Here is a 57,671-nt window from a genome sequence, read left to right as displayed (position 1 = left end):
AACGAGCCAGCGAAGAGCCAGAGCGGTGGAACGGCCGGGGCGAACCTCAACCGGGACCTGGTAGGTTGCACCGCCAACGCGGCGGGAGCGAACCTCGAGAGAAGGCTTGATGTTATCCATAGCCTTCTTCAGGGTTGCGACCGGGTCAGAACCGGTCTTCTTCTCGACGCCCTCGAGGGCACCGTAGACGATGCGCTCTGCGACGGACTTCTTGCCGTCCAGCAGAACCTTGTTGATCAGCTGGGTGACCAGAGCGGAACCGTAAACAGGATCGTTTACGAGGGGACGCTTGGGAGCGGGACCCTTACGAGGCATTACTTCTTCTCCTTCTTAGCGCCGTAGCGGGAGCGAGCCTGGCCGCGACCCTTAACACCCTGGGTATCCAGAGCGCCACGAACGATCTTGTAGCGAACACCGGGGAGGTCCTTCACACGACCACCGCGAACGAGCACGATCGAGTGCTCCTGCAGGTTGTGACCCTCACCGGGGATGTATGCGGTAACCTCGACGCCGCCGTTGAGCTTGACACGAGCGACCTTACGCAGTGCCGAGTTCGGCTTCTTCGGGGTGGTGGTGTACACACGGGTGCACACGCCACGCTTCATGGGGTTGCCCTTCAGTGCGGGCGCCTTGGTCTTAACGACCTTGGGAGTCCGGCCCTTGCGGACCAGCTGCTGAATAGTAGGCACGTTTTCTCCGTTGCTTGATCGGGTTCTTCGTTAGAAAATCCCGTATAAACTTACTGGCCCCCATCGCGTTGGATGGGTGCTCTCGGTTATCAGAAACGCTCGGATGCATATCCGGTTGGTTTCTATAGGTTCCTCGACATCTCGGCGAGTTCTCAGGGCTAAAATTCCCCACCATCAGAGGTGAAAAAGTTTTTGGGCACGCTTAAAAATGGCATTTAGGCGTCAGCAAAAAAGCAACGCCAAAGGACGGTATCCATACTGCCATTGATTCATCATGCCCGTGCCCTCGGGAAATATCCCGCGTAAAACCCACCGGGGGTGGATCCTTGTGCACCGAGCTCAAGTACTTCGGATAAGACTATACAGGTTAAATCCCGCTTAATCTAGCGCCAGAGCAGGGATTCTTTGCTTTTAAGTCCCCATCTAAGGGTAAAAACTGATGATTTACCTCACTTAATTACATCTTTGGGATTTACCGCTCCCCCGCGGCCTCCTCCACCACCTCTGTTTCTTTTGCCTCTTTGACGCAATTTAAAGCAGAAGGCCGCCAAGAACCTCTCAATGATTCTTGGCGGCCCCAACAGATACGGGAGGCGAGCGCATATCTACACCCGCCTCCCGCAATCCCGCAAGAGAATATTCAGTTATTGGTCTGCCACAGTAGCTACTGGGCTAGGCCACCTGGAAGAGACTACGCCACCTGGAAGACTCGAGTCTGACCCTCAAACGGGGTGATAGTCTTCGAATTCTTCTTAGCATTGCCGTAGTAGCGGATGCGGTACTGGCCCTTAGGGGTATTTGCCGGAACGTTCCAACGCACCGTCACCTGAGACGCAGACACGCCAATGCGCTTCCACTCAAAGAAGGTGTCCGGGTTGTTATCCGCGGTGTAGTACTTCCAGGTATTACCCACACGACGCTCAATCACGAAGTAGCTACCATCGTGATGCATGTTGTTATTCGGGTGCGCACCCACAAAACGTGCTGATACCTCCTGACGGCCGGCAATAGCATCCTGGGGCTGCTGGGTCACCTGACCGTAGCGCGTACCAAACATCGGAGTGTCGTAGACGACCTTACCCTGCAGGCTAGCTACCGGGCGACGATCATTCGGACGATCACCGATACCCAGAGGGGTGCCGTTCTTCAGGGAAGTTCCAACAACGTTAATAGTCTGGCGGAAGGCACTGGAGGTGTAACGGCCAAAGAGGGTCGCACCGCCTTCGTACTGCTGCGAGTCGTATTCCTCAGGAGTCGTGACGTAGTGGTCGTAGGCATTGGTGTAGCCCTGCAGAATGATGTGCGATTCAGGAACGCCGAAGAGCTTGGCAGCATCCTGGCGGTACTGCACACCTACTGCACCGGTAAACTCGCCGGGCATACCCAGCAGATAGTAGTCACCGAAGCGCATAATCTGCACCGGATACTTTTCCTGAATGATCGTTCCATTTTTTGCAGAGAAGAGAATGCCCTTCGGCTGCTGACAACGCGTCTGCGCCGCACTCGGAGTGAACACCAAAGTACCCAGAATAGAGGGGCGACCCGAGCCTTCCTTATAGACAGCCCAACCGCCGCCGCCATCCTCAGTGGAACCCGCACCGAACGGAGTACCCAGGAAGCCCTGACAGGTGCGCTCATTCTGGCCGCTACCGGTGTACTTGGCATCCACGTTCATACCCGAGAAGTTGAAGTACGAAATGCGCGAATCCAGACCCTTACCAACCGGAGTACCCGCGCTCTTGAGCTGAGAACGCACAGCATTAGCCTGCTTCTCACCCTGAATCTTCACATTCTTGAACTGGTCATTAGTGGGACCCTGACCAGGCTTCAACCAAGTATTCGGAGAAACATCACCAGCATTAGCATTTGCAAACGCTGCCACGAAACCATCACCGCTACCGGGAACATTGCGATCAACACCATGATCCTGAGTCTCCAGCAGATACTCCGCATAACCCTTGTTATCACTCGAAATCAGAGTATTCTTCGAGGTCAAAGACGTCGGATGAATCGCATACCAGTTCAACACCGCACGAGTCTTACCGTTGCGCTCCAGACGCAGAGTCATATTGGTCGGATCGGTACCGCCGGGCAGCTTAGAGCGAATCTCAGGAGAGTCCAGGTTGAACGCCTCGCGAGAACGGTTAACACCGACACCAGTCAGCTTTGAAGAAGAAATCGTCAGGTTACCGGGCGCAAGGTCCTTCGTCGCCTGGCGAATCGCCTTCAGTGACCCATCTACCTGTGCATTAAACGTGTCCTGATGGAAACCCAGAGTTGTAATGTTGTACAGGCTCTGGTGCGTGATACCGCCAGGAGTTGCGTGAGTGTGGGTTGCAGTAATCATAATGTTCGATTCATCGTACACAGAACCAAACTCAGCGCGGATACGCTTCACCAGCTCATCACGCAAAGACTGCCAACTGGTCAACGTATCGAGTACAACAATGAGGTTGCGCTTACCCGAGGCTCGATCCACAGCAATGAAAGCGCGTGCGTACTGGCGAGTATGCACACCGCTACCCTTCTGAGAGGTCTCACCGTAACCCATGAAGCCGACCTCACCGGGCTCACCGGTAATATCCGCCGCACCTGCACCAACCAGGTAGGGGGTAGCACTGGAGCGCTGAGAGGCAGGAGCTGCCGTCGCAATCTGGCCAGCGGGAAGAATTGCGGATGCCGCAATAAGGCACGCTGCACCAATACGAGCAAGAGAATGCACGGGTGCTTTAAAGCGTGAAAAGACAGAGGAGCGCTTTTGCCCACCTGCAGTCAGGGAGAAATTCTGTTCAGATCCGTGAGGCAGTGTCGATCCGGAAGACAATTGGGTGCTCTGATTCGTCACCCGTCCGGAAGAGAATGGAGTGATATGCATGCCTTCAAGAATAGAACCTAGTCAAAAGGCTTTCCAAGTTAAATTAGCATTGTTCAAATCAAGAATATTCATTCTGTATATACCTCAAAGAAAAACGAGCAGATATTCTATTTATGGCTGTATTGGGGCGAGTTGCAGGGAGTTCCACAAAATTTGATCACCACCTAATTTCTTACCCAGTCAAGAAATTTTCCCGATTTGAAAAATAATGCACTCCAATGATTTTTTTATAAATAAATTCACCCACTAGGCAAAAAATATACAACCTCCCCCTGAAGGATAAAGAATATTAAAGTACCGCTTAAAAGAATGCCACCCTCCCCCACCTATTCGTTAAACACAGAACGCGGATACCCGAGACAAACTCGAGTATCCGCGTTCTTTATCAAGGACCAGGCCGGGAGCCTAAACCCCCAACCTGCCCCTCATGGCAGAAGCCTTAGTCCAGACCACGACCGTACTCATCCAGCGAAACAGCCATAAAGCCGCCGTTGCCGTAAGTGTACACCTCGTTATCCATCTGGAATGCGCTCTGGTAACCACCGAAAGTGTCCAGAGCCTGCATACGCTCAGCAGTAGCCTGGGCGCTGGGCTCAACCTCAATATCGTTGTAACGTGCCAGACCAGTACCGGCGGGAACCAGCTTACCGATGATCACGTTCTCCTTCAGGCCGAGCAGCGGGTCAGTCTTCGCCTCCATAGCAGCCTGAGTCAGGACGCGGGTGGTCTCCTGGAAGGAGGCCGCCGACAGCCAGGACTCGGTAGCCAGCGAAGCCTTGGTAATACCCATCATTTCCGGACGGCCAGCTGCGGGCTTCTTACCCTCAACCAGTGCCTTACGGTTAGCAGTCTGGAAAGCAATGTTATCAACCAGCTCACCAGGCAGCAGATCGGTATCACCGGACTCAATCACGGTCACGCGACGCAGCATCTGGCGAACAATAACCTCAACGTGCTTGTCGTGGATTTCCACACCCTGCGACTTGTACACGCCCTGAACCTCGCTCACCAGGTGCTTCTGAGCCTCACGAGGACCACGAATACGCAGAACCTCCTTCGGATCAACAGAACCGGTAGCCAGCTGATCGCCAACCTGAACGTGATCGCCGTTCTGCAGCTTAGAAGCTGCACGACGCAGAACAGTGTAGGACTGGGGCTCAGAACCATCGTCCGGGGTCACCACAATCTTGTAGGACTTCTCAGTATCCTCAATGGTCACGCGACCGGACACCTCAGAAATCGGGGCAACACCCTTGGGGGTACGAGCCTCGAACAGCTCCTGAATACGGGGCAGACCCTGAGTAATATCGTCAGCCGAAGCCACACCACCGGTGTGGAAGGTACGCATGGTCAGCTGGGTACCGGGCTCACCAATCGACTGAGCCGCAATAATACCAACAGCCTCACCAATGTCCACCAGAACGTTCGAAGCCATCGAACGACCGTAGCACAGTGCACACACACCAATAGCAGACTCACAGGTCAGAACCGAACGGACGCGAACTTCCTTCACGCCTGCCTTGAAGAGCTTCTCAATGAGCTCATCCGAGACATCCGAGCCAGCAGCAGCCAGAACGTTGCCAGCCTCGTCCTTCACGTCAACCGCAAGGGTACGACCGTGAATCGAGGTCTCGACATCCTGGTGCAGGCCGCCGTCCTCATCAATCAGAGGCAGAACCAGACCACGGCGAGTGCCACAGTCGTGCTCACGAACGATAACGTCCTGCGAAACGTCCACCAGACGACGGGTCAGGTAACCCGAGTTAGCGGTACGCAGCGCGGTATCAGCCAGACCCTTACGTGCACCGTGGGTTGCGATGAAGTACTCCAGAACCGACAGGCCCTCACGGTACGAGGACTTAATCGGGCGAGGCATAATCTCACCCTTCGGGTTCGACACCAGACCACGGATACCCGCAATCTGACGGACCTGCATCCAGTTACCACGTGCACCGGAGGTCACCATACGGTAAATGGTGTTCAGACCACCGTGAGAGCTCAGGTTCTCACGCATAGCCTCTGCGACCACGTCGGTAGCCTCGGTCCAAACCTTAATCAGCTCCTGACGACGCTCTTCGTCATCGATGGTACCGATCTCGAAGTCGTCCTGAATTGCAGCAGCCTGCTTCTCGTAGCGTTCCATAATTGCCGGCTTCTCAGCAGGAGTAGCAATATCAGAAACAGCCACGGTCACGCCAGAACGAGAAGCCCAGTAGAAACCGGAGTTCTTCAGGTTGTCCAGAGCACGAGCCACAACATCCATCGGGTAACGCTCAGCCAGATCATTAATCAGGCTACCCAGGCCCTTCTTATCTGCCACGCCAGAGAACCAGGGGTAATCCTTCGGCAGAGCCTGGTTGAACAGAACCTGACCAACAGTGCAGTCCAGCAGAACGGGGTCGCCAGGCTTGTAACCCTCGGGAGCTTCCCAGCCCTCAGGAGCAACAAACTGGTCACCATCAAGGCGAATCTTCACCTTGGTGTACAGCTCAATCTCATGACGATCCATCGCCATCAGAGCCTCAGACACCGAGGAGAATGCGTGACCCTCGTTCTTCTGACCATCACGAGGAGTAGTCAGGTGGTACAGACCAATGATCATATCCTGCGAGGGGACAGCCACAGGGCGGCCATCCGAAGGCTTCAGGATGTTGTTCGAGGACAGCATGAGGATACGAGCCTCAGCCTGAGCCTCGGGAGACAGCGGCAGGTGAACTGCCATCTGGTCACCATCGAAGTCAGCGTTGAACGCGGAGCAAACCAGCGGGTGCAGCTGAATAGCCTTACCCTCAACCAGCTTCGGCTCAAACGCCTGAATACCGAGGCGGTGCAGGGTAGGTGCACGGTTCAGCAGAACCGGGTGCTCAGCAATAACCTCTTCCAGGACGTCCCAAACCTGCGGGCGGAAACGCTCAACCATACGCTTAGCGCTCTTAATGTTCTGAGCGTGGCTCAGCTCCACCAGACGCTTCATAACGAAGGGCTTGAACAGCTCCAGCGCCATCTGCTTGGGCAGGCCACACTGGTGCATCTGCAGCTGAGGACCAACCACAATCACGGAACGACCCGAGTAGTCAACACGCTTACCAAGCAGGTTCTGACGGAAACGACCCTGCTTACCCTTCAGCATGTCAGACAGAGACTTCAGGGGGCGGTTACCGGGGCCGGTCACCGGGCGACCGCGACGACCGTTATCGAACAGCGAGTCCACAGCTTCCTGCAGCATACGCTTCTCGTTGTTCACGATAATCTCGGGAGCACCCAGCTCCAGCAGACGCTTCAAACGGTTGTTACGGTTAATCACACGACGGTACAGGTCGTTCAGGTCGGAGGTCGCGAAACGGCCACCATCCAGCTGAACCATCGGGCGCAGTTCCGGCGGAATAACCGGAACAACATCCAGGACCATACCCAGCGGGGAGTTGTTAGTGGTCAGGAAGGCGTTAACAACCTTCAGACGCTTCAGAGCGCGGGTCTTCTTCTGACCCTTACCGGTCTGAATGATCTCCTTGAGAGCCTCAGCCTCAGCCTCCAGGTCGAAGGACTCCAGACGCTTCTTAATAGCCTCCGCGCCCATCGCGCCCTCAAAGTACAGGCCGTACTTATCAATCATGGAACGGTACAGCGCCTCGTCACCCTCAAGGTCAGCGACCTTCAGGTTCTTGAAGCGATCCCACACGCGGTCCAGGTGCTCAGCCTCACGCTCGTAACGCTTACGCACCGACGCGAGCTGACGCTCAGCGTTATCGCGCAGCTTACGCTTCTCAGCAGCCTTGCCGCCCTCAGCCTCAATACGAGCCAGCTCCGCCTCAACCTCACGGCTAATAGCGTTCACGTCAGCGTTCAGAGCAGCCTCAAGCTCCTGCTTCTCACGGTCGTGAGCAGCCTGCAGCGTCGGCAGATCCTCATGACGAGCTTCCTCGTCAACCTTAGTGATCATGTACGCAGCGAAGTAAATGACCTTCTCCAGGTCCTTCGGAGCCAGATCCAGCAGGTAACCCAGGCGGGAAGGAACACCCTTGAAGTACCAAATGTGGGTAACAGGAGCAGCCAGCTCAATGTGACCCATACGCTCACGACGTACCTTAGAGCGGGTCACCTCAACACCACAGCGCTCACACACAATGCCCTTGAAGCGCACGCGCTTGTACTTACCGCAGTAGCACTCCCAGTCCTTGGTGGGGCCGAAGATACGCTCGTCGAAGAGGCCGTCCTTCTCGGGCTTCAGGGTACGGTAGTTGATGGTCTCGGGCTTCTTAACCTCACCAAAGGACCAACGACGGATGTCGTCGGCGGTGGCGAGGCCAATTCGCATCAAACCAAGCGAAGATTCGTTGGACATATCGGTCCTAATCTCTTTCTGTAAGTTTCTGAAGACTTGGGTTAGCGGGCGGGAACCCCACAACGCACGCGAGCGCATGCGGGGCTCCCCACCCTAGAAGGAGGCGGTGCTTATGCCTCGTCGACGGAGCTAGGCTCGTCGTGGGTCAGGCTCACGCCCATATCTTCTGCTGCCCGGAAGCCTTCTTCCTCCGAGTCGCTCATCTCAATAATCTTGCCGTCGGTGGAGAGCACCTCGACGTTCAGGCACAGAGACTGCATTTCCTTGATAAGAACCTTGAAGGATTCGGGGATACCCGGCTCAGGGATGTTCTCGCCCTTCACGATAGCCTCGTAAACCTTCACGCGGCCCGCCACGTCATCGGACTTGACGGTCAGGATTTCCTGCAGGGTGTATGCGGCGCCGTATGCCTCCAGCGCCCACACTTCCATCTCACCGAAGCGCTGACCACCGAACTGCGCCTTACCACCCAGGGGCTGCTGGGTAATCATCGAGTACGGACCGGTGGAACGAGCGTGAATCTTGTCATCCACCAGGTGGTGCAGCTTCAGGATGTACTGGTAACCAACCGAAATCGGGTCCGGGAACGGCTCACCGGAACGGCCGTCAATCAGACGTGCCTTACCGGAACGGTTGATTAGACGGTCGCCATCGCGGTTCGGGTTCGAGTGATCCATGAGGTCGAACAGCTCGTCCTCGTGGGCACCGTCGAACACCGGGGTTGCCAGGCGGGTCGGGCCGGATTCCTTCGGGAAGTTCGGCATGTGCTTGAGCCATTCGGGCTCGCCCTCAATCTTCCAACCCTGCTTAGCCAGCCAACCGGTGTGGACTTCCAGAACCTGACCAATGTTCATACGACCGGGCACGCCCAGCGGGTTCAGGATGACATCCACGGGGGTACCGTCTTCCAGGAAGGGCATATCCTCAATCGGCAGAATCTTGGAAATAACACCCTTGTTACCGTGGCGGCCTGCAAGCTTGTCGCCGTCGGTAATCTTACGCTTCTGAGCCACGTACACGCGGACCAGCTGGTTCACGCCCGGGGGCAGATCGTCCTCATCGTTGCTCTCGCGGTCGAAGATGCGGATACCGATGACGGTACCGGACTCGCCGTGAGGAACCTTCAGGGAGGTGTCGCGAACCTCGCGAGACTTCTCGCCGAAGATTGCGCGCAGCAGGCGCTCCTCGGGGGTCAGCTCGGTCTCGCCCTTGGGGGTGACCTTACCGACGAGGATGTCGCCAGCCTCAACCTCAGCACCGATGTGGATGATGCCGCGCTCGTCCAGAGCCGAGAGAACATCCTCGGACACGTTCGGAATGTCGCGGGTAATCTCCTCGGGGCCCAGCTTGGTGTCGCGGGCGTCAATCTCGTGCTCCTCAATGTGAATCGAGGTCAGCACGTCCTCAGACACCATGCGCTGGGAGAGGATGATCGCATCCTCGTAGTTCAGGCCTTCCCACGGCATGTATGCCACGAGCAGGTTCTTACCCAGTGCCAGCTCGCCGCCGTCGGTGGAGGGGCCGTCAGCAATAACGTCGCGGTATTCGACGCGCTGGCCTTCCTTCACCACAACGCGCTGGTTGTAGCAGTTACCCGGGTTCGAACGGGAGAACTTCATGATCGGGTAGGTGGAGACAGAACCGTCGTCATTACGGACGATAACGGTCTTAGCGTCCACGGAGGAAACCACACCGGGCTTCTTCGCGAGCACGGAGTCACCGGAATCCAGTGCTGCGTACTTCTCCATACCGGTACCAACCACGGGAGCCTCAGACTCCAGCAGGGGCACAGCCTGACGCTGCATGTTAGCACCCATCAGTGCTCGGTTAGCGTCGTCGTGCTCCAGGTAAGGAATCAGGGCGGTAGCCACAGACACCATCTGGCGCGGGGAAACGTCCATGTACTGTACGGCGCCGGGAGCAACCATAACAGCTTCACCCGAACCGTCACCCGCACGGCAGAGAACCTCGTTCTCAGCGAAGGTGCGGTCAGGGTTCAGCGGTGCGTTTGCCTGCGCAATGACGACACCCTTCTCATCGTCAGCGGTTAGGTAGCGGACCTCATCGGTCACGCGGCCGTCAGTCACCACGCGGTAGGGGGTCTCAATGAAACCGAAGGAGTTGATGCGACCGTAGGTTGCCAGCGAACCAATCAGACCAATGTTCGGGCCTTCAGGGGTTTCAATGGGGCACATACGACCGTAGTGCGAGGGGTGGACGTCTCGAACTTCCATGCCTGCACGGTCACGGGACAGACCGCCCGGGCCCAGTGCGGACAGACGACGCTTGTGGGTCAGACCTGCCAGCGGGTTGTTCTGGTCCATGAACTGCGACAGCTGAGAAGTACCGAAGAACTCCTTGATAGCTGCCACGACGGGGCGGATGTTCACCAGAGACTGCGGGGTGATAGCGTCCACGTCCTGGGTGGTCATGCGCTCGCGAACCACGCGCTCCATACGGGACAGACCGGTACGAATCTGATTCTCAATCAGCTCACCCACGGTGCGGATACGACGGTTACCGAAGTGGTCGATGTCGTCGATATCGATCTTGAGGGAGATCTCCTCACCGTCGCGGACGCCGGGGATGGTGGTCTCGCCTGCGTGCAGAGCGCAGAGGTAACGAATCATCTGAGCGATGTCATCCTGGCTCAGAACGGAAGCCTCGGGGGAATCCATGGGAACGTCCACGCCGAGCTTACGGTTCAGCTTGTAACGGCCAACCTTCGCCAGGTCGTAGCGGCGCGGGGTGAAGTACATGTTGTCCAGCAGAGCCTGGGCAGCTTCAACCGTCGGGGGTTCGCCCGGACGCAGCTTGCGGTAGATATCCAGCAGAGCCTCGTCGCGGTCCTTGACGGAGTCCTTCTCCAGGGTTGCGCGGATGGAGTCGTACTGACCGAACTCAGCCAGGATCTTGGACTCGGTCCAGCCCAGAGCCTTCAGCAGAACAGTCACAGACTGCTTACGCTTACGGTCCAGACGCACGCCCACCTGGTCGCGCTTATCAATCTCAAGCTCAAACCATGCACCGCGGGAAGGAATCACGCGGGCAGAGTAAATGTCCTTATCGGAGGTACGGTCCGGAGCCTTCTCGAAGTAAGCACCGGGGGAACGCACCAGCTGAGAAACGACCACACGCTCAGTACCGTTAATAACGAAGGTACCGGCCTCGGTCATCAGGGGGAAGTCGCCCATGAACAGGGTCTGCTGCTTGACCTCGCCAGTAGCGAGGTTCATGAATTCAGCCTTAATGTACAGCGGAGCCGAGTAAGTTGCGTCGCGGTCCTTGCACTCCTCAACGGAGTACTTGGGGTCAGCAAACTCAGGCTCAGAGAAGGAGAGCTGCATAGTCTCCTGGAAGTCACGAATCGGGGAGATTTCTTCAAAAATCTCAGCCAGACCGGACTGAGCGGGGACAGAAGTGTCACCAGCAGCCTGCGCCTTCTCCAGACGCTCCGCCCAGCGCTCGTTACCAACGAGGCGGTCGAAGCTATCGGTCTGGATAGCAAGCAGGTTGGGAACCTTCAGCGGTTCGTTAATCTTCGCGAATGAAATTCGGCGCGAGACGTTCTCTGCGCCGTTAGCGGCGTCATGGTTAGAGGTGCTCGAAGCGACCAAAATGGGGATCCTTCCACAGACATGTCTGTTAGCAATCAGCCTCCCGGCGACATTACCGGCGACACGACAACCTCAGCCCCCGAATAGAACGGTGCTCGAAGCTATAGAGTCGGACGGAAAAACGTCACCTTCAGCCCGTGCCCACCGCTATATGAAGGCACAAAGGTTAGGGAAAGCGTAAATACTAACGATACAGGAAGAAATCCCTTCTGTCTACCACACCCTCATCAGGAGTGCAAACCTGCCACAGCCTGCACCTAGCATTCCACCACATTCACAGCCAAACCACCCATAGACGTCTCCTTATAACGGTGAGACATATCCAAACCGGTCTGACGCATCGTCTCAATCACCTGATCCAACGACACACGGTGCGTACCATCACCACGCAACGCCATACGAGCAGCCGTCACAGCATTCGACGCCGCCATCGCATTACGCTCAATACACGGAATCTGTACCAAACCACCCACCGGGTCACAGGTCAGACCCAGGTTGTGCTCCATCGCAATCTCAGCAGCATTCTCAACCTGCTCAGGAGTACCACCCATCACCTGTGCCAAACCGGCTGCAGCCATTGAGGAAGCACTACCCACCTCACCCTGGCAACCAACCTCAGCACCAGAAATCGACGCGCGCTTCTTATACAGCACACCCACAGCAGAAGACGCCAAGAAGAAATCAACAACCGCCTGATCACGAGCAGCCTGACCACAATGGCGAATACCGTGCGTGTAATTCATCGCGTAATGCAACACCGCCGGAATAATACCCGAAGCACCATTCGTCGGAGCAGTCACCACACGACCACCAAAAGCATTCTCCTCATTAACCGCCAAAGCAATCAGGTTCACCCAGTCAATAGCAAACTCAGGAGACTTCGCCGGGTCCTCCACCATCAAATCACGATGCCAAGCACCCGCACGGCAACGCACCTTCAAAGGACCAGGCAAATAACCCACACGCGCCAACGAAGAACCAATACATTCCTTCATCACACGGTAGATATGCAGGATGCCATCGCGGACCTCCTGCTCAGAACGCAGCGAACACTCATTCGCCATCTTCAACTGCGCAATAGACAAGCCAGCATCATTCGCCATCTCCAGCAGCTCAGCCGCCGAACCAAACGGATACGGAGGGTTCATCAGCGACGCGCCACCGGTCGCCTCCTCATCACCCTCAACAATGAAACCGCCACCAATCGAATAGTAGGTACGCTCCAACAGCAGCTGCTCACCCGCAAACGCCGCAATCTTCATACCGTTCGTATGGCGCGGAAGAACCGTCAGAGGGCGCAGAGTCATATCCAGCTCACGGTACTTCACCACCGGGCCGTACACCTTCTGATCCTCACCACCGGGAGCACTCACACCGTAAGCAGAGGAGGGGTAACCCGCCAGAGGCAACGTGCCATCCACGCTATTACGCTCAATCATCGCCTCAGAATCAGCAATATTGATCGTCTCCGGAACAAAACCACACAGACCCTTCAACGCAGCGCTCATCGTGCCGTGACCAGCGCCCGTAGCCGCCAACGAACCATACAGATCCACGTGCACACCCGTCACACGGTCCAGCAGGCCCTCATCAATCAGCTCCGCCACAAAACGGTTCGAAGCGCGCATCGGACCGACCGTATGCGAGCTCGAAGGACCCACACCAATGCTGAACATCTCAAAAACACTGATGTCGTACGGCAGAGCCTCTGCCTTCTTCTGGGCACTGCTGGGTGCGCTCTGGTTAATAGCCATGTTCTGTCCTTCAAATAAAAATGTCTGTGCACCGCACCAAAAGATACGCGCCCTTCAACGGAGGAGCAGCCCACCAAGCGACGGCCTATAAGTGCGGACAATCACCCTTGACTGGCCGCTCTAATCCTAACGCACTTCAGAACCATCACAAACTAAGGTTCAGAACACCTCACGCCCTCCCTCGCTATTCAACGCCCACCTCACGGCGCAGAAAAGGCGCCGTGCCCACACGGGACACGACGCCTCTACCCTACAGATTATCTGCAGAAAAACTCTTACTTCTCACGCTTGTAGAACGGCAGAGCCACAACATCAAACGGAGCACGCTTACCGCGGATATCAACATCCACAGTAGAGCCAACCTCAGAGAACTCACGGTTCACCAGCGCCATAGCAATCGGGAAGCCCAAAGTCGGGGAAGGAATACCGGAGGTAACCTCACCAATCTCATTACCTTCAGCATCCACCAGCTTAGAACCGGCACGAGCAGGACGCTTCGCCTGAGCCTTCAGACCAACCAGGATACGCTTCGATTCACTCTTAGCCAACTCAGTCAGAGCCTCACGACCCACAAAGTTAGCAGCCTTCTTCTCCAGAGCAATCTCAACCAGGCGACCCAAACCGGACTCAAACGGAGTAATCTCAAGACCCAGCTCGTGACCGTACAGCGGCATACCAGCTTCAAGACGCAGGGAGTCACGAGAAGCCAGACCGGCAGGAATCATACCGAAAGGCTCACCGGCAGCAGCCAGCTTATCCCACAGCTCAACAGCGTTCTCATTCGGAACGAACAGCTCGAAGCCATCCTCACCGGTGTAACCGGTACGAGCCAGCAAAACATCAACGCCGGCAACAGTCAGCGGTACCGAAGCGTAGTACTTCAGCTCACGGACAGCCTCTTCATCAGACACGCCAGCAGCCAGCAGAATCTCCTCAGCACGAGGACCCTGAACAGCCACCAGAGAAGTCTGCTCCGACTCATTCACAAACTCAACGTTGAAATCACCCAGGCGCTCGCTCATCGCCGCGAAGTCAGTGTCAATGTTCGCAGCGTTCGGAACAACCATGAACTCTTCATCGCCCAGACGGTAAGTAATCAGGTCGTCAATCACGCCGCCCTTGTCGTTGACCAGGATCGAGTACTTTGCCTTACCGACCTTCAGGATGGACATGTTCGACACCAGAGCGTAATCCAGGAACGCACCCGCATCCGGGCCGGTCACACGGAACTCACCCATGTGAGACAGGTCGAAAATACCGGCACGAGTACGGACAGCCTCGTGCTCAGCAACGTCGTTAGCATACTTCAGGGGCATATCCCAGCCACCAAAGTCGGTGAAAGAAGCGCCCAGCTTCTCGTGAACCGGGTACAGGGAGGTCTTCTTGGGGGACATTAGGTTCTCCTCACGCACAGCCTTGTGCTGTTATCGTTCAATCGTCGTAGATTTAGTTCACCCCCACAGACACGAGATACGCTGCGGAGGCGACCCCCACCCGTCCCCAGAAATCTGAGGACGGGTGAGGCGGGTAGACCGCTACAGCCTACCCAGGAGCGTTATAGGCTCCTTATGCTTCCAGATCGAAAGCCTCCATCGGGGGGCATTCGCACACGAAGTTACGGTCACCGCCAGCGCCATCAATACGACCCACCGAAGTGAAGTACTTGTTAGCGCGCAGGCTCGGAACCGGGAAAGCTGCCTGGGTACGGCTGTAGGGGCGATCCCACTCATCAGCGCTTACCACATCAACGGTGTGCGGTGCGTTGCGCAGAACCGAATCCTCCACAGCGACCTTGCCCTCAGCCACCTCGATAATCTCGTCGTAGATGGTCTCCATTGCCTCAATGAAACGGTCCAGCTCTTCCTTCGACTCAGACTCAGTCGGCTCAACCATCAGGGTGCCCGGAACCGGGAACGCCAGAGTCGGAGCGTGGAAGCCGAAGTCCATCAGACGCTTGCAGACATCCTCAGCGGTCACATGAGACTGATCGGTCAGCTGACGCAGATCCAGGATGCACTCGTGAGCGACCAGACCGCCGGGGCCGGTGTACAGCACCGGGTACTTATCATTGAGCTTCTTCGCAATGTAGTTAGCATTCAGCACCGCGTACTGCGAAGAGTCCTTCAGACCCTGAGCGCCAGTCATCGCAATGTACATCCAGCTAATCGGCAGAACGCCGGCAGAACCGAAGAACGCCTGCGAAATCGGCAGTGCAGCGTCATTGGGGAGCTTACCCTCAGCGTCAGCATGGTATGCGTCACCGGGCAGGAACTTCGCCAAGTGCTCACGAACAGCCAGCGGGCCAACACCGGGGCCGCCACCACCGTGAGGAATGGAGAAGGTCTTGTGCAGGTTCAGGTGCGAAACGTCGCCGCCGAACTTACCGGGCTGAGCGAAGCCCATCTGAGCGTTCAGGTTCGCGCCATCCAGGTACACCTGGCCGCCAGCCTCGTGAACCAGCTGGCAAACCTCAGCAACCTGCTCCTCAAACACACCGTGAGTGGAAGGGTAGGTAATCATGATGCCGGCAACCTTGGGGCCGTACTTCTCAATCTTTGCCTTCAGGTCGTCAACATCAATCGAACCGTCAGCCGCAGTTGCCACACCGGCAACCTTCAGACCAGCCAGAGCAGCAGATGCCGCGTTGGTGCCGTGAGCAGACAGCGGAATCAGGACGGTATCGCGCTCGTGGTCACCGTTAGCCTCGTGGAAGGAACGGATAGCGCGCAGACCAGCGTACTCACCGGTCGCACCCGAGTTCGGCTGCAGCGAGATAGCATCGTAACCGGTAATAGCAACCAGCCACTCGCTCAAATCCTTAATCAGCTCGTGCCAGCCCTCAGCCTGATTCTCCGGGACCAGCGGGTGGATGTTCGCGAACTCAGGCCAGGAGATGGGCTCCATCTCAGCGGCCGCGTTCAGCTTCATAGTGCACGAACCCAGCGGAATCATGGTGCGGTCAAGTGCCAGATCCTTGTCAGCGAGGTGACGCAGGTAGCGCATCATCTCGGTCTCGGAACGGTACTTGTGGAAAATCGGGTGCTGCATGTAGTCATCGGTACGCAGCAGCTCAGCGGGCAGATCGTACTGTGCATCTGCCTCACCCAGGGTGCCGCCCAGAGCCTCAACCAGGCCCTTGAGCAGCTCCTCACCGTGAGACTCACCCACGGAAATACCGATGCGGTTCTCGTCGAAGCGGCGGATGTTCACGCCAGCTTCCAGAGCCTTCGCAACCAGCTCGTCAGCGCGGCCAGGAGCCTCCGCCACGACCGTGTCGAAGAAAGTGTCGTGAGCGATACCGTAACCGGCAGCCTTCAGCGCGGTAGCAACGCGAGCGGCGTTGGTGTGCAGACGGTTCGCGATAGCGCGCAGTCCCTCAGGACCGTGGTACATCGCGTAAGCGCCAGCAACAATCGCCAGCAGAGCCTGAGCAGTACAAATGTTAGAAGTAGCCTTCTCGCGGCGGATGTGCTGCTCACGAGTCTGCAGAGCCAGACGGTACGCAGGCTTACCGGCAGAGTCCTTAGAAACACCCACCAGACGACCGGGCATAGTGCGTTCCATACCCTTGTGAACAGCCATGTACGCTGCGTGCGGGCCACCGAAGAAGAAAGGCAGACCGAAACGCTGAGTGTTACCCACAGCAATATCAGCACCCAGCTCACCCGGGGACTTCAGCAGGGTCAGAGCCAGCAGGTCAGCAACAACGGTGACCAGAGCGTTACGCTCCTTAGCGGCCTTAATCAGCGGCTCAATATCGCGAATCTCGCCTTCATTACCGGGGTACGCCAGGATGATACCGTACAGGTCACCCTCGGGCAGGCCCCCAGAGAAATCAGTAATCACGAAAGGAATGCCGAGCATCTCTGCACGACCACGAGTCACTGAAATAACCTGAGGCAGGCAACGGGAGTCAATAGCGAAGAAGCCGTTCTTCACCTTGCGGTTTGCACGGTGCATCATGACAGCTGCTTCAGCCACCGCGGATGCCTCATCCAGCAGGGAGGAGTTTGCAACCTCCAGGCCGGTCAGCTCCATCACGGTGTTCTGGAAGTTCAGCAGAGCCTCCAGACGACCCTGAGAAATCTCAGCCTGGTACGGGGTGTAAGAAGTGTAGAAACCGGGGTTTTCCAGAATGTTACGGCGCAGAACCGCGGGAGTTACAGCATCGTAGTATCCGGCACCAATCATCTGGGCAAGAACCTTATTCTTCGCTGCATAGCCGGCAATCTTTGCCTGAGCCTCATGCTCCGACAGCGGAGCAGGCAGCTGCAGATCGCCGTCAAGGCGAATCTGAGAGGGGACAACAGCGTCCATCAGCGCATCCAGGGAAGAATATCCGAGGGTTTCGAGCATCTGCTCTGCGTCTGCGGAACGGGGGCCGAGATGACGTTCAATAAAGGACATAGGATTCTCCTATTGGTCGGCGCAAACCGTAGAGGGGTCACGTCGCGCTATTGCGACGAGTCGAACATCTTAAGTGTCCCACATCTCCACAAAGTTTTGCCACCTTTACCAACATTCGACATGCCAGAATATCAAGCTCTTCTGCCCCGCTAAATCCCCTCCCCGCTATACGAAAAACCGCAGAAACGCACAAAGTCCGGCTCGTTCTCTCCGAAGAGAAAACGAGCCGGACTCAGTCAAAGCAAACTTCACATACATCCCGCAGAAGGATGTACTAGAAGACCCTACTTAGCGTGGTTGGGCTTGCCACCGTTCGGCACCAGGAATGCCGACAGGAAAGCCAGAGCCGCAGTCACAGCCAGCAGCATCAGACCGATGAAGTAGTTGTTCTCAGCCTGGTTGTAGGTTGCACCCATCACCAGCGGCGGGAAGAAGCCACCCAGAGCACCAGCAGCAGCAATCACACCGGACACCGCGCCGACGTTCTTCGGGTCAGCTACACGACCCACCCAGCCGAAGACCGAGCCGTGGCCCAGACCCAGCAGAGCAGCCATCAGAATGAAGACAGCACCATACACGTGCTCAGCATCAGGCTGGAACGCGATAATAACTGCCAGAATCACCACACCACCCAGGGAGATGAGGGTGATGACCTTCGGGCCGAACTTATCCGCCAGGACACCACCGAAGGGACGAGCGATCACAGCAGCAACCGCAAAGCCAGCCGCACGCATACCAGCGTCGTTAGCGTTGAAGCCGTAGATGTTGCTCAGGTAAGTAGGCAGGTAGTTCGAGAATGCCACGAACGCACCGAACACAACAGCGTAGAGGAAGCATAGCTGCCAAGTGGTCTTCACCTTGAATGCCTGAACAATCTTCGGCATCAGCGGAGTAACCTCACGGCCTACAGTTGCCGGAGAGTCCTTCAGGAAGAAGAAAGAAATAGCAGCGGTCACAGCACAGATAACAGCAATCAGAACGTGAGTCTGGAAGTAACCAATACCCTGCACCAGGCGGGGGGTAGCGAATGCGGAAATTGCAGTACCCACCATGCCGGCACCGAACACACCGGTCGCAAAGCCCTTCTTGGAAGCGTCATACCATGCGGAGCAGAAGGGAATACCCACAGCGAACACGGTACCCGCAATACCCAGGAAGAATGCCACAACAAGCAGCATGGGCAGCGAGTTCATCTGACCAGCAACACCAACCAGGAAGACCAGGGGTGCGCTAATCGCCAGAACAACGGTGAACATGATACGACCACCGTAGCGGTCAGTCAGACCGCCAACGGGAATACGGCCAATAGCGCCGATAAAAATCGGCATAGCAACCAGAAGGCTGGTCATACCAGCGTCCAGGTGCATCTGCTTTGCATACATCTTCGCCAGCGGGCCGACAACGGTCCACGCCCAGAAACCAATGGTTGAGGCGAAGGTTGCAAGCAAAACGTTACGGAGCTGACCATTCTTCAGGTCGTAGCTCGGTGCAGCAGGGGTGCTCATATTTCCTCTTTTGCAATATGGATGTGTGTATTAGCGGTCGGCGCGCTCACGCGGGAGAGTGCCTACCGGGTCCCAACCTCGACGTGCACCAACACGCTGGCCGCCACGAGAGCGGTACACGGTGTAGGGGCGGAAGAGGTAGTGCAGGGGCACAGTCAGTGCGTGCACCAGGCGGGTAAAGGGCCAAATGATGAACAGAACCATAGCCACCACGATGTGAATCTTGAAAGCCACAGGAATATTCACCATCAGAGCCACCTCAGGGTGGAAGTAGAACAGCGAACGGAACCAAACAGCAATGGTCTCACGGTAGTTGAAGTGAACCTCGTGACCATTTACCGGAGGCAAACCGCCCGAGGGGTTCACAGCCGAAAGCAGAGTAGCCGCAGTACCAGCGAGAATCACCAGAACCAAAACGACATACATCAGAACGTCATTACGAGTGGTAGCCGAACGCACACGAGAGTTCGAAACACGACGACCAATCAGAACGAACATACCAATAATGGTCGCAACCGCGGCAACAGAACCGCCAGCCAGCGCCACAATGTGGTAAGTGTCCTCCGAAATGACCAGGTCAGTGAGTGCCTTAGGCACCAGCAGACCACCAACATGGCCAAGGAACACGGCCGCAAGACCGTAGTGGAACAGGGGCGAAGCGATGCGCAGCAGCTTCGACTCATAGACCTGGGACGAGCGGGTAGTCCATCCGAACTGGTCAGTACGGTAACGCCAAATGGTGCCACCAATCAGAACGACCAGTGCAACATAGGGCAGAACGCCCCACAGCAGGATGTCAACAATACCCGGATCGGCTACAGCCTGTGCAGCATGTCCTGCGTTCTCAGAAGCAAGTACGTACACGTGTTGTCTCCTCACAAGGGATAAAACTAGTTAGAACGAGCCGAAGCCTGCTGGAGCAACTGATGATCAGCGTAACCATTCAGGCCAACAGTCTCGACGGGAGGGCCGTAGCCAGCCATCTTCTGAACCTCCTCCTGAGTCTGCGGAGAGACGCCAGGAAGGGTATCGCAGATGCTCTGCAACAACCCGTAGTGGGGCAGATTTCCGTCCTTCATGGACAGACGAAGAAGCTCAAGGGACGGACGGTACGCTTGCAAAGCAGAACGGCCCTTACGGCGATCCACCAACGCACAGAACTCCAGCACCAGCGGCAGGTAATCCGGAAGCTCACCGTTCAAAACGGTCAACATACCGGAGTCGCGGTACATCTGCTTGAAACGCAGAAGAGTCTCACCACGGCGGCGGGTATCGCCATCGGTCCAGTAGGACAGATGCAACGAATGACGACGGGAAAGGTCGTATTCCTGCACGTACTCGGACTGCACATCCTCCAGGTCCTTAGAAGTCAGCCACTGCTGAACCGCATCAACGGCAGCAATGAAAGCCTCATCCTGGGTGGAAGCGGCAATCTCGACCAGTTCGGGCAGAACCTTCAGAGTTTCCTCATCGGGGTAGCCCAGGAGCATACCGCTCACCTGGTAGATTACCGAGTCCTTATCCTCGCCGGGACCGTAATCGATATCAAACGGGTTCTCCGGCTGAGCCGGCTCCGAGACAGCAGCCTCGGAACCGGCCTTGCCCATGAGCTTGGAAAAGAATCCAGCCACTTATTACTTCTTTCCGGTGGTATTCGGGAAGAGGCCGTCAGGACGGGAAGAACCGTCCCAGCTGAACAAGCTGACCTTGTTGTTAGCCTCGTAGACACCGGTGGACACGGGGGTCGGGCGACCCTCCATGTCGTTGAACGCATCGCCGTACATGCCGGGTCCGCCATCCACGCTCAGGGAGCAACCCATTTCCTCAAGGTTGTGGGCGTCTTCCATGTGAGCCTTAGGAATGACGTAACGCTCGTTGTACTTAGCGATAGCCATCAGGCGGTACATCTCGTACACCTGCTGACCGGTCATGCCGACAGCCTGAGCGATCTCCTCGTTGCCTTCGCCACCGAGGTTGATGTCACGCATGTACGAACGCATTGCAGCCAGGCGGCGCAGAACGTTAGTAACAACCTCAGTGTCGCCAGCGGTGAACAGCTCAGCCAGGTACTCAACCGGAATACGGAGAGACTCAATAGCGCCGAACAGGTTGTTGCTGTTCTCTGCATCGTGGCCCTGCTCCTTGAGCAGGTCAACAATCGGAGACAGCGGCGGTACGTACCAAACCATGGGCATGGTGCGGTACTCGGGGTGCAGGGGCAGAGCCACCTTCCACTCCTTCGCCAGCTTGTACACGGGCGACTTCTGAGCTGCAGTAATCCACGCATCGGGGATGTCGTTCTTACGAGCCTGCTCAATCACAGCCGGATCCGAAGGATCAAGCATCAGCGACAGCTGAGCCTCGTAGAGATCCTTCTCATCCTCAACCGAAGCAGCCTCAGTCACGCGGTCTGCATCGTAGAGGAAGATACCGATGTAGCGCATACGACCAACACAGGTCTCAGCACACACGGTCGGAATACCAGCCTCAATACGGGGGTAGCAGAAGGTACACTTCTCAGCCTTACCCGTCTTGTGGTTGAAGTACACCTTCTTGTAGGGGCATCCGGTGATGCACTGACGCCAACCGCGGCAACGGTCCTGGTCAACCAGAACGATGCCATCCTCAGCACGCTTGTAGATAGCGCCGGAGGGGCAAGAAGCCATGCAGGAGGGGTTCAGGCAGTGCTCACAAATACGAGGCAGGTAGAACATGAAGGTCTGCTCGAACTCGAACTTAATCTTGTCCTCAGCCTTCTTGCGAACCTTCTCAACCAGCGGGTCCAGGTGACCGTACTCGGTCGCACCAGCCAGGTTGTCGTCCCAGTTCATACCCCACTCAACCTTGGTGTCCTCACCGGTGATGAGGGAGACAGGCTTAGCAGCCGGGAAGTCATCACCCAGAGGAGCGCTGGTCAGGTTCTGGTAATCGTAGGTCCAGGGCTCGTAGTAGTCGTTCAGCTCGGGCTGAATCGGGGAAGCGAAAATCGTGAAGAGCTTCTGGAAGCGGTTACCGCTCTTGAGCTCCAGACGACCGCGCTTGTTCAGCACCCAGCCGCCCTTCCACTTCTCCTGATCCTCGTAACGGCGGGGGTATCCCTGACCGGGACGAGTCTCAACGTTGTTGAACCAGACGTATTCGGTACCGGCTCGGTTCGTCCATGCCTGCTTACAGGTCACGGAGCAGGTGTGGCAGCCGATGCACTTATCGAGCGCCATCACCATCGCAACTTGTGCCATAACGCGCATTAGAAAGTTACCTCCTGGGACTTACGGCGACGGATGTACGAGACGATGTCTCGCTGGTTACCGGTCGGTCCGAGATAGTTGAAGGCGAACGCCTGGTGAGCGTAGCCACCAATCATGTGGGTAGGCTTCAGAAGAATACGGGTCACCGAGTTGTGAATACCACCGCGCTTACCGGTGACTTCAGACTTCGGGCTAACCATACGCTCCTGAGCGTGGTAAACGAAGCAGACGCCCTCGGGCATACGGTGCGAAACAACCGCACGACCCACGAAGACACCGTTGGTGTTCACACACTCAATCCACTCGCCATCCTTGACGCCAATCTTGTCAGCATCCTGCGGGCTCATCCACGCAGTCGGGCCACCACGGAACATGCTCAGCATGTAGTGGTTATCGAAGTACTGCGAGTGAATTGCCCACTTGTTGTGCGGGGTCAGGTAGCGAACAGCAACCGAAACACCATCGGTAGTACCGAGCTCGGGCTCGTTGTACAGGCCGGTCATGTCCAGCGGCGGACGGTAAATCGGCAGAGCCTCGCCCATTTCGTGCATCCAGTCGTGGTCGAGGAAGAAGTGCATACGGCCGGTCAGGGTGTGGAACGGCTTCTTCTTCTCGATGTTGACGGTGAACGGAGCGTAACGGCGACCGCCGGTCTCCGAACCGGACCACTCGGGGGAGGTCATCACGGGCTGCGGTGCGGCCTGGGTCATGGGGAAGGTGATACGACGTTCCTCGTTACCTTCTGCCAGGTCCATCAGGTGCAGACCGGTCTGCTTCTCGAGCTCCTTGAAGCCCTTGATAGCAACCTCACCGTTAGAGGTACCCGAAATCATCATGATGGATTCGGCGATCTTCACATCGGTGTCCAGTGCCGGACGACCTGCGCCCTTACCGGAGTCCATCACACCGAATTCCTTAGCCATCTTCGCGACTTCGTCCTTCAGGTCATAGGTGATGAACTTGGTGGTAGCACCGAGCTTGTCGAACAGCGGGCCAATGGTGGTGTACATGTCGTACAGTGCGCCGTAGTCACGCTCGACGGTGACGAAGTTCGGCATGTTCTTGCCGGGCACACCCACCATACCGGGGGTGTTCTTCCAGTCGGGTGCGTGACCGCCGGGCTGAGCAATCTGGCCGGGGGTGTCGTGCAGCAGCGGGACCGAAACGATGTCCTTACGAACGCCGAGGTGCTTCTTAGCCAGGCGAGTGAACTCGTACGCCAGTGCCTTGAAGGTCTCGTGGTCGGTCTTTGCCTCCCACGGCGGGTCAATTGCCGGGGAGAACGCGTGCAGGAACGGGTGCATATCGGTCGAGGAGATATCGTGCTTCTCGTACCAGGTTGCAGTCGGCAGAACGATGTCAGACAGCAGGGTCGTGGAGGTCATGCGGAAGTCCGAGGTGACCAGCAGATCCAGCTTGCCCTGAGGTGCCTCATCAACCCACTTCACTTCGTTCGGCAGCTTCTCCGAATCGGAGCCCTGGACGTTATCCATGCTACCGACCAGGTGCTTCAGGAAGTAGCTCTCACCCTTAGCGGAGGAACCGAACAGGTTCGAACGCCACAGGGTCAGGGTACGAGGCCAGTTGACGGGGTTGTCGACGTCCTCAACGGAGAACTCCAGGTCACCGGAGTTCAGGCGCTGTGCAATGTAGTCCGCGTTCGAGGAAGCCTCGCCGCGTGCCACTGCCTGCTCTGCCTTCTCAGCCAGTTCCAGCGAGTTCTCGGGGAACTGCGGGTAGAACGGCATCCAGCCCATACGGGTAGAACGTGCCACAACGTCAGCAGTGTGAACATCGCGCAGCTCGCCCTTAGCCAGCGGGGACTGCAGGTAGTCGGTGGAGTATGCATCCTGACGGAACTGGTCAGTGTGCATGTACCAGAAACCGGTACCAATCATGTGACGCGGCGGACGGCTCCAGTCCAGAGCGTTCGCAATGTTGGTCAGACCGGTCAGCGGACGTGCCTTCTCCTGACCCACGTAGTGAGCCCAACCGCCACCGTTACGACCCTGGCAACCGGTCAGGTTCAGCAGGGAGAGGATAGCGCGGTAGGTGGTGTCAGCGTGGTACCACTGGCAGATACCTGCACCGAAGATGACCATAGAGCGGCCGCCGGAATCCAGGGCGCTCTTAGCGAACTCGCGGGCAACGCGGATAACAGCCTCGGCGGGGACAGAAGTAATCTGCTCCTGCCATGCCGGGGTGTTCTGAACGTTCCAGTCCTCGTAGTCCTTAGCCCAGGTACCGGGCAGACCCTCACGGCCCACACCGTACTGTGCCAGCATGATGTCGAAGACAGTGGTGACCTCGTGGCCTTCAACGTAGGCTACGGGCACACCGCGGGTAATGACGTCGCCGTGACCCTTCGGGTTATCGAAGGTCGGCATCTTAATCTCAACAGCTGCAGACTGGCCCTGGGGCAGGTCGCGGATCGACAGAATCGGCTTACGACCCTGCAGGTCCAGGTTCCACTTGCCCTGGTCTTCCTGAGCGTAACGGTGGCCCATGGTGCCGTTGGGCACGAAGACCTCACCGGTCTCGCGGTCCATCAGAACGGGCTTGAAATCAGCGTTAGCCTGCTCAGCCTCACCAGCGAGCTTAGCCGCGGTCAGGAACTTGGAGGGGACCTTCACACCGTCTTCACGGGTTTCCAGGGTGACCAGGAAGGGAAGGTCGGTGTAGGTCAGGGAGAAGTCCTCGAAGAACTCGACACGCTGGTCGACATAGTTCTCCTTGAGGATGACGTGGCCCATTGCCATAGCCAGTGCCGCGTCGGTACCTGCCTGTGCGGGCAGCCACTCGTCAGCGAACTTGGTATTGTCGGCGTAGTCGGGGCTCACGGTGACAACCTTGGTACCGCGGTAGCGAACCTCGGAGACCCAGTGAGCGTCCGGAGTACGGGTCAGCGGAACGTTTGCACCCCACATGATGAGGTATGCAGCGTCCCACCAGTCGCCGGACTCGGGAACGTCGGTCTGGTCGCCGAAGACCTGCGGGGAAGCCACGGGGAGGTCAGCGTACCAGTCGTAGAAGCTGGTCATCACGCCGCCCATCAGCTGGATGTAGCGAACACCCGCGCTGAAGGACACCATAGACATTGCCGGAATCGGGGTGAAGCCGGTGTTACGGTCGGGACCGTAGTACTTGATGGTGTGCACGTGAGCAGCAGCCATCAGCTCGAGAGCCTCAGCCCAGGTCGAGCGCACCAGACCGCCCTTACCGCGTGCGTTCACGTAGCGTGCACGCTTAGCGGGGTCGGACACGATGGAGTGGAAGGCGTCCACGGGATCGTTGTGGATTGCCTTCGCTTCGCGGTACATCTCCAGCAGGAGACCGCGAACGTAGGGGTACTTAACGCGAGTGGGAGAGTAGGTGTACCACGAGAATGCTGCACCGCGGGGGCAACCACGGGGCTCGTACTCGGGGCGGTCGGGACCAACCGAGGGGTAGTCGGTTTCCTGTGCTTCCCAGGTGATAATGCCGTCCTTGACGTACACCTTCCAGGAGCAGGAGCCGGTGCAGTTCACGCCGTGGGTAGAGCGAACTTCCTTATCGTGGCTCCAACGGTCGCGGTAGAAGGCGTCACCTTCGCGGCCGCCTTCACGGAAGACGGCGCGGCCGTCTTCAGTCTCATCCCAGCGGGAGAAGAACTTACCGAACTTGATCAGCTGATCGGTAAGGGGGCCATCCGGGCCCTTAATCTGTGATGCTTGTTCCATACTGCCCAATATATCTGAAAATTGGCATGGAAAATACGAGATAAAAACCTTGCCTAATTCATACGAAATAAGGGTGTTTTAGACCGTAAGCCAGGCAGAAATTCCACCCTCAAGCATGTACACAGAACGCTCCTCCAGAGGGGCTATTTCACGAGCAGCCTCGACCGTTCGAGTGTATCCAGTGCAGTAAATAACGATTTTCTGGGCATTTGCGGGGATTTTACGCTCAATCAGGGCCTTGAGAGAGCCATTTCGTGCTGCCTCAAGCAGTTCAGTGAGGGGCAGATTAATAGCGCCCTCAATGGCGAAAGCATTGAATTCCACCTGCTCACGAACGTCCAAAAGGGCAATATTTTCACCCAATGACACCTTTTTAAGGTCCTGAGCGCTTATCGAGCGAGGTTTTGAGTCGGCAGAAGTGCTTGTAAAATCCTGAGAAATATTACGAATTGTTACATTATTTTTGGGGTTATGACTCTTTTTAGCCGGCAAATCAGCGTTTTTCTTAGGCTGAGCTTGCACGCTAGCTACAAGAGGTATATATTCCCACCTCCCACTTAACGCCGAATATAGGCCAACCTCACCCATCAGCGGCTCCCCCACCCCGGTCAACAGCTTCACTGCCTCCATAGCCATAGCAGCACCCACCACACCAGCCATAGCACCCACCACACCAGCGGTACTACACGAAGGCACACTACCGGCAGCAGGAGCATGAGGGTACAAATCCTCATACACCGGACCGTGTCCCGCCCAAAACACACTCAACTGCGCATCAAAGCCAAGAATCGCAGCCCACACATGCGCAATCCCAGCACGCGCCGCCGCCGCCGACACCATATAACGCGACTCAAAATTATCGCTACCATCCAGTACCAAATCAGCGCCAGACAGCAAATCATCAACGTTCGCCTCCGTCAGACGCTCACGCACCGGCACAACCTCAATAAAAGGATTCAGCGAGCGCAAAGACTCAGCGGCAGACCCAGCCTTAGAATTACCCACTCTGGCGTGCGTATGAATCACCTGGCGGTGCAGATTCGAAACATCCACGACGTCGTCATCAACCACCACAATCTGACCGACACCAGCACCCGCCAGGTACAGCAGCGCGGGAGCACCCAAACCGCCAGCGCCCAACACCACAACGCGTGCGCCCTTGAGTGCCAGCTGAGCCTCATACCCCATTTCGGGCAGAATCAGCTGACGAGAGTAGAACGCACGCTCAGCGGCAGAGAGCTCGCTCGCGCTACGAGAGGTGTGAGAAGACATAGGGGTTCCTCGCATCAAATAGTAGAGATGGTTTGAATTTTAGGGGTCCAAGCTTCAAGGAGAATAAGCCTGCCCGAGAGAAATCCCCCTGACAGGCTTATATTCAGAATATTCAGAAGGCTAGACGGACGAAGTATCCACGCCAACCCACTCGATGCTTCCATCGAGCAGTTCCTGTTCCTTCCAAATCGGCACGCGAGCCTTCACCCGGTCAGCCACCAGCTCGCAGGCATCAAACGCGCGACCACGGTGAGCAGCCGCCGCCATCACGGTCAGAGCCGACTCGCCAATAGCAATCGGACCCACGCGGTGCACAGCCCACAGACGCACGCCATCCAGCTCGGCGGCAACCTCAGCGGCAACCTCGGCAATATACTCACGAGCCTGCGGATGCGCGCTGTAAGACAGCCCGCGCACCGCGCTACCGTGATCATGGTTGCGCACAATGCCGTCAAAAATTACCAGGGCACCCATGGCGTCAGTCATAACCTCAGCCTTAGCCGCTGCGTACAGCGGTTCCAGGGGAGCCTCCGTAATATCGGTGAACACCACGGTCGAGCCGCTCGGCTCAGCACCGTGCGCGCCCGAGTGGTCCAGGGATTCTTCCTTCTGCGGCTTAGTGGTCATGGTAGTCCTCCATCTGACGGCAAATGTGCTCAACGAGCGGGTCGAGGGTTGCCACGCCGTCCTTCACGCCACCGCGCGAACCGGGCAGGGTCATCACGAAGGTACGGTCAATGACGCCCGCCACGCCGCGTGAAAGCACCGCCGCAGGAACGTTCTTCAGACCGTTCTTCCAGAAGGCATGCATAATGCCGGGAACTTCCTTATCCAGGTGGGGGCGAACCGCCTCCACGGTCTGGTCGTCAGAGTTCAGGCCGGTACCGCCGCTGGTCAGGATGAACGTCGGCAGGTTACCGTTCTTCTTGCCCTCGGCCACCAAGGTGTTGAAGTACTCGACAATCTCACGGTCTTCAATGACCACGGCGTCCGGGGTGTCAAAGCCGCGCGAGCGCAACCACTCCACGGCGATGGGACCGGACTTATCCTCGTACACGCCGCGGGCTGCGCGGGTGGAGGCGACAATGACCAGGCCGGTGAGGTTCTCCGGCATAGTGTAGTCTTCGCTACTCATTGGAATTCCTTTTCTGTATCTGCCAGATGACGGTGGAGCTCAGCGAGCTACCAGAGCTTAGGAGTTCTCGCGGACGGACCAGTCGCCGGACTTGCCGCCGCTCTTCTCCAGAACACGAATATCGGTAATAACGGCGTGCTTATCGACTGCCTTAATCATGTCGAAAACGGTCAGTGCCGCCGAGGAGACGGCGGTGAGCGCCTCCATCTCCACACCGGTCACACCGCGGGTCTTCACGGATGCCTCAATACGCACGAAGTCGGTGCCACGCTCGAAGTCGACCGTGATCTTGCCCAGGGGCAGCGGGTGGCAGAGGGGAATGATTTCCGGGGTACGCTTAGCACCCATAATGCCGGCGACGCGTGCGACGGGCAGGGCGTCGCCCTTGGGCAGGTCGGCGTCAAAAATCATGGCGATGACGTCTTCGCGGGTGCGTACAGTCGCCTCAGCCAGGGCGGTGCGGGTGGTGACTGACTTCTCCGTAACGTCCACCATGTGTGCCGAGCCGTCGGCGCGCACGTGGGTCAGTTCCTGGTTGGGCTGAGAGGTAGAGGTCATCGTTTCTCCTGGCTTCTGCGCGGTGTTCTTCTGCCGCGAATCGTTAGTTAGTGTGAGTCTCAATTATTCCCTGTCGCTCTGGATGGGAACAATGCGGGGGTGCGTCGCCTAGTTATCGGTGAGGCGGATGCGGTGGTAGGGTACCGCTTCTCCCCCGGTGTAGGTGGTTCCGGGCACCAGCTCAATGAGCACATCCGCCTGTGCGGCGCGGTGCAGCAGGTGCGAGCCGGAGAGCACGTCGGGGTAGAGCTCCACCCGGTAGGTTCCGGGCTCCACCTCGACCATGGCGAGGGTACCGCGCAGGAACTGGCGCTTGGTCGCCGGTGCGGTGAGCGGGGCGTCGGTGACGAGCACGCCGCGCGGTGCGTTATTCAGCGTTGCTTGTTCGGAGGCAACCGCATAGGGCACACCGTAGGGGCCGCCTGCACGCAGGTAGGGGCGCAGAATCAGCGCGTACGAGATGAGGGTGCTCACCGGGTTGCCGGGGAAGGAAATCATGGGCACGCGGTGGCCCTTGAAATCGAGAACGTTTACACCCTGCGGTCCGCCGGGCTGCTGGCTGACGTGGCCGAACCAGGAGACGGGCACCAGGATGTCGGCTTCGTGTGCCTTGGCGATGGCGTTGCGCACCACTTCGTATTTGCCGTGGCTGATGCCTCCGGAGGTGATGATGATGTCCGGCTTGAAGCTCTCGTATTCTGCCGTGAGGCGGTGCAGCAGCTCGACGGGGTCATCACCAATAGCGATGCGCCGCACCTCCGCTCCGTCTTCGCGGAGCATGGCGGTGAGCATGGGGCCGTTAGCGTCAAAAATCTGGCCCTGGCCGAGTTCCTGGGTGGTGGCGCTGCCGTCTTCTTCAACGCCGGAGAGGATCTCGTCGCCACCGGTGCATACGAGCACGCGGGGGCCAGCCGCGACGGTCAGGCGCGCATAGCCCTGGGATGCGAGCGCACCGAGCAGGGCGGGGGTGACGCGTTCACCGGCGCGTGCGAGTACCTGGCCGGTGACGACATCTTCGCCGCGGCGGCGTACGAACTGTCCGGGCTTGCCGGGGGCGAGTTTGACCTTTTCGCTGGGGCGGCCGAAGGATTCGGGCAGGTCGGGGTATTCGATGCGTTCGGACTGCTCGACCGGGATGACGGCGTCGTAGCCCTTGGGCATGGGTGCGCCGGTCATGATGGGGTAGGTCAGGTCGTCGGAGGAGCGGGAGCGCTGCAGCGGACGCCCTGCGGGAATCTCGCGGCCGACGGTGAAGATGCGGTCCTCGCGGTCAACGGCTGCCGCGGTGAGGGCGTAGCCGTCCATTTGGGAGTTGTCGAAGCTGGGTACGTCCATGCGTGCGGTGACGTCTTGCGCGAGGATGCGTCCTGCCGCGTGGTAGAGGGGAACCGTTTCTGCGGTGCCGATAAATACTTCGCGCAACAGTAGCGCCAGGTAGGCGCGGTATTCCTCGGTGCTAGGGGTTCCATTGAATTCGGGGGAAATCATGGCGGTTCCAATCGTGCGGTGGCGGTTATGACTAGTGTAGGTGTGTGTTTGTGGGCTGGTAAATGCAGTTTTGCCTAAGGACCGGTGTATGCCGGGTGGTATGCGGGGCAGGCGGCGGAGTGGCTTATCGGGTGCTTTCGCGTAGTTTTTTGAGGGCGCGAATCAGGCCGAGGACCCCAAAGATTCCCAGGTAGAGGCTGATGAGGATCAGGGCGCTTCCGAGGGCGCTGGGAATGTCGCTGCTGTTGATGGCTAGGTCAATGGCGAGGGGTATGGTTTGGGTTTTTCCTTGCACGTTGCCGGCGAAGGTGACGGTTGCACCGTATTCACCGAGTGCACGAGCGAAGGAGAGGAGAAAGGCGGTGGCGAGTCCCGGCGCGGCGAGGGGCAACAACACTTTGAAAGTGATTTCTGCGGGTTTAGCGCCTTCGACGAGAGCGATTTCCTCATACTCACGGGGTATGGCTTGCAGGGTGGTAACCGCGGTGGCGACAAAGAAGGGCAGGGCGACGAAGACCTGGGCGATAATCACCGCGTTCGAGGTGAACGGGATAGAGATTCCTGCCTGGTAGAGGTAGGTACCGATCATGCCTTTGCGTCCCCAGAAGAAGAGTAGCCCAAGGCCGGAGACCACCGGTGAGAGAATCACCGGGGTGTAGATGATGGCGTAGAGGACCGACCCGAAACGGTGCAGCCGCGAGCGGTTGAGCACTTTAGAAAGCACGAGTGCCAGGGGTGCGCCGAGAAGACCACAGATGAGGGTGGATGCGGCGGCGGTGCCGAGAGAGAGGTTAGCCGCCCCGAGCACCTGCGGGGTGAAGATGCTACCGAGCTGGCTCCAGGGGATGTTGAGGAAGAGCCCGAGAAGCGGACCCGCGATGAGGAAAATACCCAGCGACGCCGGAACCAGGAAGAGCACGGGCACGGAGGCGAAGAGGCTGCTCCCGGGCGTGCGTGAGGCGCCGGCGCGGCGGCGGGTGGTTGCGGTGCTGTCTGTCATGGGTATTTCTCGGCGTATTTCTTCGGGGTCTTGAGAGCGCGGCAGGAGACGCGTTCAGGATGCGGCGGCTTGCTCGTTGAGCGTGCCGCCGCATCCTGCGGGTGTCCGTTCTGCGCTCCGGGTTTCAGCGGTGCGGAACGGCGCTAGCGTTACTTGGCGGTGCTGAAGCCGTAGTCGGTGAGGATCTTCTTCGCCTCATCGGAGTTCTTCAGCCATTCGTTGAACTTCTTTGCGGCTTCGGAGGAGGAGCCGGTCTTGCTCAGCGCTGCGGGGTATTCGTTGCGTTCCACGTCGGTCAGTTCGACGGAACCGAGGTTGGCGCCCTTCTTCTTGGCGGCGGCGAGGTCGGTGGTGTAGATGAAGCCCGCGTCCGCGTTACCGGTGGTGACCTTGGTCGCTACGTCGGTGACCTTGCTTTCGGTGGTTGCGTTCTTGAGGGTGATGTCGTGCTTCTTCAGTTCCTGGTGGGCGATGGTGCCACAGGGAACGTCTTCCTTGCAGACAGCGACGACGCCTTCGGTGGTCTTGAGGTCGTCAAGGCTGTTGATCTTGCCGGGGTTACCTTCGGCGGTGACGAGCACGAGCTTGTTGGTGACCAGAACGTTGGTTTCGGAAGTCGAGAACTGGTCGAGCTTCTTTGCCTTGTCCATGTTCTTGGTGTCTGCGGTGATGAGCAGGTCGGGGGTTGCACCCTGCTCGATCTGGTTGACGAGCTTTGCGGAGCCTTCGTAGACGAAGGTGACGTCTACGCCCGGGTTGGCGGCTTCGTATGCCTTTTCGAGGTCTGCACCGGCGTTGTTCAGGGAGGCTGCGGCGAAGACTTCGACCTTGCCGGAGGCTGCCTGGCTGCTTGCTGCAGATGCGGTGGACGATGAGGAGCTCTGGGTGGCGCCGCATCCGGTGAGGGCGAGGGTTGCTGCGGCGAGCGCGCTGAGGGCTGCGAGGGGGCTCTTCATGAGGTATTTCCTTGGTTGGTTCGTACTGCTATTGAAGGTGAGGTGCGTCCATGTGCGGGCTTTATGTGACGTTCCGTGTACGTCCCTAGCTTGTACACGCGGCGTTGCTTCGTCGTGGTTGTCTGCTGTGGCGCAGTTGTAACTTACCCTGCACACACTATGTACGGGGCGCCGGAACATGGAATAATCATATTGTCACCTGAAATATGCAAATTTTCCACATAGGTTTTACATGGCGTACACGGCGAATTCGGCCTCTTCTGAACTCATTGCGGGCCCAACGTTAAGCACCTTATCTTCTGCGGAGGGTAACGGGGCTGCTTTTGTTACGCCCGAAAAATCTGAGAGCGGCGTCAAGCCTGCGCGTAAGCTCCCTAATATTACGAACAGCGGTCCGCTCTTGGACCGTTGGGGTCGCGTGGCGACGGATCTGCGTATCTCTCTGACCGATAAATGTAATCTTCGTTGCATTTATTGCATGCCGGCGGATGGTTTGCAGTGGCTTCCGAAGGATAATCTGCTCTCCGCCGAGGAGATTGCGCGCCTTGCCGATATTGCGATCACTGAGCTGGGCGTGGAGGAGATCCGCTTTACCGGTGGTGAGCCGCTGGTCCGCGCTGATTTGGTGGACATTATTTCTCGCATCCATGAGGCGCATCCGAGCATTCCGTTGGCGATTACGACGAACGGTATTGGTTTGGAGAAGCGTGCCGCCGCCCTGGCGGAGGCTGGTCTGACCCGCATCAATGTTTCTCTGGATACGATTTGCCGTGAAACCTTTGCCGAGTTGACCCGCCGCGATAAGCTCGATGCCGTGCTCAAGGGTATTGACGGTGCTGCCGAGGCTGGTCTGTGGCCCATCAAGATTAATGCTGTGCTGATGCCGGGTCTGAATGATGATCAGGCTCCGGAGCTTCTGCGCTGGGCGTTGGCGGGTGGCTATCAGCTGCGTTTTATTGAGCAGATGCCGCTGGATGCCGATAACCGTTGGACCCGCGAGGGCACGATTACTGCCGCTGAGATTCGCGAGAAGCTATCGGCTGAGTACGTTCTGGGTTCGGTGGCTGAGGCACGTGGCGATTCCCCCGCTCAGCTATGGGAGGTGTACCCGCTCGGCACTGCCCTGGATGAGGCGGGATTCCCGGCTGACGGTACCGAGTCGCTGGGCCGTGTGGGCATTATCGCTTCGGTGACGGAGTCGTTCTGCAATGCGTGCACCCGCACCCGTCTGACGGCGGACGGCAAGATTCGCTCGTGTTTGTTCTCTGACACTGAGACTGACCTGATGCAGCTTCTGCGTTCCGGTGCTGACGATCAGCAGCTGGCTCTGCGTTGGCGTGAGGGCATGTGGTTTAAGCCGCGCGCTCACGGCAAGGAAGACGCTGACTTCGATATTGAGGAGTTCGCCAAGGCAAGCCGCTCGATGAGCGCTATTGGCGGCTAAGGAAGCCACTGTTCTCAGCCGAATATGCGTGGGCACGGTTTTTACAGGCGCCCCCAGCTTTCGGCTACCCCACTCAGAGTTTGGTTAAGACTTGAGGAGCATAATGCAGGTTCATTTTTTCGCTGCCGCGCGTTCTGCGGCGGGTACCGCGCAGCTGTCGGTGCCCCTGGCCGAGTTGCCGTCTGCGACTCTTGGCGCGCTCATTGAGCATCTGGGTCAGAGCCTGGAGGGTACGACCCCCTCGGGTCTGACTCTTGCGCAGGTGATGGAGCAGTGCTCGTTCCTGGTCAACGGTGCTCGTTCTGATGTGCAGGCGCCCCTGCAGGATACCGACCGCGTGGACGTTCTGCCTCCCTTTGCGGGTGGATAATGCAGGCGGATAAGATGCCCGGTTCTGCGCTTCCCATTGAGGGCTCTGCCGATTTTTCGTGCGCCGCGGTTGTTGTTGCCGGAGGCGCTTCTCGCCGCCTGAACCACGTGCCGAAGGCATCCCTGTCTGATGGCACGAGCACTCTGCTGGATTGTGCTCTGGAGGCGGTGGCCGCTGCATCCCCGCGCGTGGTGGTGGGCCCCGAGAGCTTGCCGTTGCCGTCGGGGGTGTTGCGTACTCGTGAGGATCCGCCGTTTTCGGGGCCTGCCGCGGCGATTCATGCCGGTTTGGAGTGTATTGCGGCCGATTGCGAGCGATTGCAGGCTCCTACGCCTGAATGGTGTCTGATTTTGGGTGTGGATACTCCGCGTATTGCCCCGGCGGTTCAGAAGCTGATTACTGCGGCACAAAGTGCTGAGCGCGCGGCGGGCTTCTCCCCTACCGATTCTGAATCATCTGAGGGTGCTGAAGCATCTGCAGGTTTCTGGGGTGTCGCTGAGGGTATCTATCAGCCACTGGTTGGTATCTACCGTTTTGAGGCGATTCGTTCGGTCTTTTCGACCGGCACGACTGACGCTTCTGTTCGTTCTTTTTTGCGCCGTCTGAACCCTGTGGCGGTGGAGATGTCTGCCGCTGATACCGCCGATGTTGATACCTGGGAGCAGGCGCAGGCTCTGGGCTATACGACCTCGCTCTGGTCGAGTTATTAGCACGGGGTTATCAGTAGTTGAGGCGCGCAGAAGCGCTAGTTGCCAAGCTACGAGTACCCTAGTGGTAGGTCTTAACGCCCGACCGGGCGATGTTTTTGAGCTCGCGCGCTGTTGCGCGTCCCGCACACACTTTTACGAGGTACGATGTCTCACCATATTCCTTCTGTTTCGTGGCAGCAGGCCCGCCAGATTCTGCATGAGCAGGGCCTGGAGATTGCTCACCATGTGAAGACGGAGTCTTTGCCGCTGTTGGCGACGATTGGCCACTATTTGGCGGATGATGTTTATTCGATGATGCCGGTTCCCCACTACAGCTCTTCTGCGATGGATGGTTACGCTGTGGCGGGTGCGCCTCCGTGGCGTCTGGTGACCCCGGCGTATCCGGAGGATTCTCGCGCGAATATTCACCGTCTGACGGTTCCGATTGCTCCGGGTGAGGCGACCCCGATTTTGACGGGTGGTTTGCTCCCTGAGGGCGCTGAGGCGATTGTGCGCGAGGAGCATTCGCGCCTGTATGAGGGTGCGGAGGCTTCGTCTCGCCCTGGTGTAGCTGCTCATTTGGAGACTCAGTCCAGTATTCATTACCTGGATATGGCGGAGGGTTTTGAGCCTCCGGCGCCGGGTGCTGATATTCGCCATGCTGGTGTTGAGCTAGAGCGTGGCGAGCTGTTGGCACGCCACGGCGACCGTATCTCTGCGCGTATGGCGGCGTTCTTGGGCACGAATGGTTTTGATGAGTTGCCGGTGTACGCCCCGATTCCGGTGCGTTGCGCGTTTACGGGTAATGAGGTCATTACGTTTGGTGTGCCTGCGCCGGGTCAGGTGCGTGATGCCTTTGGCGGCTTCATGGAGCATGCGATTATTTCTGCAGGCTGCGAGGCGCGCCCTTCGATTCGTTTGGCGGATGTTGAGTCTGAGTTCCGCACGTTCTTGTCCACGTCGACGGCTCGTGTGCTGGTGTTTACGGGCGGGTCGAGCACCTCGGGTGTTGATTTGGTGCGTAAGGTGCTCAACGACATGGGCGCAACCTATTTGTTTGAGTCGGTGGATGTGCGTCCGGGCCATCCGGCATTGGCTGCGCGTCTGCCGGTTCCGGAGACTGGCCCGAATTCGGGTCGTGAGCGTTTTGTGCTGGGTCTGCCGGGTAATCCTTTGGCGGCTTACACTGCCCTGTATTCGTATTTGCCGCCGCTTCTGGCTGGCATGAGGGACATGCCTCTGCCGGAGCTGGATTCGGCGGTTCTGGGTGAGCCTGTTGATACTTTGCGTAAGCCGGCGGGGGCTCGTCTGCTTCCTGTGTCGGTGCATGATGGTGTGGCGTATCCTCTGCCGAAGTCGGCGTCGCATATGCTGTCCTCGTTGGCGGCGGCTACTCACTGCGCGGTGTTGGATGATTCTTCGGTTCGGGGTTCTGCCCATGAGGTGGGAGCTCGGGTTCCGATTATTCCGGTGCTGTAGTAAGGCGCTATTTTCCGGCGTTGAAATGTTTATGCGGTATGCGGTCGGGGTATAGTAGAGAGATATGTCAATCGTTTAGCATACCGAAGGGAGCCCCCGTGGCTAAGCCCAAACTCAGCGATGTTGCGGCCCTGGCGGGAGTCTCCCCCACCACGGTCTCCCGCGTGCTCAACAACCGCGGCTACCTGAGCGAAAGCACCCGCACCAAGGTCCACGAGGCAATGCGGGAACTCGGCTACCGCCCCAACGCCATCGCCCGCAGCCTGCAGGGCCAGCGCTCGCAGATGGTGGGCCTCATCTTCCCCACGGTCGCAAACCCCTTCTACGGGGAGATGGTGTACCGCCTCGAAAGTTACCTTGCCGAAGCAGGCTACCGGGTCATTCTCTGCAATAGCGATGACCACCCCGAACAAGAGAAGCGCTACCTGGAGATGCTTTTCTCCAACCAGGTGGACGGCATTATCAGCGGCGCGCACTCTGACGCGCTGGTGAATATTCCGCACGCCCAGGCTCCCCTGGTGACCGTGGACCGCCTCGAAAGCGGCTTTTACCCGAATGTCCGCTCCGATAATTACGGAGGCGCTCGCGCCGCCACGGAGCACCTCATCGCCACGGGTGCGCAGAATATTGTGCACGTGACATCAACCCTGGGTGAGCACAATGAGCGTCAGCGCGGATACCGTGAGGCAATGCTCGAAGCCGGACTCATGCCGGAGTTCCTGGAGCTGGGCTTCCGTCCTTCACTGGGTATTAAACGTGAGGTGCTCTACCGCTACCTTGATGAACGCGCCGATAGTCCGGAGCCGGTGGATGCGGTCTTTGCCTCCAACGATAATTACGCCGCGTTGGCGCTGGGCTGGGCGCGCGCACGCGCTATTCGTGTTCCGGAGGATTTCCAGGTGATTGGTTACGATGGCACGCAGAGCGTTCAGCTGCTCATGCCGGAGTTGGCGACCGTGGTTCAGCCGATTGAGGGCATGGCAGAGCGTACCGCGCAGCGTCTGCTGGAGCTCATTGAGCTACAGCAGGAGGATTCCTCAGAGAAGACCACTCCCCCAATTACCCAGCCCGAGGATGTACTCCCGGTTGAGCTCCATCTGGGGGCTACGGTGCGTTCTATCCCGAATCTGGATCAGATTCAGCCTGACACCTCCGCCCCGGACGAGCTCCAATAGACGAGCTCCAATAAGAAGCTCCTCTTCTGACGATAAAAATCCGCCCCACCGTGCGAGTGCTCACGGTGGGGCGGATTTTGCATATACATTTATCGGTTTTGTGCGCGTCCGGAAGTTTAGGAGGCGCGCTGCACAATCTCGGTCGGGCCGGTTCCGGGGTAGACCATACCGACGGCGTGCGCCTTGGAGAAGATACCGTGGAGCGGTCCGAGGGAGAAGAATCCGCGGCGCTCGTAGAGGCGTGCACTGTCGTAGGTCGATGCTTCGAGGTAAGCGGGGTAGTCACCGATGCGTTCGGTACCGTAATCGAGTAGCCGGGAGCCGATACCGCGACCTCGATACTCTTCAAGAACACCAATGTTGAAGAGGTACCAGTGCTTGTACGCGGGGCGGTACTTGAGCAGGTGCAACTCCATCAGGATTGCCTTCAGCAGAGTCTTGCAACCGAGAGCCTTGTAGTAGGCGCCAAACTGCTTGAGCTCGTTAGCAAAGGAACCTTCGTGAGATTCGGGGGTGTTCCAGAGGCAGACACCCACAATCTTGCCGGTGGAGTTATCAATAGCGATGTCGATACGTCCGCGGCCCTGGAAGTTGCCGTAGACCTGCAGGGTCATGATTGCGCGGAGCTTGGCAAGTTCCTGTCGGCGGCTACCGCCCGCGATGACTGCCATCATGGCGGGATCTCCGTCGAATGCGGCAATCAGCACCTCGAGCGCATCTGCATATTCATGAGACTCGGCGGTGCGGACGGTATAGGAAGCTGAGGTCATATTCACCCTTTACAAAAGCTTGAAACTATACATAAATATTAGCTGGATTATTCATTCCTGGCTAATAAATTGTTCCTTATCAAGACATTTTTCATGGCCATGCACCAATGTGTGCCAGCTTATATTGCACCAATATGCATAATTTTAGTGAATATTTATTCACACATTTTTTGCACGCTCTTGCAAGAAAAATTGAACACCCCGCACCAGCTCTAGGGAGAGCGGTACGGGGTACATATCACGTTGAGGTTATCTACTCATCAAGAGTGCAGACTATGCGTTAGCCTTTGCCTTCAGTGCAACCTTCAGGAGCGAATCCGCGTTGGTCACAGAAGCGCCCGAAACCTGGACATCTTCAACCGAAGCAGCTGCCTTCTTGGAGTTGGTAATCACCATGGGGGTTGCCAGCGGGTAGCCAGCAGCCTTAATCGCGGGAATATCGAACTCAGCAATCACGTCGCCACGCTTGACGGTGTCGCCCTTAGCAACCTTGGGCTCGAAGTGCTTGCCATCGAGCTCAACGGTGTCCATGCCGATGTGCATCAGCAGATCCAGGCCATCTTCGGTGCGCAGACCGTATGCGTGGCCGGTGGGGAATGCAACGGTAATCTTGCCGTCAGCCAGTGCATAGAGCTTACCTTCGGTGGGCTCCACTGCGGTGCCTGCACCCAGCGCGCCGGAGGAGAAGGTGGGGTCCTTGACGTCAGCCAGCAGAACCACGGAACCAACCATGTGGGAGCCGATTTCGACGCTCTCACCAGCCTCAGCTGCTACGGCAGTAGCGGGGGCGGCGGCAGCTGCTACGGGAGCCGCAGCAGCGGGTGCCTCAGCTTCCTCAGTGTTGCCAGCCTCAACCTTCTTACCCCAGATGAAGGAGGCAACGAAAGCGATGACGGTGGTCAGGATGAGGCAGCCGAAGAAGCCCGGGATACCAGCGCCAACAGTCGGTTCAATCGAGGGGAAGCCAAGGTAACCAGCGGCGCCAAGCTTACCCGCCTTAATTCCAAGAATAGAAGTAAACATCGAACCAATACCCGCGGAGACGATTGCAATGTAGAAGGGCCAGCGCAGAGCCAGGTTCACACCAAACATTGCGGGCTCGGTAATGCCGAGGAATGCGGAGGGTGCAGATGCCGAAGCAATACCCTTGATCTTCTTGTTCTTGGTGGTCAGTGCGACACCGGCTGCGGCAGCACCCTGCGCCACGTTAGACATGGAGGCAACGACGAAGATGAAGGAACCGCCGGTTGCCCACAGGCTCATCTCGATGGGCGGGAATGCCTGGTGCATACCGGTCATCACGATGAATGCGTAGAAAGTACCGAAGATCAGACCGCCGAGCGGGCCAGCAACGGTGTAGAGCCAGTTAATACCTTCACCCAGCCAGGTACCCAGCTGGAACATCGGCGGGCCGACCAAGATGAAGGTCAGGAAGCCGGTGATAAGGATGGTGAGGGTCGGGGTGAAGATGAAGTCGATGGTGCCCTTGAGGACCTTGTGGAAGAACTTCTCAATGTGGGACAGGATGAAGGCAACCAACATGATGGGCAGCACGGTACCCTGGTAGCCCGCCTGCTGGACCTGCAGGCCGAAGAGGTTCCAGTACTTCATCGGTTCGCTACCCTCGGCACCTGCCAGAGAGGCAGCGACATTGTAGCCGTTCATCAGTGCCGGGGAGACCATTGCGGCACCCATGGTCATGCCCAGGTAAGGATTACCGCCGAAGACCTTGGTTGCGGAGAAGCCAACCAGCACGGGCAGGAAGGCGAAGGGAGCTGCGGAGAGCAGGTTGACGATGTCCGCGAAGTCAGCCCATTCCGGGTAAAGTTCAATAACTGCCTGGGGACCAAAGATACCCTTGGAAGTCAGGAGGCTATTGAGCGCCATCAGCATACCGCCACCGACCAGCACCGGAATCAGCGGAACGAAGATGTCAGCAATGGTCTTGATGAAGCGGGAGACAATGTTGCCCTGCTTGGAGGCAATTTCCTTGAGCTCGTCCTTGGATGCCTCGGGTGCGCCAGCGGCGATGAGGTGCTTGTGTACCTCGTTGACGCCGCCGGGGCCGACGATGATCTGGAACTGGCCAGCGTTGAGGAAGCTGCCCTTGAGGTCTTCGTCGTTGTCGATTGCTGCCTGGTCGACCTTATCCTAGTTCTTCAGGACGAGGCGAAGGCGGGTTGCGCAGTGTGCGGCTGCAACAATGTTGCCGGCGCCACCGACGTCCTTCAGCACGCGCTGTGCCACTGACTTGTGGTTCACGCTCGCTCTCCTTTGTTTGGAGCACCACCGTATGATGCTTTGTGAATGGGGTGGGGCATATGTCTGTGCGTGTATGTCATGCATATGTCATACGTTTGACATATTGGTTGTAAAACATCCTATCATGGGAAAGTTCTTAAAAGCGAGGGCTCACCCTCCATACGGAGAGTGAGCCCTCAGACATATTCAGAAATTACCGGAAAGCTCCCGTGCAGGCGGCTCCCAACGCATAGAAAACGGCTTAGAGGCGGCCATACTCGAGGGACAGCACCTCGCCACCGGTCAGGCGGACGCGGCGCTTATCGCCCTTGAAGAAGGTGCGAGCGGTCATAACCTCAGCGCCCATGGAGGCAACCAGCTTACCGCCCACGTACAGTTCGGTAGCCGAGCCGTCCACGAGCAGGTCAAACTCGCGAATCTTCGAACGCTTCAGGGTACGGCGGCGCAGACTACCACCCTCGGTGTAGCGGGTACCGCCACGGTCCATCTGCACAAAGTCCTTATCCAGAACGATGCTCAGAGCCACGCCGTGGGTGTCCTTAATCTTCAGCTTCACGCGCTCATCAGAAACGTCTACGCGGCCGCGCAGACGGAAGCTCAGGGCATTCTTCAGCTCTACGAGCTTGCCCTTCTCCTCCTCGCGGTACAGCGGGGTCATCTTCATCGCGTCATTAAGCTGCGGCACCGGACGCTGGAAAATCTTGCCGTTACGCAGGTGTAGCTCACGCGGGTAGGTGAACATGTGCACCCAGCGGTGGCTCCACGAGGGCAAATCATCCTGATCAGCATTGCCCAGCCAAGCAATCATCACCGGGGCATCACCGCATACGTCGTGCGGTGCCTCCGGGTCGGCGGTCAGGCCGGTACCGGAGATGGTCTGCGGTGCGTAGAACTCAAAACCTGCATCCAGCTCGGTGAAGGGGGTCTCCACGGTGAACTTGAGAGTCTCGTTATCTAGCGAGCCGACAATGTAGCCGCTCTGGAAAATGTTGTTGTACTTCTCGCCGAGGGGCTGCATGCCCTGCGGGCTGAAAATCAGCACGTCACGAATCTCGCCGGTCAGCTCATCGCGCATGCGCAGCAGCGAGGGGCATTCGTACATGTAGGTGCCCTTGAGGCTCTTATCCTTAATGCCCAGCTCACCGCGGAAGGTCCACTCGCGGCGGTCAGCGGAGGTGTACACGACCACGGCACCGGTCTTATCTTCACGCTGAGCACCAATGACCATCCACCACTCACCGTTACGCTCAAAGACGTGCGGATCGCGGTAGTGCGCGGTGTAGCCCTTCTCGGGCCCGGAAATCAGCGGCGGCAGCTGACGGGTCGGCTTCGCGTCCTCACCCGCAGTTGCGAGGATCTGGTAGGTTTCGCGGTTGCCCTTCTCATCCTTCACGTTACCGGTGTAGAAGAACTCAAAACCGCCGGGCACCTTAATGCCGGAGCCGGAGTAGCAGCCGTGCGAATCGTAGCGACTATCGGGAACCAGAGCGGTACCCTCATCGGTCCAATGGGTCAGGTCCTCACTCACGGCGTGACGCCAGTAGACCATACGCTCCGGATGCAGGGGCGAGTACTGGTAGAAGGCGTGGTAGCGCTTGCCGTCAAAGACCAGACCGTTCGGGTCGTTCAGGCGACCTACCGGAGGCGCCAGGTGCAGTGCCGGGTAGTCGCGGTCTTCACGAACACCGGCACCGAAAGCATCCAGAACCTGCTGTGCTTCAGCCGCCAGATCGCGGTCGGGTCGCTGAGTTACGCTCTTCTTCTTTTTCTTCTGCTCGCTCATGTCTATCCGTTTTCGTGCAAGGGAAATGTCTGGGTTGTCTCATCCCATCATACGGCACCGCTCCACCGTTGCCGGGCTCTAGGAGAGAGGCACCACAGTGCTCTCAGCTTCTCTCGTCCAAGGTACAGGGCGGTCACAGCGGCAGATACCGCCACCTGCCGAGGAGATAGCACATACCCCGTTTGCTACAGGAGAAAAAGGGCTGATACGGCAAAACAACCCACCGCCTCGCCTAAGCATGGTGGGGCGAAGCGGCGGGTGCCGTTAAAAGCCGCGGGGCGGCGCATCCAATAGATGCACCGCCCGCGTAAGAATCGAGAAGAAGTCGATTACTTGAGGGTGATGGTTGCGCCAGCAGCCTCGAGCTGCTCCTTAGCCTTCTCAGCGTCTTCCTTGGAAACGCCCTCGAGCAGAGCCTTGGGAGCGCTGTCAACCAGGTCCTTTGCTTCCTTCAGGCCGAGGGAGGTCAGGGCACGAACTTCCTTGATCACTGCAATCTTCTTGTCGCCAGCGGACTCCAGGACAACGTCGAACTCGGACTTCTCTTCAGCAGCGTCGCCGCCTGCTGCGCCGCCTGCTACAACAGCAACGGGAGCTGCTGCGGTGACGTCGAACTCTTCCTCGAATGCCTTAACGAACTCGGAAACCTCAACCAGGGACAGTTCCTTGAATGCTGCAATGAGTTCTTCGATGGACAGCTTAGCCATTGTTTGGCTCCTTCACTATCTGGTGCGGGCTGACGCCCGCGGTGTAAATCTTCAGTACCTACCCGAAAGGGTCGGTCAAATTTAGGGTGCGTTCACGCTGTTCGCGTTCACGCTGCTGAGTATCTCAGCGCTGGTGCAGTAGCACGAAAGGGGCTTATGCCTCTTCCGAAGCCTCCTCGGCAGCAGCGGGAGCTGCGCCTTCCTGCTCCTCCAGCTTGACGCGCAGTGCGTCCACAACCTGTGCGATGCGTGCGATGGTAGCCTTTGCACCACCTGCAACCTTGGACAGCAGAACCTCGCGGGATTCCAGGTCAGCGTAGCGCTTGACGTCGTCCTCGGAAAGAGCGGCACCTTCGTAGTAACCGTTCTTCACAATCAGCTGGGGGTTAGCCTTGGCAAAGTCACGCAGGCCCTTAGCAGCATCAATCAGGTCGCCCTTGATGAATGCCAGTGCGGAGGGACCCTGGAGGTGGCCTTCGAATGCGTCGATGCCAGCTTCCTTAGCTGCAATAGCAGCCAGCGTGTTCTTCACCACGGCGTATTCGGTCTCTGCACCGAGTGCGCGACGCAGCTCCTTGAGCTGTGCAACAGAGAGACCGCGGTATTCGGTCAGGATGACTGCGTTCGAAGCTTCGAAGAGTTCCTTCAGCTCGGATACTGCAGCGATCTTTTCCTGAGTCGCCATGGTAGTTCCTTCTTCCGATTCTTGTAAGGTCGCCGGTAGAGCCTCGAAGCATTTATTGCAAGCAATAAAAAATGCCCCGACGCGTAGGCGTACGAGGCACGATAGACGGCACCCTGAATGAGGGCAACGGCTATTCACTTCGAGTTACCTACGCGGGCGGCGATTTCTAGTGAAATCTGCTCTTATCAGAACTCTGTTCTTCGTCTCCACCGAGGTGGCGATAGAGGACATAGTTCTAGACCGGCGGTCTTTGGTTCATTCATCATCTCAGGTTAAAGCCCTAGCCGCAAGTTAAAACAAGAAATTCATGGGATTAAGCGGGGTTAATCACTTAAAGCCCCTCTTTAAGCCGATTAACCCGCGCTTTTGCCCCAGCTAAAAGCCAGCAAAGACGTGTTTTAGAGGTAAAAGCGCTTTCCGCCTGAGAACAAGAAGCAACGCTCCGCCGCCACCCCCAGGTACACCCGCTCCCCAATACTTAGGGAGGAGCCGCCCTGCGCATCCGAGATAAAGAACTCAAGCTCCTGACCGGCACGCACTCGGGCACTCAACTCAGAATCCACCGAAGCCCGTCGAGATTCCAGAGGTAGGGACACCGCCTCTAACAGACGCGCACTGTACAGCATGCCGCCCACCAGATGGCGGCTGCCAAGCACCTGCACCGGCAGAGCATGAGCAGCGTCTGCTGCCACAGGGCACAGCGCGGTCGCACGAATCGCCAGCTCACACCCGGCAGGAAGCGACTCAGAATCCTCAAGATTCAAAAGGTTCAGCGCGGGCGCCGCCAAAAGCTTAGCCACCTGCAGAGTATGCGGATGCGCCAGCAGCCGCTCCGGAGTATCCACCTGCACCAGGTAGCCAGCATCCATCACCGCCACCCGCTGACCCAGCATGAGCGCCTCATTCTGATCATGGGTCACGTACAGACCCGTAAAACCGTAACGCTCATGCAGGCGCACAATATCGGCGCGGATACTCGCGCTCATCTCTTCATCCACACTCGCCAGCGGCTCATCAAAAAGAACCACCGGGGCACGACGAATTAAAGCACGCGCAATACCCACACGCTGCGCCTGACCGCCCGACAGCTGCGAAGGCTTACGAGACTCCAACCCCTCAAGCTTCAACGCCTCCAGCAGCTCACGGTAGTAGCCCATATCAACCCGACCGGCAAACGCGCCCAGCCGGGTCGGGAAGAGAATATTGTCCTTCACGCTCAGGTGCGGGTACAGAATAGGGCGCTGAAAAACCACACCCACCGAGCCGCGCTCCAGAGGCTGACCGGCATAGGTCACCCGACCCGCACTCGGCTCCTCCAGGCCGGCAATAATGCGCAGCAGAGTGGACTTGCCCGTACCCGAAGAACCAACCAGAGAAATCAGCTCGCCAGGGTGTACATCCAGGTCAATCTCATTCAGAACCGTCGTATCGGCGCCAAAGGTCTTAGCGACGCCTCGAATACGCAGGCCATCAAAGGGCTCCGCCACGGCAGAAGAGTGGGATGCAGAAGTCATTCCCCCATTATCGCTGAAACTCACACCCGGCACGGGTGCAGAAGATAAGCGCCGTCATAAAACGGTGCGCGAACCTCACGCCAGAGTCTCATGTGAGCACCCTAGCTCGGGCGAACCAGCAAACGCCCCTTCAACGCCAGATGCAGCGTGCCCGCCCACAGGAAGATGAGGAAAGCCGTACCCGCCACCGTCAAAACAGGACCCACCAGCCCCAGCGAACCAGCAGCCGTCAAACGGATACCGCTCGCAACCATGGAAGCCATACCGAAGGAGAAGCCCCACATGCTCATCGAGAAACCACCCTCAAGCACCCACGGGAGCAAACGCATCAGGAAAATCAGCTGCAGAATGCCGTAACCCGTCATCACCAGGAAGAACCAGTCAACCGTGCCACCATTAGCCGCCAAGTACGCGTTACCACCCACAAAAGGCGGTGCCATCTGGATACCAATAATGCCGCGCTCCCCCTGAGGCAGCGGAGTCAGGGTGCGCAGGCGGCTCAGAATCGCGGCCTCGATACTGAACCACGAAATCAGGCCCGCCCCGAAAAAGAGCATCGCCATATCGCGCCATCCCACAAAACCCATCGCCGTAGCGGTCGCAAAGTTCGTCGCCACAGTGGGCAGATACAGCACCGGCGAGGCCGCCTCGGGCGCATACCCGCCACGCCACGTGCCGGCGATGCGATGAGACGCAAAATACAGCTGACCCACAGCCCCCAGCACAACCAGGGTCAGAGCCGGAACCTCAGCATACGGGTAGAGGGCCGCACCCACCTGCGCGGTCGTCGCCGGAATCAGCGAAAAGAAACAGGTACGCGCCGGATGCTCCCAAAAACCACGCACCCACGCCCGGTACTTCACCACTGAGTGAACCAGAAAACCCACAAGGAGCAACCACACCACGGCGTTAAAAGCCAGGATGCTCTCGCCCACCCAATCGGGCGCCATTCCCTTCGACGCACCGGTACGCCAAGCGGCACCCAATGCGCCGGTACCCAGCGCCACCGCAAAATAATTAACCGGCACGCTGAGGCCGCGACGGGCTATCTGCGCATTCTGGGTAGAAGAAGACATAAACTCTCTCTCGTCATGGATGGGGTGATAAGGAAGCGTACGGGCTTCTTCCGTCAACGGTTCAGATACCGGAAGAAGCAATCACAGCCAGGGGTTCATTCTACGTTTTAACTCTATAAAAGCTGGAAGTCTATGACGTACATTAACCGATGCTCGCCACGCAACGTCGTGTTTCTTTATATAAATCCGCGCATAAAAAATCGCCCCCGACGCCTAAACGTCGGGGGCGATTACTAGCTCATGCTAGAAGCTACAGGTGCATACCTTAGGCAGCAACGGCAGCCGGATCAACGGGGATGCCGGGGCCGAAGGTGGTAGCAACGGTTGCCTTGGAGATGTAACGACCCTTAGCCGAAGAGGGCTTCAGGCGGTTAACCTCTTCCAGAGCTGCCTGGAAGTTCTCATCCAGCTGCTCAGCGGTGAAGGAAGCCTTACCGATGATGAAGTGCAGGTTGGAGTTACGGTCAACGCGGAAGTCGATCTTACCGCCCTTGATGTCTGCAACAGCCTTTGCAACATCCATGGTCACGGTACCGGTCTTGGGGTTCGGCATCAGGTTACGGGGACCCAGGATCTTACCCAGGCGGCCGACCTTGCCCATCATGTCGGGGGTTGCAACCGCTGCGTCGAAGTCGGTCCAGCCGCCAGCGACCTTTGCGATCAGCTCGTCGGAACCAACGTAGTCAGCGCCAGCTGCCTCAGCCTCAGCAGCCTTGGGGCCTGCTGCGAAAACAACCACGCGAGCGGTCTTACCGGTGCCGTGGGGCAGGTTCACGGTACCGCGAACCATCTGGTCTGCCTTACGGGGGTCAACGGACAGACGCAGTGCAACCTCAACGGTTGCGTCGGTCTTGGTGGAAGAGGTTTCCTTCGCCAGGGCAACTGCCTCGGCGGGGGTGTAGAGCTTACCCTCTTCAATCTTGGCTACAGCTGCCTTGTACGCCTTGCTGCGCTTTGCCATCTGCTTTTCTCCTTATGCAGTTGTGGTCTCGTGAGCCGCGCTCGGCTCTGCCACATCCCGTCCATACGACGGGCATTTACAAGTTCTGTGTAGAAAAATCTACGGTGCCGATTACTCGGCTATTCGGCGAACCGAAATTACTCGACGGTGATACCCATGGAACGAGCGGTACCTGCGATGATCTTGGAAGCAGCATCCAGGTCGTTTGCGTTCAGGTCGGGCATCTTGGTCTCAGCGATCTCGCGCACCTGAGCCTCGGTCAGCGAACCAACCTTGGTGGTGTGAGGAACAGCGGAGCCCTTAGCAACGCCAGCAGCCTTCTTGATCAGCTGGGAAGCCGGAGGAGTCTTGGTGATGAAGGTGAAGGAGCGATCCTCGTAGACGGTAATCTCAACGGGGATGATGTTACCGCGCTGCGACTCAGTTGCAGCGTTGTATGCCTTGCAGAACTCCATGATGTTCACACCGTGCGAGCCCAGTGCGGGGCCGACGGGGGGAGCCGGGTTAGCGGCGCCTGCCTGGATCTGCAGCTTGATGAGGCCAGTGACCTTCTTCTTGGGAGCCAATGTAGGGTCCTTTTCTTAGCTGGGAACCGACGCACAGGAGCGTACGCCGGCAAGACGGTGACCGTGGCGCGGTCACCCGTGCATCCACATGAAAGCGTGACATGCGCATACACAAACCAACATTCTAGCGTTAAACAGCAACTTAATCCAGTGCCAGCTAGCAGAAAGATTAAACCCCGCCCGCACAGCCGCCGCTTATAAAGCCGACACAAAATATGAGCCCCGCACCAACAGTGCGAGGCTCATATTCACACGCTAGAAGCGTTAAATCTTTTCAATCTCGGTGAAGCTCAAGGTCACCGGGGTGTCGCGGCCGAAGACGGAAATCATCACAACAATCTGCTGGGACTCGCCCTTGATCTCCGAAACGGTAGCGTCCATGCCCTCGAAAGCACCGGACTTCACGCGGACGTTCTCGCCCACAGTGTAGTCGGACTCGATAACGGGCTTGGAAACGGGCAGGCCCTGGCTCTGCTGCTGCTCTTCAAAGACCGGCAGGAGCATGTCAAAGACCTCGTCCATGCGCAGCGGGACCGGGTTGTACGCATCCTGACCCACGAAGCCAGTCACACCGGGGGTGTGGCGGACAACGCCCCACGAGTGGTCGGTCAGTTCCATACGAACCAGAACGTAACCGGGAACGCGCACGCGGCGGATGGTCTTCTTCACGGTGTTCTTGAACTCAACCACGGTCTCCATGGGAACCTGAACCTCGAAGATCTCATCTTCAGCTTCCAGGTTCTGGATACGGGTCTCGATACCGGTCTTCACCTTGTTCTCGTAACCGGAGTAGGTGTGCACCACGTACCAGTCGCCCGCCTGACGGCGCAGCTTGGACTTGAATTCTTCCAGAGCGTCGACTTCCTCAGCCGCCTCAGCAGCTGCTTCAGCCACCTCGACAGCCTCGGTAGCTTCCTCAGCCTGCTGCTCAATAGCCGCAGACTCCTCAGTAGCCTCAGCAGCGGCTACCTCGACCTCTTCAATCTCGGATACCAGTTCCTGCTCGGACACGTCGCTCCTACTTTCTATCGTTAATCATCTAGAGGGGACTCCCACTCACCAATACGCTGAGGGAAATCACTGATGGGGCACCCCAGATCAGGATGCAGCCAGTACTAGTTACGCTTGATCGTTCCGTTACCGAAAATCCAGAATGCTCCCTGGCCGAAAAGATAATCCAGACCAGAAATAAGCAGGAGCATCACCACGACAAAGAACAGAACTCCGAAGAAGTAACCAACCAGTTCGCGCCCGGTGGGAGTAGTAACCTTCTTCAACTCCGCAATAACTTCACGGAGGAATGCAAAAATACGGCCGAAGAAACCGAGCTTCTTATCGCTCTTCGACGATGCGCCGGGCTGAACAGCCTTCTCGGCGGTAGCAGACGATGCCATTTCTTCTGCCCCTTTCTGAGTCTAAAAAAGTACGCCCGGGGAACGGGCGTACGAAGATGTTATTGAGGCAATAAAAGCAGGGCGGACAGGACTCGAACCTGCAACCTGCGGTTTTGGAGACCGCTGCTCTACCAATTGAGCCACCACCCTTTGAAGTTTTCACTTCAGGTGTGAGAGTTGCTTCTCACGTGCTTACTCCTCCACTGCCTCCTAAGCCGTGGCTTTAGAGGGGCAAACAATTACACCCTTGCGGGTGCAGAACTAACTGTAAACCATCTTTCGGGGCCGATGCAACTTCAGAATGTAATATTTTTTCGAAAAACCTCTTGAGATACCTTGACGAAGGGTTCCGCATCACCACTAGTGACCCGTATTCTATTACTAAGGAACGCCGCTCACACCCGCGCCCATCACGCGCGAATTGGTCCCCCACGCGTATTCCCATCACCTATTCCCTTGTCGACTTCACGCCGGCAGCGCACAAGAAGAAAGAGAAGAGAGCCCCATGGCGCGTATTTCAAGCCGCATCGGTGCCATCGCACCCTCCGCAACCCTTGCCGTCGACGCAAAGGCAAAAGCACTCAAGGCTCAGGGACGCCCCGTCATCGGTTTCGGCGCAGGCGAACCGGACTTCCCCACCCCCGCGCACATTGTTGACGCAGCACGCGAAGCGCTCAACGACCCCAAGAACTTCCGCTACTCCCCCGCATCCGGCCTTCCCGAGCTGAAGAAAGCCATTGCCGAAAAGACCCTGCGCGACTCCGGTGTAGAGGTTGACCCCTCCCAGGTTATCGTCACCAACGGCGGCAAGCAGGCCGTCTACCAGGCCTTTGCAACCGTCATCGACGAAGGCGACGACGTCCTACTGCCCGCGCCCTACTGGACCACCTACCCCGAATGCATCCGCCTGGCAGGCGGCAACCCCATCGAGGTGTTCGCCGGTAGCGACCAGCACTACAAGGTCACCGTCGAGCAGCTCGAAGCCGCATACACCCCCGCCACCAAGGCACTCATCTTCGTCTCCCCCTCCAACCCGACCGGTGCCGTCTACACCGAAGAGGAAACCCGAGCCATCGGCGAATGGGCACTGTCCAAGGGTATTTTCGTGCTGACCGACGAGATTTACGAACACCTCACCTATGACGGTGTTAAGGCAGTCTCCATCCTGAAGGCAGTACCCGAGCTCGCTGACCTATGCGTCATTCTCAACGGCGTGGCAAAGACCTACGCCATGACCGGTTGGCGTGTGGGCTGGATGATTGGCCCGCGCGACGTTATCGCCGCAGCCTCCAACCTGCAGTCCCACATGACCTCCAACGTCAACAACATCGCCCAGCGTGCCGCCCTTGAAGCACTGACCGGCCCGCAGGATGACGTGGAAATCATGCACACCGCCTTCGATCGCCGCCGCCGCACCATTGTGGAGGGCCTGAACGCTATTGAAGGCGTTCACTGCCCCGTACCCACCGGCGCGTTCTACGCCTACCCGGACGTACGCGAGCTGCTCGGCAAGGAAATCGCAGGCGTACGCCCGCAGACCACCGCAGAACTGGCTGAGCTCATCCTCGAAAAGGCTGAGGTCGCCGTGGTTCCCGGTGAGGCATTCGGCCCCAGCGGCTACCTGCGCCTCTCCTACGCCCTGAGCGACGAGGACCTGGCAGAGGGCCTGGCACGTCTGCAGAAGTTCCTCGGTCAGGCACGCGACTAGTTCCTTACCCCTGACCCCGCTCACTGAACCGTGCAACTCACCTCGATGGAGGCTGCGGTTCGGTAGGGACGGCGGTTCAGACGTGGGATGAACCGGCACAAAACGATCAATCACAGGGCTATTGACCGTTTTTTGCCCTAGAAACCGAGAATCCCACAAATATTTAAAAATATTTTTAAAACGAATGAGGCTTCCCGCATCTTTACAGATGCGAGGAAGCCTCATTCGTCTCTTCGGTGCCATAGGTGGGAAAGGGCGGCTATTTGTGTTTCAAACCCAAACATACAGGTACCAAAAACCTGAACTTTTCAGCACCAAAACGGGCGTTCCCACGGCTTTCCACCACTACCCACACAACCCAAACATCGCTAAAATAGAGACCAAGAGAATGACCTCCCGACCGGTGCACATCCGCGCGCCGAATTTGTGGAGGTCATAGTTATATACACGCGCGCACAACACCTAAAACGCGCAGACATTAGGAGCCAACCATGAAGATCGGTCTGCTTACTTCCGGCGGCGACTGCCCCGGCCTGAACGCTGTTATCCGCGGCGCTGTCCTCAACGGCGTCAAGAAGTACGGCTACGAGTTCGTCGGCTTCCGCGATGGCTGGCGCGGCGTCGTTGAAGGCGACTACATGGACCTGCCCCGCCAGAAGGTCCGCGGCCTGGCATCCCAGGGCGGTACCATCATCGGTACCTCCCGTACCAACCCCTTCGACGGCCCCAACGGTGGCCCCGAAAACATCGAAATCATGATGGAACGCCACGGCATCGACGCAATCGTCGCTATCGGCGGTGAAGGCACCCTCGCAGGCGCAAAGCGTCTGGCAGACGCAGGCCTGCCCGTCATCGGTGTCCCCAAGACCATTGACAACGACCTGCGCGCAACCGACTACACCTTCGGCTTCGACACCGCAGTGTCCATCGCAACCGAGGCAATGGACCGCATCCGCACCACCGGCGAATCGCACCACCGTTGCATGGTCGCCGAGGTCATGGGCCGCCACGTCGGCTGGATTGCACTGCACTCCGGCATGGCAGCAGGCGCACACGCCATCCTGATCCCCGAGGTCAAGGTCTCCATGGAGCAGGTTGCAAACTGGGTCAAGGAAGTACACGACCGCGGCCGCTCTCCCCTGGTTGTTGTTGCTGAAGGCTTCATCCCCGAAGGCTTCGACGACGTCATGGCAAACAAGGGTACCGAGAAGGACGGTCGTCCCCGCCTCGGTGGTATCGGTGAGTACATCACCCAGGAAATCGAGAAGATGACCGGCGTCGAAACCCGCAACACCATCCTGGGCCACATCCAGCGCGGTGGCGCACCCACCGGCTACGACCGCGTGCTCGCAACCCGCCTGGGCATGGGCGCAGTCGACATGGTCGCTCAGAAGCAGTGGGGCAAGATGGTCTCCGTTCAGGGCACCGAAATCAAGTACGTACCCCTCGAAGAGGCACTGGACGGTCTGAAGTCCGTACCTCAGGAACGTTGGGAAGAAGCAGCCGTCCTCTTCGGCCGCTAAACCCCGCAACCTCAGCACATTAGCTGGGCGCACATACTAAAACCGCGGAGGCGGGCACTCGCAACGAGTGTCCGCCTCCGCGGTTTTATGCAGGTAGTCAGCTGCTATTGCCTAATCAGATACTCTAGCGCTTTAAGAAGTCCTGACCCGCCAAAGAACGACGCGCCACTTCACCGGATTCCGGCGAAACCACCGTCGTCTGAGCCACCGCGTACTCGGTCGCCGGCGCTGGCGAACCATCGGGCAGGAAGTCACCGCCATCGACCGCACGCAAAGGCGCCTGCGGGTCAACGCCGCGCTTGATCACAGCCAATGCAATCGGGCCTGCCTCATAATGCAGCGCCACAGAGGTAATGCGACCGACCGGGCGGGACTTGCCCTCCACAAACAGTTCACTACCTGCCGCCGGCAGGGTGTGCTCCGAACCGTCAATATCCAAGAACACCAGACGGCGCGGGGGACGACCCAGGTTATGCACGCGAGCCACCGTCTCCTGGCCCTTGTAGCAGCCCTTATCGAAATGCACCGCGGTACGGGTGTAATCCAGCTCCTGAGGGATGGTCTTATCGTCAGCCTCGGTGCCGTAGCGCGGGCGCCACGCCTCAATACGCAGAGCCTCCGCAGCCCACAGACCCGCAAAACGCGCGTCCGAAGATTCAGCCAGGGCGGGCAGAACAGAACGCGGCACAATGCTCAAGAAACGCACGTAGTCCGCGCCGGGGTGGGCGTCACCCGCCTCATCGTAACGGTAGCTACCCGGTGCCGGAGTGTGCCAGGGGTCCTCCCACACCAGCGGCTTGCACTCAGCGAGTGCCGGATGCACCGAACCGTCCTGCAGGATCGGGTTGCGGGCGCTCTCCAGCACCGCATACTCGTCGCTGAGGTTCTGCACCTCAACGCGCATCATGAACTTCATACGGTTTAGGTAATCGGTCAGCGGCTGAGCCTGGTAGCCCTCCACGATCAGCCAGAGCGCCTCGCCGTCTTCAATTGCGGCGGGTGCGTACTCCACGCGGCCCTGAGGGGAAAGCAGCAGGAACTCGCGGCTCTCCCCGGCGGTCATACCGGTCAGAATCTGCGAGGCGATGGAAGTCAGCCAGGTCTGGCGGTCCGGCCCCTCAACACGCACTACGCCCAGGGAGGAGCGGTCCACCAGCACTAGCGGCTCGTCCGCGCTGGCGGAGCGGTCGAAGCTGAGGGCGCGCTGCTCCAGCATAGGGTTGCCGTAGTGTGCGGCGACGCCTGCATCCAGCCCGGAGGCGGCAAAAGCGCCGTGCAGGCTCAGCAGGGGGCTCACCGGGCGGGCGGCATCGGGCTGGGGTGCCTCAGCCTGAGGCACTTCAAGCGAAGATTCAGTCACGGAAGGTGCACCTTTCACACAAAGAGTCTGCCCCGCCAACCAGCGGGGCAGACACAAGTTAGTTATTAGGCGGTGGGCTCAGAGCCGGGCTCGCCGGTGGGCTCTTCGCCATCCAGGGAACCGAACATCGAGGTGCCCAGGGAATCGCCGGTCATCGAGGAGGTCTTGCGCAGTTCAGCGGAGGCGTGCTTGTGCAGCTTACCCTCGGCGTCTGCGACCTCCCAGTCCCACATGAGGTTGCCGTTGACCAGGCCCCACAGGCGCACGGAGCCTGCGTATTCGTGGGAAATATCATCGCGCAGCAGGTTGCCGGTCTGCATGCGAATGACCGGGCCCTTGACCATGCCCACGTAGTTTTCGCTAATACCGCCGGGGTGCGCAATGGTTGCCAGCAGGGAGAAGCCGTCGTCGGCGTTGCGGAGAGTCTCTACGCTTGCCGCGTCAGCGAAGGCGGGAACAACGTCCTTGGGGACGATACCGAAGCCGCCGTCAGCGTCGGTGAGGGGGCGGTCAATCTGCCAGAAACCGGTTTCAACGGTGATGGGGCGCAGCTTCTGACCCTCGTCATCGAGCAGGAAAGACTCAGCGCGGTATTCAATGAAGGGCAGACCATCCTGCTCAAAAGTAATAATCTGGCCGAAGGGGGTGTTTTCCTGGCCTTCGTACCACATGGTTCCGGTGCCTTCCCAGGTGCCGAGCAACCATGCGAAGGGAACAAGTTCAGGGGTTAGGTTGGTAGGGATTTCAATAGCCATACCTTCCATTTTAGTATCCTGCGTACAACAGTAGCCTGTTCGTTCGCTCACGGCACGGGGTAGCACCGCCGTCTGCAGAGTAAACGGTACGGCGGGCAGCATAAAGAAAACCCCCAACCGGAGGGGACCGGGTGGGGGTTCACGCCGCCATTGGCGAGGCGGTACGAACCGTACGACCGCCTAAAGCCCTGTGTGGGCGATGCTTCTGCTCTGTGCGGGAAGACTACTTCTGTCCGCTGAAGAGGCCACGCAACACTGCGAATGCACCGATACCGATGCACACGGAGATGATAGCCATCAGCGACATGAAGAGAGCTTCAAGAGCCATAAGATTGTTTTCCATGCCTTAAACCTACCATAGACCCGCCCCGAAAGGGCGAGAATCAGCGGCAGAAACATAGTGAACAGCACGATTCTCAACAGGCATACGCCCCACCCGGCGCCAGCAAGATATTAGCCCCGCAGAATCCGGGTAGGTGCCCCATCATAGCCAGCTGAGAAGCCTGTACGAACAGTCCGGAATACGATATTCACCCCCCGCCTGCACCAGCTCCCACAGCCGCAACACAGGCAGGCTAGTACACTAGAAAGAGCCAAAAGTTTTACACGGGAAATATGCAGGAAAGGAGAGAGTGTGTACCGTATTGCGCTTCTGAGCGATACCGCCGCGCAGGATATGATTCCCTCGCTGAGTCTACTCAGCCACAAGGTACACGTTTTCCCCCTCGACACCGCCCATACGGCTCTCGAAACCGAGACATTCGACCTGCTCATGGTCGATGCCCGCACCGCCCTCGTTAAAGCACGCCACTGCGCCCAGCTACTGCGCGCCGCCGGCGTACAGTTGCCGCTCATCGCACTCCTGAATGAAGGCGGTATGGCGGCGGTTGCAGCCTCCTGGCAGGTTGACGATATTGTTTCTGACCAGGCCTCCCCCTCCGAAATGGATGCGCGCCTGCGCCTCGCCATCAAGAGCGACGCCGGTGCAGAAGAAGAGAACACCGAAGAGCGCATCGTGCGCGCGGGCAACCTCGTTATTGACACCCAGGCGTACTCCGCACATCTTTCCGGTACCGCGCTGAACCTGACCTTCAAAGAGTTTGAACTGCTCAAGTTCATGGCTCAGCACCCCGGACGCGTCTTCTCCCGTGCCCAGCTGCTCTCTGAGGTGTGGGGTTACGACTCCTACTACGGCGGCACCCGCACCGTGGACGTGCACGTGCGTCGTCTGCGTTCCAAGCTCGGCACCGAATACGAGCAGATGATTTCGACCGTGCGTAACGTGGGTTATTCCTTCAACAGCACCCGCTAAATTTTTCGGTGCCAACCGCTGTTTTGGTGTGCCCGTTCTTAAGTAGCTTCGCCGCTGAGCCGAGTACCAGAATGCGTAAATGTTCCGGTTCTTGTCATATTCGCCCAGGACGGAGAACAAACTCTCCAAAGAGCAACTATCCCCGGTAGAGTTGAATCAGAAGGCTACGAAAGAAGGCGATGATGGTACACAACCAGACACCCGATTCCTCCACCCTGCCCGCTGAAAGCTCCCTTGTTTACGCGGAACCGCAGCTCACCGAAGAGCTGCTGGAACGCTTCGATTCCTTCGCTCAGAAGGTTGCCCGCCATGACGGCGTCTCGGCGTTCTCTGAGCAGACCCGCATCGAGCTGAGCAAGGCATTGCGTGAAAGCACCCTGACCCCTCCGCGTTTCTTTGTCGCCGAGGATAACGGCACCCTCGCCGCCGTGTTTGTGGCGCTCACCCCCGCCAACGACGAAGACACCGGCGTGATTGAGGCAGCCGTCGCCCCCGAATACCGCGGACAAGGCGCAGGCAGCGCATTCTTCGACCACGCCGTCCGTCAGCTGGGTGAAGACGCCGTACGATACCGCCTCTGGGTTCACGGCAGCGCCACCGACACCGGCATTGAAAGCCCCGCCCACGCGTTCGCGACCCTGCACGGTTTCGAGCCGGTACGTGTGCTGTACAAGATGGTTCTGCCCCTGGACGCGCAGACCCGCGAAGAGCTCGTGGAACGCTCCGATGCGCGCACCCTGCCGGAAAACCTGCGGATGCGTACCTTCACCGGCGCGGACGAATTCCCCTGGCTGCGCGTGAACGCCGCTGCTTTTGCACACCACCCGGAGCAGGGCAAGCTCACCCTTGCTGATTTGCGCGAGCGCACCGGCTCCCCCTGGTTCCGTCCCGAGGGTTTCTTCATCGCCTCCGAGGTGGATGATGACTCCGCCATTGCGGCGTTCACTTGGACGAAGATCCCGACCGGTCAGGAGCAGGGCGAGCTGTCCCCCTCCGGCGAGATTTATGTGGTGGGTGTGAGCCCGCAGGCTCAGGGAGGCGGCTTGGGTCGCACCCTCACCCTGCGCGCGCTGGCATACCTGGCATGCGCTGAGGATGAGAACGGCGAGCCGCTGCGCGCCATTGACCTGTACGTGGACGCAGATAATGACGCTGCCTACGCCCTCTACACGTCCTTGGGCTTTGGCGTGGCGACGGTCGACCGCATGTACGCTCCCGCGCAGCAGGATGAGCCTGCCGCCTAGTTTTCTGTGCGCCGTCTCCGGCGTGCTTCTTCACGACTTATCCCCGATCAGAAAGGCAAGTACAGTATGGTACCCGCCCCCAATGGCCTGAATAAGGCGCCTAAGCCCAAGCCGTCTGAGCCTGCGCCCATGACCGGTGTCATTCACATTGGCCACGATATTTCGAAGATTGAGCGCGCCGAATCTCGCGGTGACCGCATTGAGAAGGGCGAAAAGCGCTCCTACTTCAGCCTTGAAGAGGAGTTCGGTCCGGAGCGTTTCTTTGACCGTGAGAGCAGCTGGCTGGACTTCAACACCCGCGTGCTGGAGCTCGCGGAGGACCCGAACCT

At 58.2% G+C, this 57,671-nt stretch carries 44 protein-coding genes and 1 tRNA gene (2 of these 45 running past the window's edge); 10 read left to right on the top strand and 35 right to left on the bottom strand.

All coding sequences use genetic code 11. The features are described 5' to 3' along the window. The 20 genes from rpsG to modA form a co-directional block, all read right to left on the bottom strand. Positions 1–315, bottom strand: the 5' portion of a protein-coding gene (gene rpsG, locus LPB405_RS06650) for a 30S ribosomal protein S7 (protein ID WP_005504941.1). It extends 156 nt beyond the left edge of the window; the window shows 315 of its 471 coding nt (coding positions 1–315); it begins with the start codon at positions 313–315; the stop codon falls past the left edge of the window. Then, positions 315–689 carry a 30S ribosomal protein S12 gene (gene rpsL, locus LPB405_RS06645; protein WP_005504939.1) on the bottom strand — a complete coding sequence of 125 codons (375 nt, stop codon included), beginning with the start codon at positions 687–689 and terminating at the stop codon, positions 315–317. Before rpsL ends, rpsG begins: the two co-directional genes overlap by 1 nt. A gap of 691 nt (positions 690–1,380) precedes the next feature. Beyond that, a complete protein-coding gene (locus tag LPB405_RS06640) occupies positions 1,381–3,411 on the bottom strand; it encodes a neutral/alkaline ceramidase (RefSeq protein ID WP_257604880.1) in 2,031 nt (676 codons plus the stop codon). Positions 3,412–4,003: 592 nt separating this feature from the next. Further along, positions 4,004–7,906: a DNA-directed RNA polymerase subunit beta' gene (locus LPB405_RS06635; RefSeq protein ID WP_219100834.1), complete on the bottom strand. Its 3,903-nt coding sequence runs from the start codon at positions 7,904–7,906 to the stop codon at positions 4,004–4,006. A gap of 110 nt (positions 7,907–8,016) precedes the next feature. Further along, entirely contained in the window at positions 8,017–11,523 is a 3,507-nt protein-coding gene (gene rpoB / locus LPB405_RS06630; protein ID WP_219100832.1) for a DNA-directed RNA polymerase subunit beta, read from the bottom strand. Positions 11,524–11,780: 257 nt separating this feature from the next. Beyond that, positions 11,781–13,277, bottom strand: coding sequence for an L-serine ammonia-lyase (locus LPB405_RS06625; RefSeq protein WP_306823284.1), 1,497 nt, complete (start codon positions 13,275–13,277; stop codon positions 11,781–11,783). 275 nt (positions 13,278–13,552) lie between these two features. Further along, positions 13,553–14,671: a glycine cleavage system aminomethyltransferase GcvT gene (gene gcvT, locus LPB405_RS06620; protein ID WP_219100830.1), complete on the bottom strand. Its 1,119-nt coding sequence runs from the start codon at positions 14,669–14,671 to the stop codon at positions 13,553–13,555. 172 nt (positions 14,672–14,843) lie between these two features. Then, a complete protein-coding gene (gcvP, locus tag LPB405_RS06615) occupies positions 14,844–17,684 on the bottom strand; it encodes an aminomethyl-transferring glycine dehydrogenase (RefSeq protein WP_219100828.1) in 2,841 nt (946 codons plus the stop codon). 284 nt (positions 17,685–17,968) lie between these two features. Further along, positions 17,969–19,189 (bottom strand): MFS transporter, encoded by a 1,221-nt coding sequence (locus tag LPB405_RS06610; RefSeq protein WP_219100826.1) that lies wholly within the window; start codon positions 19,187–19,189, stop codon positions 17,969–17,971. A 30-nt stretch (positions 19,190–19,219) separates the two neighbouring features. Beyond that, positions 19,220–20,053: a respiratory nitrate reductase subunit gamma gene (narI, locus tag LPB405_RS06605; RefSeq protein ID WP_060824416.1), complete on the bottom strand. Its 834-nt coding sequence runs from the start codon at positions 20,051–20,053 to the stop codon at positions 19,220–19,222. A gap of 26 nt (positions 20,054–20,079) precedes the next feature. After that, positions 20,080–20,820, bottom strand: a complete 741-nt coding sequence (gene narJ / locus LPB405_RS06600; protein ID WP_219100824.1) for a nitrate reductase molybdenum cofactor assembly chaperone — start codon at positions 20,818–20,820, stop codon at positions 20,080–20,082. A gap of 3 nt (positions 20,821–20,823) precedes the next feature. After that, positions 20,824–22,437 (bottom strand): nitrate reductase subunit beta, encoded by a 1,614-nt coding sequence (narH, locus tag LPB405_RS06595; RefSeq protein ID WP_005504921.1) that lies wholly within the window; start codon positions 22,435–22,437, stop codon positions 20,824–20,826. Beyond that, positions 22,437–26,156: a nitrate reductase subunit alpha gene (locus LPB405_RS06590; protein WP_219100822.1), complete on the bottom strand. Its 3,720-nt coding sequence runs from the start codon at positions 26,154–26,156 to the stop codon at positions 22,437–22,439. Before LPB405_RS06590 ends, narH begins: the two co-directional genes overlap by 1 nt. A gap of 78 nt (positions 26,157–26,234) precedes the next feature. Beyond that, positions 26,235–27,428, bottom strand: a complete 1,194-nt coding sequence (locus LPB405_RS06585) for a ThiF family adenylyltransferase (RefSeq protein ID WP_219100820.1) — start codon at positions 27,426–27,428, stop codon at positions 26,235–26,237. Positions 27,429–27,548: 120 nt separating this feature from the next. Then, positions 27,549–28,055: a molybdenum cofactor biosynthesis protein MoaE gene (locus LPB405_RS06580; protein ID WP_070599011.1), complete on the bottom strand. Its 507-nt coding sequence runs from the start codon at positions 28,053–28,055 to the stop codon at positions 27,549–27,551. After that, a complete protein-coding gene (locus LPB405_RS06575) occupies positions 28,045–28,563 on the bottom strand; it encodes a MogA/MoaB family molybdenum cofactor biosynthesis protein (RefSeq protein WP_219100818.1) in 519 nt (172 codons plus the stop codon). The genes LPB405_RS06580 and LPB405_RS06575 overlap by 11 nt, the downstream gene beginning before the upstream one ends. A gap of 57 nt (positions 28,564–28,620) precedes the next feature. Beyond that, on the bottom strand, positions 28,621–29,121 hold the full coding sequence (gene moaC / locus LPB405_RS06570) for a cyclic pyranopterin monophosphate synthase MoaC (RefSeq protein ID WP_219100816.1): 501 nt from the start codon (positions 29,119–29,121) through the stop codon (positions 28,621–28,623). A gap of 108 nt (positions 29,122–29,229) precedes the next feature. Further along, entirely contained in the window at positions 29,230–30,609 is a 1,380-nt protein-coding gene (locus LPB405_RS06565) for a molybdopterin molybdotransferase MoeA (RefSeq protein ID WP_219100814.1), read from the bottom strand. 124 nt (positions 30,610–30,733) lie between these two features. Beyond that, positions 30,734–31,609 (bottom strand): ABC transporter permease, encoded by an 876-nt coding sequence (locus LPB405_RS06560; RefSeq protein WP_219100812.1) that lies wholly within the window; start codon positions 31,607–31,609, stop codon positions 30,734–30,736. 149 nt (positions 31,610–31,758) lie between these two features. Beyond that, complete coding sequence (gene modA / locus LPB405_RS06555; RefSeq protein ID WP_070846813.1) at positions 31,759–32,565, bottom strand: molybdate ABC transporter substrate-binding protein; 807 nt, start codon at positions 32,563–32,565, stop codon at positions 31,759–31,761. Positions 32,566–32,797: 232 nt separating this feature from the next. On the opposite strand from modA, the gene moaA reads away from it, so the two are divergent. The 5 genes from moaA to LPB405_RS06530 all read left to right on the top strand — a co-directional run bounded on the left by moaA (position 32,798) and on the right by LPB405_RS06530 (position 37,722). Beyond that, on the top strand, positions 32,798–34,009 hold the full coding sequence (gene moaA / locus LPB405_RS06550; RefSeq protein ID WP_219100810.1) for a GTP 3',8-cyclase MoaA: 1,212 nt from the start codon (positions 32,798–32,800) through the stop codon (positions 34,007–34,009). 103 nt (positions 34,010–34,112) lie between these two features. Beyond that, positions 34,113–34,379, top strand: a complete 267-nt coding sequence (locus LPB405_RS06545; protein WP_219100808.1) for a MoaD/ThiS family protein — start codon at positions 34,113–34,115, stop codon at positions 34,377–34,379. Next, complete coding sequence (gene mobA, locus LPB405_RS06540) at positions 34,379–35,089, top strand: molybdenum cofactor guanylyltransferase (RefSeq protein WP_219100806.1); 711 nt, start codon at positions 34,379–34,381, stop codon at positions 35,087–35,089. Before LPB405_RS06545 ends, mobA begins: the two co-directional genes overlap by 1 nt. Before the next feature lie 144 nt (positions 35,090–35,233). Further along, positions 35,234–36,547: a molybdopterin molybdotransferase MoeA gene (locus LPB405_RS06535; protein WP_219100804.1), complete on the top strand. Its 1,314-nt coding sequence runs from the start codon at positions 35,234–35,236 to the stop codon at positions 36,545–36,547. 98 nt (positions 36,548–36,645) lie between these two features. Continuing rightward, positions 36,646–37,722, top strand: a complete 1,077-nt coding sequence (locus LPB405_RS06530) for a LacI family DNA-binding transcriptional regulator (protein ID WP_049341102.1) — start codon at positions 36,646–36,648, stop codon at positions 37,720–37,722. Between the two features lie 116 nt (positions 37,723–37,838). Here the strand turns inward: LPB405_RS06530 and LPB405_RS06525 are convergent, their stop codons facing one another. From LPB405_RS06525 to LPB405_RS06470, 13 genes are all read right to left on the bottom strand, one after another. After that, positions 37,839–38,492 carry a GNAT family N-acetyltransferase gene (locus tag LPB405_RS06525; protein ID WP_044150184.1) on the bottom strand — a complete coding sequence of 218 codons (654 nt, stop codon included), beginning with the start codon at positions 38,490–38,492 and terminating at the stop codon, positions 37,839–37,841. A gap of 273 nt (positions 38,493–38,765) precedes the next feature. Next, complete coding sequence (locus LPB405_RS06520; protein WP_257604879.1) at positions 38,766–40,379, bottom strand: glucose PTS transporter subunit IIA; 1,614 nt, start codon at positions 40,377–40,379, stop codon at positions 38,766–38,768. Between the two features lie 264 nt (positions 40,380–40,643). Beyond that, positions 40,644–40,754, bottom strand: a complete 111-nt coding sequence (locus LPB405_RS09075; RefSeq protein WP_257604878.1) for a PTS transporter subunit EIIB — start codon at positions 40,752–40,754, stop codon at positions 40,644–40,646. Positions 40,755–40,995: 241 nt separating this feature from the next. Continuing rightward, a complete protein-coding gene (locus LPB405_RS06515) occupies positions 40,996–42,537 on the bottom strand; it encodes a glycoside hydrolase family 32 protein (RefSeq protein WP_219100801.1) in 1,542 nt (513 codons plus the stop codon). A gap of 329 nt (positions 42,538–42,866) precedes the next feature. Continuing rightward, on the bottom strand, positions 42,867–43,244 hold the full coding sequence (rplL, locus tag LPB405_RS06510) for a 50S ribosomal protein L7/L12 (protein WP_060824400.1): 378 nt from the start codon (positions 43,242–43,244) through the stop codon (positions 42,867–42,869). A 154-nt stretch (positions 43,245–43,398) separates the two neighbouring features. After that, entirely contained in the window at positions 43,399–43,929 is a 531-nt protein-coding gene (gene rplJ / locus LPB405_RS06505) for a 50S ribosomal protein L10 (protein ID WP_070541412.1), read from the bottom strand. 398 nt (positions 43,930–44,327) lie between these two features. Continuing rightward, positions 44,328–45,443, bottom strand: coding sequence for an ABC transporter ATP-binding protein (locus LPB405_RS06500; protein WP_219100799.1), 1,116 nt, complete (start codon positions 45,441–45,443; stop codon positions 44,328–44,330). A 101-nt stretch (positions 45,444–45,544) separates the two neighbouring features. Beyond that, the gene (locus LPB405_RS06495) at positions 45,545–46,519 is read right to left on the bottom strand and encodes a TDT family transporter (protein ID WP_219100797.1); all 975 of its coding nucleotides are present in this window, start codon (positions 46,517–46,519) and stop codon (positions 45,545–45,547) included. Between the two features lie 265 nt (positions 46,520–46,784). Continuing rightward, positions 46,785–47,480: a 50S ribosomal protein L1 gene (gene rplA / locus LPB405_RS06490; RefSeq protein WP_060824396.1), complete on the bottom strand. Its 696-nt coding sequence runs from the start codon at positions 47,478–47,480 to the stop codon at positions 46,785–46,787. Between the two features lie 137 nt (positions 47,481–47,617). Then, complete coding sequence (gene rplK, locus LPB405_RS06485) at positions 47,618–48,046, bottom strand: 50S ribosomal protein L11 (RefSeq protein ID WP_005504870.1); 429 nt, start codon at positions 48,044–48,046, stop codon at positions 47,618–47,620. 264 nt (positions 48,047–48,310) lie between these two features. Further along, positions 48,311–49,057 carry a transcription termination/antitermination protein NusG gene (gene nusG, locus LPB405_RS06480; protein WP_012903012.1) on the bottom strand — a complete coding sequence of 249 codons (747 nt, stop codon included), beginning with the start codon at positions 49,055–49,057 and terminating at the stop codon, positions 48,311–48,313. Between the two features lie 104 nt (positions 49,058–49,161). Then, on the bottom strand, positions 49,162–49,440 hold the full coding sequence (secE, locus tag LPB405_RS06475; RefSeq protein ID WP_219100795.1) for a preprotein translocase subunit SecE: 279 nt from the start codon (positions 49,438–49,440) through the stop codon (positions 49,162–49,164). 77 nt (positions 49,441–49,517) lie between these two features. Beyond that, positions 49,518–49,590: transfer RNA gene (locus LPB405_RS06470), tRNA-Trp, on the bottom strand. A gap of 355 nt (positions 49,591–49,945) precedes the next feature. Between LPB405_RS06470 and LPB405_RS06465 the strand changes: the two genes are divergently transcribed. Both LPB405_RS06465 and LPB405_RS06460 read left to right on the top strand, forming a co-directional pair. After that, entirely contained in the window at positions 49,946–51,148 is a 1,203-nt protein-coding gene (locus LPB405_RS06465; protein ID WP_219100793.1) for a pyridoxal phosphate-dependent aminotransferase, read from the top strand. A gap of 491 nt (positions 51,149–51,639) precedes the next feature. Continuing rightward, positions 51,640–52,671 (top strand): 6-phosphofructokinase, encoded by a 1,032-nt coding sequence (locus LPB405_RS06460; protein WP_219100791.1) that lies wholly within the window; start codon positions 51,640–51,642, stop codon positions 52,669–52,671. 124 nt (positions 52,672–52,795) lie between these two features. Here LPB405_RS06460 and ygfZ read toward each other — a convergent pair whose 3' ends face one another. After that, positions 52,796–54,031: a CAF17-like 4Fe-4S cluster assembly/insertion protein YgfZ gene (ygfZ, locus tag LPB405_RS06455; protein ID WP_219100789.1), complete on the bottom strand. Its 1,236-nt coding sequence runs from the start codon at positions 54,029–54,031 to the stop codon at positions 52,796–52,798. A 65-nt stretch (positions 54,032–54,096) separates the two neighbouring features. Next, the gene (locus tag LPB405_RS06450; protein ID WP_049349557.1) at positions 54,097–54,786 is read right to left on the bottom strand and encodes an FABP family protein; all 690 of its coding nucleotides are present in this window, start codon (positions 54,784–54,786) and stop codon (positions 54,097–54,099) included. A 634-nt stretch (positions 54,787–55,420) separates the two neighbouring features. On the opposite strand from LPB405_RS06450, the gene LPB405_RS06445 reads away from it, so the two are divergent. The 3 genes from LPB405_RS06445 to LPB405_RS06435 all read left to right on the top strand — a co-directional run. Continuing rightward, the gene (locus LPB405_RS06445) at positions 55,421–56,098 is read left to right on the top strand and encodes a winged helix-turn-helix transcriptional regulator (RefSeq protein ID WP_219100787.1); all 678 of its coding nucleotides are present in this window, start codon (positions 55,421–55,423) and stop codon (positions 56,096–56,098) included. A 179-nt stretch (positions 56,099–56,277) separates the two neighbouring features. Next, positions 56,278–57,342, top strand: a complete 1,065-nt coding sequence (gene mshD, locus LPB405_RS06440) for a mycothiol synthase (RefSeq protein WP_219100785.1) — start codon at positions 56,278–56,280, stop codon at positions 57,340–57,342. Between the two features lie 66 nt (positions 57,343–57,408). Next, on the top strand, positions 57,409–57,671 hold the start of the coding sequence (locus LPB405_RS06435) for an RNA degradosome polyphosphate kinase (RefSeq protein ID WP_219100783.1). The gene runs 2,011 nt beyond the window's last position; the window shows 263 of its 2,274 coding nt (coding positions 1–263); the start codon lies at positions 57,409–57,411; the stop codon falls past the right edge of the window.

It is taken from the genome of Rothia mucilaginosa, assembly GCF_019334805.1.
Lineage (GTDB): Bacteria > Actinomycetota > Actinomycetes > Actinomycetales > Micrococcaceae > Rothia > Rothia mucilaginosa_C.
The sequence above is the reverse complement of the archived record's forward strand: the minus strand, read 5'-3'. Positions and strand labels throughout refer to the sequence as shown.

Bases quoted from the DNA above. Each gene is read 5' to 3' on its own strand.
- mobA (WP_219100806.1), top strand. From the start codon at position 34,379: ATGCAGGCGGATAAGATGCCCGGTTCTGCGCTTCCCATTGAGGGCTCT.
- rplJ (WP_070541412.1), bottom strand. From the start codon at position 43,929: ATGGCGACTCAGGAAAAGATCGCTGCAGTATCCGAGCTGAAGGAACTC.
- rplL (WP_060824400.1), bottom strand. From the start codon at position 43,244: ATGGCTAAGCTGTCCATCGAAGAACTCATTGCAGCATTCAAGGAACTG.
- LPB405_RS06580 (WP_070599011.1), bottom strand. From the start codon at position 28,055: ATGACCACTAAGCCGCAGAAGGAAGAATCCCTGGACCACTCGGGCGCG.
- narH (WP_005504921.1), bottom strand. From the start codon at position 22,437: ATGCGCGTTATGGCACAAGTTGCGATGGTGATGGCGCTCGATAAGTGC.
- LPB405_RS06560 (WP_219100812.1), bottom strand. From the start codon at position 31,609: ATGACAGACAGCACCGCAACCACCCGCCGCCGCGCCGGCGCCTCACGC.
- LPB405_RS06625 (WP_306823284.1), bottom strand. From the start codon at position 13,277: ATGGCTATTAACCAGAGCGCACCCAGCAGTGCCCAGAAGAAGGCAGAG.
- LPB405_RS06515 (WP_219100801.1), bottom strand. From the start codon at position 42,537: ATGAGCGAGCAGAAGAAAAAGAAGAAGAGCGTAACTCAGCGACCCGAC.
- gcvP (WP_219100828.1), bottom strand. From the start codon at position 17,684: ATGTCCTTTATTGAACGTCATCTCGGCCCCCGTTCCGCAGACGCAGAG.
- modA (WP_070846813.1), bottom strand. From the start codon at position 32,565: ATGAAGAGCCCCCTCGCAGCCCTCAGCGCGCTCGCCGCAGCAACCCTC.
- LPB405_RS06460 (WP_219100791.1), top strand. From the start codon at position 51,640: ATGAAGATCGGTCTGCTTACTTCCGGCGGCGACTGCCCCGGCCTGAAC.
- LPB405_RS06610 (WP_219100826.1), bottom strand. From the start codon at position 19,189: ATGAGCACCCCTGCTGCACCGAGCTACGACCTGAAGAATGGTCAGCTC.
- LPB405_RS06465 (WP_219100793.1), top strand. From the start codon at position 49,946: ATGGCGCGTATTTCAAGCCGCATCGGTGCCATCGCACCCTCCGCAACC.
- secE (WP_219100795.1), bottom strand. From the start codon at position 49,440: ATGGCATCGTCTGCTACCGCCGAGAAGGCTGTTCAGCCCGGCGCATCG.
- rplA (WP_060824396.1), bottom strand. From the start codon at position 47,480: ATGGCAAAGCGCAGCAAGGCGTACAAGGCAGCTGTAGCCAAGATTGAA.
- LPB405_RS06575 (WP_219100818.1), bottom strand. From the start codon at position 28,563: ATGAGTAGCGAAGACTACACTATGCCGGAGAACCTCACCGGCCTGGTC.
- LPB405_RS06495 (WP_219100797.1), bottom strand. From the start codon at position 46,519: ATGTCTTCTTCTACCCAGAATGCGCAGATAGCCCGTCGCGGCCTCAGC.
- LPB405_RS06585 (WP_219100820.1), bottom strand. From the start codon at position 27,428: ATGTCTTCTCACACCTCTCGTAGCGCGAGCGAGCTCTCTGCCGCTGAG.
- mshD (WP_219100785.1), top strand. From the start codon at position 56,278: ATGATGGTACACAACCAGACACCCGATTCCTCCACCCTGCCCGCTGAA.
- LPB405_RS06590 (WP_219100822.1), bottom strand. From the start codon at position 26,156: ATGGAACAAGCATCACAGATTAAGGGCCCGGATGGCCCCCTTACCGAT.
- LPB405_RS06450 (WP_049349557.1), bottom strand. From the start codon at position 54,786: ATGGCTATTGAAATCCCTACCAACCTAACCCCTGAACTTGTTCCCTTC.
- LPB405_RS06535 (WP_219100804.1), top strand. From the start codon at position 35,234: ATGTCTCACCATATTCCTTCTGTTTCGTGGCAGCAGGCCCGCCAGATT.
- LPB405_RS06525 (WP_044150184.1), bottom strand. From the start codon at position 38,492: ATGACCTCAGCTTCCTATACCGTCCGCACCGCCGAGTCTCATGAATAT.
- moaA (WP_219100810.1), top strand. From the start codon at position 32,798: ATGGCGTACACGGCGAATTCGGCCTCTTCTGAACTCATTGCGGGCCCA.
- LPB405_RS06565 (WP_219100814.1), bottom strand. From the start codon at position 30,609: ATGATTTCCCCCGAATTCAATGGAACCCCTAGCACCGAGGAATACCGC.
- gcvT (WP_219100830.1), bottom strand. From the start codon at position 14,671: ATGTCCCCCAAGAAGACCTCCCTGTACCCGGTTCACGAGAAGCTGGGC.
- moaC (WP_219100816.1), bottom strand. From the start codon at position 29,121: ATGACCTCTACCTCTCAGCCCAACCAGGAACTGACCCACGTGCGCGCC.
- LPB405_RS06520 (WP_257604879.1), bottom strand. From the start codon at position 40,379: ATGGCGCTCAATAGCCTCCTGACTTCCAAGGGTATCTTTGGTCCCCAG.
- LPB405_RS06500 (WP_219100799.1), bottom strand. From the start codon at position 45,443: ATGACTTCTGCATCCCACTCTTCTGCCGTGGCGGAGCCCTTTGATGGC.
- LPB405_RS06635 (WP_219100834.1), bottom strand. From the start codon at position 7,906: ATGTCCAACGAATCTTCGCTTGGTTTGATGCGAATTGGCCTCGCCACC.
- LPB405_RS06545 (WP_219100808.1), top strand. From the start codon at position 34,113: ATGCAGGTTCATTTTTTCGCTGCCGCGCGTTCTGCGGCGGGTACCGCG.